The sequence below is a fragment of the Stenotrophomonas maltophilia genome, from assembly GCF_047497515.2.
Classification (GTDB): Bacteria; Pseudomonadota; Gammaproteobacteria; order Xanthomonadales; family Xanthomonadaceae; genus Stenotrophomonas.
Genome location: NZ_JAXAXL020000004.1, coordinates 149,580 through 196,284, shown reverse-complemented (window position 1 = coordinate 196,284; position 46,705 = coordinate 149,580). Strand labels below are relative to the sequence as shown.

The 46,705-nt window shown below is 66.7% G+C and carries 38 protein-coding genes and 1 riboswitch; of the genes, 23 read left to right on the top strand and 15 right to left on the bottom strand.

Annotated elements, in window-relative coordinates:
* Positions 1–107: 107 nt before the first annotated feature.
* The 5 genes from ACMZPQ_RS09380 to ACMZPQ_RS09360 all read right to left on the bottom strand — a co-directional run bounded on the left by ACMZPQ_RS09380 (position 108) and on the right by ACMZPQ_RS09360 (position 5,850).
* On the bottom strand, positions 108–3,023 hold the full coding sequence (locus ACMZPQ_RS09380; protein ID WP_414486106.1) for a TonB-dependent receptor: 2,916 nt from the start codon (positions 3,021–3,023) through the stop codon (positions 108–110).
* A gap of 236 nt (positions 3,024–3,259) precedes the next feature.
* Entirely contained in the window at positions 3,260–4,192 is a 933-nt protein-coding gene (locus ACMZPQ_RS09375; RefSeq protein ID WP_197584262.1) for a FecR family protein, read from the bottom strand.
* 104 nt (positions 4,193–4,296) lie between these two features.
* Positions 4,297–4,797 (bottom strand): RNA polymerase sigma factor, encoded by a 501-nt coding sequence (locus ACMZPQ_RS09370; RefSeq protein ID WP_197584259.1) that lies wholly within the window; start codon positions 4,795–4,797, stop codon positions 4,297–4,299.
* 85 nt (positions 4,798–4,882) lie between these two features.
* Entirely contained in the window at positions 4,883–5,359 is a 477-nt protein-coding gene (locus tag ACMZPQ_RS09365; protein WP_197584257.1) for a hypothetical protein, read from the bottom strand.
* Entirely contained in the window at positions 5,359–5,850 is a 492-nt protein-coding gene (locus ACMZPQ_RS09360) for a hypothetical protein (RefSeq protein WP_197584255.1), read from the bottom strand. The genes ACMZPQ_RS09365 and ACMZPQ_RS09360 overlap by 1 nt, the downstream gene beginning before the upstream one ends.
* Positions 5,851–6,035: 185 nt before the next feature.
* Between ACMZPQ_RS09360 and ppa the strand changes: the two genes are divergently transcribed.
* Positions 6,036–6,572 (top strand): inorganic diphosphatase, encoded by a 537-nt coding sequence (gene ppa / locus ACMZPQ_RS09355; RefSeq protein WP_005410935.1) that lies wholly within the window; start codon positions 6,036–6,038, stop codon positions 6,570–6,572.
* 151 nt (positions 6,573–6,723) lie between these two features.
* Positions 6,724–7,845 (top strand): HDOD domain-containing protein, encoded by a 1,122-nt coding sequence (locus ACMZPQ_RS09350; protein WP_197584252.1) that lies wholly within the window; start codon positions 6,724–6,726, stop codon positions 7,843–7,845.
* A 62-nt stretch (positions 7,846–7,907) separates the two neighbouring features.
* Here ACMZPQ_RS09350 and ACMZPQ_RS09345 read toward each other — a convergent pair whose 3' ends face one another.
* The 6 genes from ACMZPQ_RS09345 to thiC all read right to left on the bottom strand — a co-directional run bounded on the left by ACMZPQ_RS09345 (position 7,908) and on the right by thiC (position 17,531).
* On the bottom strand, positions 7,908–8,117 hold the full coding sequence (locus tag ACMZPQ_RS09345) for a hypothetical protein (protein ID WP_197584250.1): 210 nt from the start codon (positions 8,115–8,117) through the stop codon (positions 7,908–7,910).
* A 189-nt stretch (positions 8,118–8,306) separates the two neighbouring features.
* On the bottom strand, positions 8,307–11,264 hold the full coding sequence (locus tag ACMZPQ_RS09340; RefSeq protein ID WP_197584075.1) for a TonB-dependent receptor domain-containing protein: 2,958 nt from the start codon (positions 11,262–11,264) through the stop codon (positions 8,307–8,309).
* A gap of 49 nt (positions 11,265–11,313) precedes the next feature.
* Entirely contained in the window at positions 11,314–12,213 is a 900-nt protein-coding gene (locus tag ACMZPQ_RS09335; RefSeq protein ID WP_197584073.1) for a helix-turn-helix transcriptional regulator, read from the bottom strand.
* Between the two features lie 114 nt (positions 12,214–12,327).
* Positions 12,328–14,652, bottom strand: a complete 2,325-nt coding sequence (locus ACMZPQ_RS09330; RefSeq protein WP_197584071.1) for a winged helix-turn-helix domain-containing protein — start codon at positions 14,650–14,652, stop codon at positions 12,328–12,330.
* A gap of 269 nt (positions 14,653–14,921) precedes the next feature.
* Positions 14,922–15,593: an ion channel gene (locus ACMZPQ_RS09325; protein ID WP_197584069.1), complete on the bottom strand. Its 672-nt coding sequence runs from the start codon at positions 15,591–15,593 to the stop codon at positions 14,922–14,924.
* A gap of 93 nt (positions 15,594–15,686) precedes the next feature.
* Positions 15,687–17,531, bottom strand: coding sequence for a phosphomethylpyrimidine synthase ThiC (gene thiC, locus ACMZPQ_RS09320; protein WP_197584327.1), 1,845 nt, complete (start codon positions 17,529–17,531; stop codon positions 15,687–15,689).
* A gap of 82 nt (positions 17,532–17,613) precedes the next feature.
* A riboswitch (TPP riboswitch) is annotated at positions 17,614–17,715 on the bottom strand.
* Between the two features lie 246 nt (positions 17,716–17,961).
* On the opposite strand from thiC, the gene ACMZPQ_RS09315 reads away from it, so the two are divergent.
* Positions 17,962–19,539: a BCCT family transporter gene (locus tag ACMZPQ_RS09315; protein ID WP_197584325.1), complete on the top strand. Its 1,578-nt coding sequence runs from the start codon at positions 17,962–17,964 to the stop codon at positions 19,537–19,539.
* A 658-nt stretch (positions 19,540–20,197) separates the two neighbouring features.
* Positions 20,198–21,112: an IS110 family RNA-guided transposase gene (locus tag ACMZPQ_RS09310; RefSeq protein ID WP_495495829.1), complete on the top strand. Its 915-nt coding sequence runs from the start codon at positions 20,198–20,200 to the stop codon at positions 21,110–21,112.
* Positions 21,113–21,341: 229 nt separating this feature from the next.
* On the opposite strand, the gene ybaL is transcribed toward ACMZPQ_RS09310, so the two are convergent.
* Positions 21,342–23,039: a YbaL family putative K(+) efflux transporter gene (gene ybaL / locus ACMZPQ_RS09305; protein WP_197584123.1), complete on the bottom strand. Its 1,698-nt coding sequence runs from the start codon at positions 23,037–23,039 to the stop codon at positions 21,342–21,344.
* 139 nt (positions 23,040–23,178) lie between these two features.
* Positions 23,179–25,566, bottom strand: coding sequence for a TonB-dependent receptor domain-containing protein (locus ACMZPQ_RS09300; RefSeq protein WP_197584125.1), 2,388 nt, complete (start codon positions 25,564–25,566; stop codon positions 23,179–23,181).
* A 336-nt stretch (positions 25,567–25,902) separates the two neighbouring features.
* Between ACMZPQ_RS09300 and ACMZPQ_RS09295 the strand changes: the two genes are divergently transcribed.
* The gene (locus ACMZPQ_RS09295; RefSeq protein ID WP_197584126.1) at positions 25,903–27,768 is read left to right on the top strand and encodes an ABC-F family ATP-binding cassette domain-containing protein; all 1,866 of its coding nucleotides are present in this window, start codon (positions 25,903–25,905) and stop codon (positions 27,766–27,768) included.
* A 262-nt stretch (positions 27,769–28,030) separates the two neighbouring features.
* On the opposite strand, the gene ampR is transcribed toward ACMZPQ_RS09295, so the two are convergent.
* Positions 28,031–28,897, bottom strand: coding sequence for a LysR family transcriptional regulator AmpR (ampR, locus tag ACMZPQ_RS09290; protein WP_197583077.1), 867 nt, complete (start codon positions 28,895–28,897; stop codon positions 28,031–28,033).
* A gap of 174 nt (positions 28,898–29,071) precedes the next feature.
* Here ampR and blaL2 point away from each other — a divergent pair, with 174 nt between their 5' ends.
* From blaL2 to ACMZPQ_RS09275, 3 genes are all read left to right on the top strand, one after another.
* Positions 29,072–29,986, top strand: coding sequence for a L2 family extended-spectrum class A beta-lactamase (gene blaL2, locus ACMZPQ_RS09285; RefSeq protein WP_197583076.1), 915 nt, complete (start codon positions 29,072–29,074; stop codon positions 29,984–29,986).
* Between the two features lie 85 nt (positions 29,987–30,071).
* Positions 30,072–31,286 (top strand): cation:proton antiporter domain-containing protein, encoded by a 1,215-nt coding sequence (locus ACMZPQ_RS09280; protein ID WP_197583075.1) that lies wholly within the window; start codon positions 30,072–30,074, stop codon positions 31,284–31,286.
* Positions 31,287–31,329: 43 nt separating this feature from the next.
* Positions 31,330–31,971 carry a hypothetical protein gene (locus ACMZPQ_RS09275; RefSeq protein WP_197583074.1) on the top strand — a complete coding sequence of 214 codons (642 nt, stop codon included), beginning with the start codon at positions 31,330–31,332 and terminating at the stop codon, positions 31,969–31,971.
* 106 nt (positions 31,972–32,077) lie between these two features.
* On the opposite strand, the gene ACMZPQ_RS09270 is transcribed toward ACMZPQ_RS09275, so the two are convergent.
* Positions 32,078–32,821, bottom strand: coding sequence for a DUF3011 domain-containing protein (locus ACMZPQ_RS09270; protein ID WP_197583073.1), 744 nt, complete (start codon positions 32,819–32,821; stop codon positions 32,078–32,080).
* 159 nt (positions 32,822–32,980) lie between these two features.
* On the opposite strand from ACMZPQ_RS09270, the gene aspS reads away from it, so the two are divergent.
* The 15 genes from aspS (at position 32,981) to pal (ending at position 46,640) form a co-directional block, all read left to right on the top strand.
* On the top strand, positions 32,981–34,732 hold the full coding sequence (aspS, locus tag ACMZPQ_RS09265; RefSeq protein ID WP_197583071.1) for an aspartate--tRNA ligase: 1,752 nt from the start codon (positions 32,981–32,983) through the stop codon (positions 34,730–34,732).
* Between the two features lie 16 nt (positions 34,733–34,748).
* Positions 34,749–35,072 (top strand): DNA primase, encoded by a 324-nt coding sequence (locus tag ACMZPQ_RS09260; RefSeq protein WP_197583070.1) that lies wholly within the window; start codon positions 34,749–34,751, stop codon positions 35,070–35,072.
* A gap of 31 nt (positions 35,073–35,103) precedes the next feature.
* Positions 35,104–35,625: a GNAT family N-acetyltransferase gene (locus ACMZPQ_RS09255; RefSeq protein ID WP_197583069.1), complete on the top strand. Its 522-nt coding sequence runs from the start codon at positions 35,104–35,106 to the stop codon at positions 35,623–35,625.
* Between the two features lie 75 nt (positions 35,626–35,700).
* Positions 35,701–36,333 (top strand): esterase/lipase family protein, encoded by a 633-nt coding sequence (locus ACMZPQ_RS09250; RefSeq protein ID WP_197583067.1) that lies wholly within the window; start codon positions 35,701–35,703, stop codon positions 36,331–36,333.
* Between the two features lie 188 nt (positions 36,334–36,521).
* On the top strand, positions 36,522–37,253 hold the full coding sequence (locus ACMZPQ_RS09245) for a YebC/PmpR family DNA-binding transcriptional regulator (protein ID WP_008268284.1): 732 nt from the start codon (positions 36,522–36,524) through the stop codon (positions 37,251–37,253).
* Between the two features lie 105 nt (positions 37,254–37,358).
* On the top strand, positions 37,359–37,880 hold the full coding sequence (gene ruvC / locus ACMZPQ_RS09240) for a crossover junction endodeoxyribonuclease RuvC (protein WP_008268142.1): 522 nt from the start codon (positions 37,359–37,361) through the stop codon (positions 37,878–37,880).
* Between the two features lie 13 nt (positions 37,881–37,893).
* Positions 37,894–38,487: a Holliday junction branch migration protein RuvA gene (gene ruvA, locus ACMZPQ_RS09235; protein ID WP_197583066.1), complete on the top strand. Its 594-nt coding sequence runs from the start codon at positions 37,894–37,896 to the stop codon at positions 38,485–38,487.
* A gap of 49 nt (positions 38,488–38,536) precedes the next feature.
* Positions 38,537–40,456 carry a potassium transporter Kup gene (locus ACMZPQ_RS09230; RefSeq protein WP_414486119.1) on the top strand — a complete coding sequence of 640 codons (1,920 nt, stop codon included), beginning with the start codon at positions 38,537–38,539 and terminating at the stop codon, positions 40,454–40,456.
* Between the two features lie 344 nt (positions 40,457–40,800).
* On the top strand, positions 40,801–41,841 hold the full coding sequence (ruvB, locus tag ACMZPQ_RS09225) for a Holliday junction branch migration DNA helicase RuvB (RefSeq protein WP_197583064.1): 1,041 nt from the start codon (positions 40,801–40,803) through the stop codon (positions 41,839–41,841).
* A complete protein-coding gene (ybgC, locus tag ACMZPQ_RS09220) occupies positions 41,831–42,262 on the top strand; it encodes a tol-pal system-associated acyl-CoA thioesterase (RefSeq protein WP_197583063.1) in 432 nt (143 codons plus the stop codon). Before ruvB ends, ybgC begins: the two co-directional genes overlap by 11 nt.
* Positions 42,263–42,272: 10 nt before the next feature.
* Complete coding sequence (gene tolQ / locus ACMZPQ_RS09215; protein WP_197583061.1) at positions 42,273–43,052, top strand: protein TolQ; 780 nt, start codon at positions 42,273–42,275, stop codon at positions 43,050–43,052.
* 24 nt (positions 43,053–43,076) lie between these two features.
* A complete protein-coding gene (gene tolR, locus ACMZPQ_RS09210) occupies positions 43,077–43,505 on the top strand; it encodes a protein TolR (RefSeq protein WP_008265776.1) in 429 nt (142 codons plus the stop codon).
* Positions 43,495–44,550: a cell envelope integrity protein TolA gene (gene tolA, locus ACMZPQ_RS09205; protein ID WP_197583060.1), complete on the top strand. Its 1,056-nt coding sequence runs from the start codon at positions 43,495–43,497 to the stop codon at positions 44,548–44,550. Before tolR ends, tolA begins: the two co-directional genes overlap by 11 nt.
* Before the next feature lie 188 nt (positions 44,551–44,738).
* A complete protein-coding gene (gene tolB, locus ACMZPQ_RS09200; protein WP_197583059.1) occupies positions 44,739–46,058 on the top strand; it encodes a Tol-Pal system beta propeller repeat protein TolB in 1,320 nt (439 codons plus the stop codon).
* A gap of 63 nt (positions 46,059–46,121) precedes the next feature.
* Positions 46,122–46,640, top strand: a complete 519-nt coding sequence (gene pal / locus ACMZPQ_RS09195; RefSeq protein ID WP_005410748.1) for a peptidoglycan-associated lipoprotein Pal — start codon at positions 46,122–46,124, stop codon at positions 46,638–46,640.
* Positions 46,641–46,705: the final 65 nt, after the last annotated feature.

Genomic DNA, 46,705 nt, shown 5'->3' with positions numbered 1-46,705 from the left:
TGGGCAGCGCCGGCCTGGGCCGGGCGCTGCCCGTTACAGCACCCGTTACAGCGCAGGAGCGGTGCGGACCAGGGTCCGCACCCACCGAAGGCGCACTGCGCTGGCGATCAGTACTTCCAGGTCAACGCCAGGCGCGCGGTGCGGCCCGGTGCCGGCATCACGCCCAGGGCAAGCGGGTCCAGGTAGTAGCGATCGGTCAGGTTGTCCACGCCCGCCTCCACCGACAGCTGGTCGTTGAAGCTCCAGCTGGCGAACAGATCGACCAGCGTGTTCGGCCGGTACAGCTGCTGGATCGCCGACAGGCCGACGTTCCACTCCTTGTCCAGCTTGCTGATCGGGCCGGCGTTGTGCACCACGCGGGTGCCGAAGGTCAGGCGCTCGGCGAACAGGCGCGAACCCAGGGTCAGGTTGACCATGTAGCGCGGCGGATTCTGCGTGTTGGTGTACGAGCCCTCGAAGCCGCCGTCCACGCAGTCCGGCGTGCCGGCCAGCTCCGCGTTCTTGCGCTGCACGCCATAGGCGCGGCGCTCGGCGGCGATATCCGGCGCACAGGTCTTGGCCTTGAAGTAGTAGTGCGCGGACAGATCGGCGAACAGCTTGCCGCTGTCATAGCTGGACTGGAACTCCATGCCCGACACCTTGAAGCGGTCGACGTTGCGGATCAGGCCGGCCGACAGCGTGCGGTAGTCGCGGGTGATCAGGTCGTCGATGCGGGTATCGAAGTAGGCCAGCTTCAGCGCCAGGCGGTCGCCGGCGGTGAACAGGTCGTAGCGGATGGTGCTGGCACCGATTTCCCAGCTGCGCGCACGTTCCGGCTTCAGTTCACCCACCGGCTTGGCGGCGGTGAACAGGCCCAGCGTGGTCTCGAACAGGCTCGGCAGCTTGGTGCCTTCGGCGTACTTCACGTAGACCATGGTGTCTTCGCTGAAGCGGTAGGCCACGCTGGCAGTCGGTGAGAACGCGCTGTCGCGGCGGCGGATCGGCTGCGACCAGCTCCAGCTGACCGGCACTTCCAGGTCCTGCGCTTTGCCGGCGTCGTAGAAGTTCCAGCCACCGATGTCGGCTACCGTGCCCTTCTTGTACGGCGAGGCCAGCAGCGATTCCTGGGTGAAGTTGCCGTTGGCATCCGGGTACCAGTTCAGCAGCGCGATGCGCTTGGCCCGCCACGACGGCAGCGCCGGGTTGCCGTTGAGCAGCTCGGTGTAGCGGTACTGGCCCTGCACCTCGTAGGCGTCGGGCGTGGCCAGGCGGTTGCGGTCATGCACATCCACGCGGTTCCAGCGGCCACCGGCCAGCAGCTCCCAATGCTCATCGGGCTGCCACTTCAGCGATGCCACGGCGCTGTATTCCTTGCGCTCGGCATTGCGCAGGAAGCGGTTGTTGACCAGATCGTCGTGCATGACCGGCCCGGAGCTGCCCGGCGCGATGTCTTCATCGCTGTAGGACAGGCCGTAGTCGAGCGTGAACGCACCCGCGTGGGTATCGAACGTCGAGGTGTTGCTGGCGTCCAGGCCGAAGCGCTTCTGCCGCAGCGGATTGCGGTAGGCATCCTTGTAGCCGGGGTCGCCACTGAAGCTGGGCGCGTCATACCACTCGGTACGGCGGTCGAAATACCACGGCGTGATGCCGGTCAGGCTGTTGTACATCACGCTGTCGGTATCGGTGTACGTGGCATTGACGCGCAGGTCGACCAGATCGCTGTCCGGGTTGAAGCGGTAGCGCAGGGTGTAGCTGTCCATGTCGACGTGGCCCGGATCCCACTGCGGGATGCGGTCACGATCAACGCGGATGATCTGCGAGGCCATGATCTCGCCGGCGGTGCCTTCGTAACGGCGGTAGCCCGCCTCAAGCGTCTGCGCGTCGTCGATGCGCCAGGTGCCCTTGAGCAGCGCCGACTTCGAGCGCGACGACGTGTTGAACACTTCGGTGCGCGGCGGGTTCAGCGGTGCCAGCGTGCGCCGGGTCTGCGGGAAGTCATCGTAGCCATGCTTGCCCGAGAAGTAGTTGCCCGTATCGCGGTACGCGTAGGCGGCCACCAGGTCGAAGCGGTCCCAATGACCGGCGGCGGCGACGTTGAAGAACTGGTTGCCGGTGGCGCTGCGGTCGGTGCGCGGCACAGCGCTGTACGCCGGCAGGTTGTTGGCGCTGGCGTTGGCCAGGCCACCCCGCACGCGCACGCCGAAATCGCGGCCTTCGCGCAGCACGTCACCGATCTTCAGCGTTTCCATCTCGACCACCCCGCCGATGCCGCCAGAGGCGTTGGCCTGCAGGCTGGGGCCCTTGGTGATGGTCAGGCTGGAGATCAGGTCCGGGTCCAGGTAGGTGCGCTGCGACTGGCCTGCATAGCCGCGGTAGGTGTCGATGCTGGACTGGCCACCGTCGATGATCACCGGCACGCGACCCTGGCCCTGGATGCCGCGGATGTTGACGTCGAAGCCGTTGCCCACGCGTGGGTCACCGGCGGTGACGCCGGCCACGCCCTTGACGATGTCGCCGTTGGAGGTACCGCGGAAGCGCTCCAGGTGCGTGCGGTTGAGCGTGGTGGTGGAGCCGACGCTGCGATAGCTGTCGAGCAGGCGCGCCTCGTCGCTGGTCGCACCTGCATCGACACGGTCGCCGGCCACGCTCAGCGTGTCGGTGACAATCACGCCGTCCCCGGCCTGCGCCGTCGCCGCTTCCAGCGTGACTGCATCGGCGCTGACCCGGCGCACCGCCAGGCCACTGCCCTGCAACAGTTGCTGCAGGGCGGCGTTGGCCGACAGGCTGCCGTTGACCGCACGCGAGGTCACGCCCTGGGCCAGCGTGGCCGGATAGACGACCTGGATGCCGGACTGGCGCATGTAGCTGCGCAGTGCTTCGTCCAGCGGCTGCGCCGGAATGTCGAAGCGCTGCACGGCAACGTGTTCGCCGGAGGCGCTCTGCGCCAACACGGACGGCGCGGCGCTGGCCAGGCCTGCGGCCAGCAATGCAATGCACAGGCGGGACGGGCGCAGCGCGCGGCCCGGACGATGGGAGTCGAACATGGGGGGAACCTGTCAGGTAATCGGTGCCGCGGGCGCGGCGTCATCCGCAACACAGGCGGACACGGCGACGTACGTGGCGGCGGCGGGTACGTTCGCGGGGTAAGACGGGTGGACCGGCAGGAACCCCAAGAGGAATTTCCGATCACGTGAGCGCCGACCGTTGGCCCGCGGGTTGCAGCGGTGGGTGCCGACCGTTGGTCGGCACAAGGCGATGATCATCCACGCATGGCGTGGATCTACTGGACGATGGCAACACCGAAGGGAAGACGAGTGACCTTCAAACCGGCCGTCGCGGCCAGCGCATCCAGTGCCTGTTCCGGGCGATCGATGCGCAGGGCTGCACTTACTGCCGGCAGCCGCGAAAGATCACCGCGCACGAAGGTCGGCCCGGCACGGTAACGTCCCACCCAGTGCACGGCGTCGGCGACGCTGGCCTGCTCCAGCAGCAGTTCACCCTGGCGCCAGGCTCCGACGCTGTCGGCAGCGACATCGCCCAGGCGCGTCACACCGCTGTGCTCACCGTAGACCGCGCGCTGGCCCACCTGCAGGTAGGTCCAGCCACCGTCGGCCGGGCTGGCCACCCGTACCCTGCCCTGCCCCACCTGGGTTTCCACCTGGTCATCGCCGCGTGCGACCGTGAACGCGGTCGAGATGTCCTCGACCACGCCATTGCCCGCACGCACGCTGAAACGCCGCTCTGCATCAGGCGTGACGTCGAACCAGGCGCGTCCGCGCAGCAGCTCGACCTGGCGCGCATGCGCGTCGAAGCGCACGACGATCGCGCTGTCCGCATCCAGCACCGCGCGGCTGCCATCGGGCAGCTGCACGTTCTGCACCACGTGCGTGCTGCGGTGATCGGCCTGCAGGCGCAGCCAGGCTTCCGGCCAGGCCACCAGCATCGCCAGTGCCGCCGCCGCAGCCATCGCCCAGCGCAGTCGCAGCGGCCGACGCTGCTCCACCGGCGCGGCCTGCGGACGCGGCCCGATGCTGCGCCACAGCGCGCGCTCGTGTTCGAAGGCCCGGCGGTGCTCCGGCAGCGCCAGCCAGCGCTCGAACTCCTGCATCCGCACCTCACCGACATCACCCGACGCCAGCCACGTGATCCAGCCCCGGGCCTGTTCGGCCAGGGCATCGTCATTGGCGGCGGGCAGCATGTTCGGCGGGCTCATCGGCTGGCGGACAGGCGCATTCAAGCGCGGGCAGGGGAACTAGACCGCATCCACGGTCCAGTGATCAAGACGTTCCAGCGAGGGGCAGCCCCAAGATCGGTCGATCATCGACCGCTGCGCGCCCAGGCCAGGCGTTGCAGCGCAGCGCGTACATGGTTCTCGACGGTGGTGACCGACACGCCGAGCCGGCGCGCGATGTCGGCCTGGGTCAGGCCCTGCAGGCGGTTGAGCCGGAAGATGGTACGCGTCGGCTCCGGCAGGTGGCCTGCCGCATCCAGCACGCGCTGCAGTTCGTCCTGCGCCATGGCCTGCTCCTCGGTCGAGATCACCTCGTCCGGGCCCCACAGGTAGTGGTCGGCCAGCAGGCGGTTGCGGCGGGTCGATTCACGACCGTGGTCGGTGGCCAGGTTGGCCGCCAGCCGGTACAGATAGGCGCGCGGATTGTCGATGGACTGCGTGTCATCGACCCCTCGGGCCTTGAACCAGACCGCCTGGATCACGTCCTCGGCGCCGTTGTCGCTCCCCAGGATGCGTTGAACGCGGCGCAGCAGCGCCGACCGCTCGCGGATCAGCAGTTCGGTGAGGGTGGCGGCATTGGAAGACATGCGCGGAACCGGTATCACGGACAGGAAGGCGCCGCGCATGCTACTCCGTTAATGCGAATCAGTCACGTTTGCATCCTTCACAGGGTCACATGCACTCGGTCAGCCCCTCGTAGACGTGGGTCCGGGTGCCCGGCAACGTTGCATACAGGGCGTCGTAGCCGTTTCCGGTCTCCCATACGGCCAGCAGTTCCTCCAGGCGGGTGCCCTCTGCCAAGGGCAGTACGCAGGTGTAGGTGCCATGATCCGCGTCGATCCGGCCGATCGGGTGCACGCGGGTAGAGCTGCCTGCGAAGGTCCAGATGCAGCCGGCAACCACGCCGGTGGATTGTTGCACCGAGCAGCGCAGGCGCATCGCCCTGAGGTTGTAATACTCCCCTTCGCAGAAGGTATCGCCACACACGTCGTCAAAGCCGCGCACCAGGTGACGCTCGGCAGCCAGGAAACGCGCGTGCCCGGCACCCGGCGCGGGGTAGTCACGGGCATCCACGTAGAGCGGACCGGCCTGCACGGCCCCCGCCATCAACAGCCCGCAGGCCAGCCACGGTGCCGCGAACCCGCCCATCAGCCGACCCTCCGCGCATTCCGGATGCAGTCGGGCAGCACATCGAACAGGCCGTGATCGAGCCCCGGCAGGGGACCCACCAAGCCACCCGGTGCGTCCAGCGAAGCGTGGAAAGCGTCGACCGGTATGCCGGGGTGCAGCTCCACCGGGCAGGTCCAACGACCGTTGTCGACGCGTATCTCCCCGCTGTCGGCCTGTACCGTCAGCTCACTGGCGGCGATGACCCAGGCGCAGCGCTGCACCGTGCCGCGATGGGCCAGCACGGCACAACGGAACTCCATCACCCGGTAGTTGCTGTACCGGCCTTCGCACCAGGTATCGGCGCAGCGTGCGTCGAATTCCCCCGCCAGCGCCGCCTCCAGCCCGTAGGCGCGCTCCCAGTTGGCCTCAGGTCGCGGATAGTCGATCAGATCGACATGCAGGCCTCGGGCCGCCACTGGCAGGGACACCAGCAGCAGCGCGACGGCGGTGAATCGGGCGTACCAGGACATGAGCAGCACTCCTTGGAAATGGAGGTCCAGCCTGCCCCGCCCGCGTTTCGTTCCCCATCAGCCAACCCCCGGGCACAGCGTAGGACCGCCCCGCGTCGTGCCGTGGGGCGCCCTCCCCTGCACAGCGCCCGGCAAAGGCATAAAATGGTGGGCTATCCGTCTACACCCCCCACCTGGAGCACACCATGGGCCTGGAACTCGTCTCGCCCGGCAAGAACCCGCCGGAAGAAATCAACGTCATCATCGAGATCCCGAAGGACTCGGAGCCGGTGAAGTACGAAGTGGACAAGGAGACCGGCGCGATCTTCGTCGACCGCATCCTGTCCACCCCGATGCGCTACCCGTGCAACTACGGCTACGTGCCGAGCACCCTGTGCGGCGATGGCGACCCGGCCGACGTGCTGGTGGTGCTGCCGCTGCCGCTGGTGCCGGGCTCGGTCGTGCGCTGCCGTCCGGTCGGCGTGCTGAAGATGAGCGATGAGGCAGGCAGCGACGAGAAGATCCTGGCCGTGCCGGTCTCGAAGATCTTCAGCGGCTACGCCCACGTCGAAGACATCGCCCAGGTGTCCAGCCACTGGCTGGAGCGCATCGGCCACTTCTTCGAGCACTACAAGGACCTGGAAAAGGGCAAGTGGGTGAAGCTGGACGGTTGGGGTGGCGCGGCCGAGGCCAAGCAGATCCTGATCGAGGCGCACCAGCGCCACCTCGACAGCAAGGCCTGAGCCTGAACCGGATCGCTCCGGCATGCCCTGCCGGAGCGATGCGGGTCACGTTTCACGATGACGGCACATCACTCTTGCCGCCGTATTAGGTAAATTGCGTCACTTCACACGTCGTCGACATCCATCGTCGAGACAGCCAGGGGAATGTGTCGTGCGTATTCTGCTAGTTGGGGATGCAGCCAGCCTGCCGGTTGAGCTGACCGAATTCATTGCCGATCTTGGGGAAGACTGGCAGCCACTGACCGCCACCGATGGCCAGACCGCGATGACCGCGGTGGCCACGCAGGGCGTGGACGCGGTGATCGTCTGCCCGCAGCTGCCTGACCTCAATGCCACCACGCTGCTCGGCCAGATCCGGACCCTGCGTCCGGAAACCATCCGCATCGCGCTGGTCGATGCCCAGCATGGCAACCGGCCGCCGCCGGCACGCCTGATCGGTGTCGCCCACCGCTTCCTGCCGTTGCCATTGGCACCGGAAGTGCTGCTGGAAGCGCTGACCAGCCTGGAAGAGCTGCGCGAGGTGCTCGACAGCCCACGCCTGCGCGATGCCATCGGCCGCATCGAAAAACTGCCATCACCGCCGCACCTGTACCTGAGCCTGACCCAGGCGCTGGAGCACGATGACGACGCCGACAGCGCCGATGTGGCCAAGCTGGTCGCCGCCGATCCGGCCATTGCCGCCAAGGTGCTGCAGCTGTCGAACTCGGCATTCTTCAGCCAGGGCCGCACCATCGCCGACCTGCGCACCGCGGTGACCCGATTGGGCCTGGCCACGCTGCGCGACCTGGTGCTGGCCAGCGAAGTATTCTCGGCACCGACGCTGTCGACCGCCGAGCGCAATTCGCTGCAGCAGCGCGCCCTGCTCGCCTCGCGCCTGGCTGCACGCCTGCTGCCCGAATCCAGCGCCGAACTGGGCGCGACCGCCGCACTGCTGGCCGACATCGGCCTGCTGCTGCCCGGTGTGCGCAACGAACGTTCCGAGCCATCGCTGGCAGGAGACACGCGCCCCGGCCACGCCGAAGCCGGCGCCTATCTGCTGGGCCTGTGGGGCCTGCCGATGCCGATCATCGAAGCGGTGGCCTTCCATCTGCAGCCGCAGCGCGCCAACACCCGCAGCTTCTGGGTGACCGGTGCGGTGCACGTGGCGCTGGCGCTGGTCAATGGCGATCCGGTGGATGAGGACTACCTGCAGCGCGCGGGCGTGCTCAACAAGCTGCCGCAATGGCGCGAGCACGCCAACAGCCTGATGGGACTCACGCCCAGCGAAGCCTGAGCACTCGTTTCGCCGTAGTCGTCTGAGCAAAAGGCGCGCCCGCCGGGCGCGCCTTTTCTGCGTCAACGGGCGCCGCAGGCATCCTGCACACAGTGACGGTATTGCAGATCACACAAGACCTTCGACTTGCCGGCCGCCAGACATTCCTGGCGCAGTTCTTCGCAATAGACGCCCCCCGGGCAGGCACCCAGGTTCTGAGCGAACACCGCGCCAACCAGCGTTGCATAGATCAGTACGGCAGCTGATGCCTGGCGCAGCAGCGTGTTCTTCATACCCATCTCCTTTGCATGCGTCCGGTATTGGACCCCTGCAACTATGTTGATTGCGAGGGAAGGGCACAGTGATCCAGCTCACCGTCCGAACAGTTTCGGAATTCCCCTACAGAGGCTTTCCTCGCCCCAAAAAGAAAAGGGCGGGCCTTGCGGCCCGCCCTCCTCGTCTTGCCTTCAGGCTTCGATGGATCAGAAGCGCTGGTTGTACTGGATGAACAGGAAGCGATCGTAGTCCAGCATCGGGTCCAGCTTGACGGCGCTGGAGTTGGTCACCGCATAGGTGATCGGCGGGGTCTTGCCGAACACGTTGCGGGCACCGACGGTCACGCTGCCGTTCCACGGAGCCTGCCAGGTGGCCGAGATATCGTGATAGACGATCGCGCCCTTCTTGTTGGCACCCAGGCCGCCGTTCCAGCCACCGTTCTCGGTGTAGTAATCCGGCTGGTTGCACTCCAGGCCATTTTCCTGGTCGTAGCAGAAGTCGCGGAAGCCGCCGTAGTAACGCATGGTCCAGGTGGCCGACAGGTCGCCCTTGGTCCAGGTGGTGGCCAGGCTGCCGCGGACACGCGGGTAGTTCCAGTAGCCTGCGTAGTCATCCCATGCAGAGCCCTTGGTGGCCTGCTGGCGATAGCTGCTCAGGTAGTTGGTGTCCAGGTTGAACGCCAGGGTACCGAAGCTGTATTCCGGCAGGCGGTAGCGGACGCCGAAGTTGTAGCCTTCGGTTTCCAGCGAGCCCAGGTTCGCGTTGCCGCGGCTCAGGCTGTTGACCTGACCGGTGACCGCATCACGACCGTACTGGCCACAGAACTGATCCACGCCATTCTGGTAGCACTGGTTCAGCACGTAGTTGGCATCGACGGCAGTGATCACGTTGTCGACGGTGATCTTGTACCAGTCCAGCGAAACGTTCAGGCCGCTGACGAAGCTCGGGCTCCAGACCAGGCCCGCGGTACGGGTCTTGCTGGTTTCCGGCTGCAGGCTGTCGTTGCCGACGCCCGACTGGAACGGCGCATTGCCCTGGGTATCACGCGCAGCGACCGGACGGCCGGCGGCGTCGGTCTGGCGGAAGCCAGGCGACAGGCCTTCAGCACCGCAACGGGCGGCAACAGCCGGGTTGCTGCGCTGGCCGAACACGGCATCACACGGATCGGTGAAGTCGTCGAAGGTCTGCGAGCCGCCACCGAAGGTGTCGCTCAGGGTCGGAGCACGGAAGCCCTCACCGTAGGTGGCACGCACCAGCAGGTCGTCGATCGGCTTCCAGGTCACGCTGAACTTGCTGTTGATCGTGTTGCCGAACTTGTCGTAGTCCGAGTAGCGGCTGGCAACATCCAGCGACAGCTCCTTGGCACCCGGCAGGTCACGCAGCAGCGGCACCATCAGTTCCAGGTAGAACTCGTTGGTCTTGTACTTGCCTTCGGTCGGCTGGGCCGCCAGGTCGGTGGTGTAGCCTGCCGCCGACAGTGCGTCCGGATGATCGTAGCCCGACACTTCGCGGTGCTCGTAGCCGGCAGCGAAGGCGAACTCGCCTGCATTGCCCGGCATGTCGAACAACGAACCGGTGATGTTGGCGAAGTACTGCTTGCTCTTGCTCTGGCCGGTCGAGTTCAGCAGGGTGTTGATGTACTTCAGCGCGTCCGGGGTAGCGGCGCTGGCGCCGCCCAGCAGGTCGAAGGGCGTGCAACGGCCCGGGCCGATGCCCAGGTCGATCGGGTTGGCAGCGGTACCGCACTGCGCAACACCGTTGCCGTTGATGAACGACGGGCCCAGCGCGTTCTTCAGCGCCAGCAGGTTGATGTTGCCGGTGCTGGTCTGGGTGACGTCGTACTGGTTGTAGTTGATGCCCACATCCCAGTCGAACGGACGGTTGTTGAAGTCGAAGTTGCCTTCCAGGGCCGCGTCGAAGTGCAGCGACTTGACGTTGTTCTCGGTGACGCGCGGCAGTTCGAAGATACGACGGCCCCAGCCGGTGATATCAACGCCAGCGCCCGGGTTGGCCCAGTTACCCAGCGGGTTGTAGACGCTGTCCTTGCTGATCACGACCGGGTAGGTCGGCTGCGCGGTACCGGTCAGCGGGTAGCCGGCGATCTGGCGCTTGGAGTCACGCTCGGAGTACATCGCCGTCGACTTCAAACGCAGGTTGTCGTTGATGTCGTAGCTGGCCGAGGTGAACATCGACTTCTGCTCGCCGCCCTGGTTCAGCATCATCTGCTGGGAGGCGTTGTAGTAGTCGTCGGTGTTGATCGAATGGTAGTTGTTGAGGTTGTTGGACGGCTGGCCAACGCCGATCGGGGTATTCCACGAACCGGTGTGGTTGAGAGCCCAGGTCTTCGCGACCCAGTTGCCATCTTCATCATACTTGCCCGCACCCGGGGTGCCGGCGGCACGCGGATCGGTGAAGCGCCCCCACGGACCAGCCGGGCTCAGGCCATCCTTCGGGTGGCCCTGGCCATAGGTGTACTGGGTGATGGCACGGTCCTTGGCCCACACCGGATCTTCCTTGGTGTAGTTGGCGCCGAACACGATCGAGGAACGCTCGCCGGTGGCACCCAGGGTCAGGCTGTACTGGGTCTTGGAACCGTCGCCACGGCTGTTCTGGCCGTAGTAGGCGCTGGCTTCAGCACCATCGAAGTTCTTGCGCAGGATGATGTTGACCACGCCGGAGATGGCGTCGGAACCGTAGATCGCCGAGGCGCCGTCCTTCAGGACTTCAATGCGCTCGATCAGCGAGGTCGGGATGGTCGACATGTCGGTGAAGCCGGCCAGGCTGGTGCTCCAGCGCTTGCCGTTGACCAGCACCAGCGTGCGCTGCTCACCCAGGTTGTACAGGCTGACGTACTGGCCGCCCTGTTCCGGGTTGGACGCCAGCACGGCCGCCTTGCTGAAGGTCTGGGTGCCTGCCACGGACAGGTTCTGCAGCAGGTCGCCGACGCTGACCAGGCCCGAACGCTGAATGTCCTCATGGCTTACGGTGAGGACCGGCTGGGAGGTTTCCACATCCACCGAGCGGATGCGCGAACCGGTGACTTCCAGGCGATCAAGGGTGGTCGGGGCACTGGCTTCCTGAGCGGAAGCAAATGCCGGAGCCAGCGCCAGCGCAATGCCGGCGGGCAGCAGGCCCAGCCGCACGGCAGGGGTGCGAACGTTCATCAATCTCTCCAAGGTACGTGTTAGTAGCGTGTTAAAACGCTTCAGCACGTTACGATTGCGTTGCGACGCTGTATTTGCGCGACCCAACCGGAGACTTTGCAGAGTGTGGCGGGAGCAAGCCGCCGTTCTCCCTGAACCTCGAAGCCGACTGCCCGTAACGGGCGCGGAAGGCCCGTGCGAAGCTGCAGCAGTTGTCGAAACCGCTGGCGGCAGCGACCTCACCCACCATCATGTCGGTGTCACGCAGCAGATCGGCCGCGCGTTCGAGGCGCAAACGTGCCGAAAGCGACTGCGGACTCTCTTCGTACAGGCTCTGGAAGGTCTTGGAGAGGTACCAGCTGGAGAAGTTGGTCAGTTCGGCCAGTTCGCCGATCCGCACCACGCGGTGGCTGTTGCCTTCCAGGTAGAGGCGGGCGCGCTGCATGCGGCCAAAGACCTGGCGCTTGCGGCTGCGTGAACGGCCCGGGCAACGCTGTACGTTGTCGGCCAGATCGCGCTGCAGGCCCGCCAGATGCAGCAGCAGCGGGCGCAGGGCCTGCGCCGGCAGACCGCTGGCAAGCGCATCGCGCCACAGCCGCAGCGCCACGCGCGCATCGTTGCGGTTCATGCGGCCGCGGCCGGCATACAGGCCGCAATCGGCCATCTCGGTCAGCACCCGCAACGCCTCTGCATTCAGGCTGAGCCCGACGCACAGCCCGTTGCGACCGGCCTGGACCAGCGGGCGCGACTCCTTTTCGAAGGCGATCCACTCACCGTGGCGCAGACGGAAACGCCCCTCCTTGGCCTCCACCCAGGAATTGCCGCGCACCTGCAGCCAGACCGTGAAGCTGTTCCCTGCGGTCTGCAGGCTGCCCAACCGGGCCACACCCATGCAGGTCGGCGCAACGTCATCGAGCGCCTTGTCGAGGGAGACGGATTGGCCACGATCGGCCAGCGAGAGTTGACGCATGGAGCACCACGGGTTTGCCTGATACAGGTCTCCGTTTTGCCTAATCAGGCGTGAATCCGTCAGGAAAAACCGCCGAGATCGCCACGAATTCGCGGCGAGAACCGGACGAAGAAATTACGAAGGAATATTTTTCTTCAGGATCAACGACTTGAGGAAGGCCGGGAACAGGGCCGGGGTCGTCTTCGGCAACTGCATCACGCCGATGTCGGCGCCATCGCTCACCGCCAGGGCCACATACAGGTCGCGGCTGTCAGCGCTGGCACTGATGCCGTTGCCGGCGCTCAGGCGCTGCCGGTCCAGGCAACGTTCCGGTGATTCGGTGCCGGCCTGGATATGAACGAGCGTGGTGCCGCATGCGGTCGAAGTGCCGAGGTAGCCGATGCCACCGGTGCCGGCCACGGTCCAGGTGCGGTAGCGCCAGCGGCTGGGCAGATCTTCACTGACCTGCTGCACACTGGCCGGGGACAGCGCCGCGTCCACCGACCACAGTCCGCCCGAGGCCAGGCGGGTGAACAACACCCGGCCACTGCCGCGGTCGAAGCGCGCCTGCGACACCCCATCGATGCTGGCCAAGCGCCGCCAGGGGGCCACGCTGCGGTCAAACAGGCTCAGCCGGATGCGCTGTTCGGCGTCGCGTTCCACCACCAGCAGCTGCTCCGGGGTGGCGCCATACAACGCCTGCAGCGGTTGCTCGACCGGAACCGGCAGCGGCTGCAGCCGCTCGTCGCGCGGTGCGATCTCGTAGACCACCGTGCGCCCGTGCTCGTCACGCCCGACCACCAGCAACTGGCGGCTGTCGGCCGACCAGTCAGGCGCCTGCCGCCCTTCCGGGCGCAGGCCCTCGATCGGGCGCAGCGAATCCGGCCGCTGCATGTCGGCCCACCACAGGGCGAAACTGCCGGAACGATCCGAGGTGAAGACCAGCTGGCGTCCGTCGGGCGCCGCCATGGGCTGCCCGTCGCGCCCGCTGGAAGCGAACAGCCGCTCGGGGGCGCCCCCGGCCATCGGTATCTTGAACACGCCGAACTGCGCGCGGCGATGGACGAACGCCAAGACGTCGCCATGGCGTGACACCGCCGGCCATTGCGCATCATCGAGGCCGGCATCACGCAGCGTGCGCCGCTCGACGTCCAGGTAGTACAAGCGCACTTCGCTGTCGACGCGCCGGCCGAACACAATGCTGCGGCCATCCCCCAGCCAGGCCCAGCCGCGTTGTTCGGCGGACTCGTTGGTCAACTGCTCCGGTTCGCCACCGTCGGCCGGCATCCGCCACAGATCACCCATCTGTGGATTGCGCACGAACACCAGCCACTTGCCGTCCGGGGAGTAACGCGGCGCGTAATCAAAATCATCCGCATCGACCACATAGTCCAGCGCGCGCCACTGGCCGCTGCCAAGGTCGAGCACACGGATGCCGCGGTGGGCATAGCGGCCCACCATGCTGCCGAACACCAGGCCGCGGCCGTCCGGTGTCCAGTCGAAACTGAGCAGTTCGGTGCCGTCACATCGGGTCGCCTGCCGCACACCGCCGCCGGTGGCGCTGGCGATCAGCACCTGGCAACCGCCATCGGCGCTGAAGCGGGCGAAGGCGATCTCGCGCCCGTCCGGCGACCAGCTCGGGAAGCGGTCGCTGGCACCCTTCGGCGGCAATGCCAACTGCCGGGCCGGCGCATTGCCCGAGGTCTGCACCTTGATGGCGCCACCGCCGGCACCGTCCTCGTTGGCGCCTTCATAGGCGACCTGCGAGCCATCGGGAGAAAGTGTGGGGTACGTCTCAAAACCACTGGTCGCGGTGATCAGGCGATACGGCCGCTGCGGGCTGCCGATCACCCGCACGCCATTCTCCACGGCTGCATCCACCGCCGAACTCGGCTCGGGTGCGCGACGCAGCAGCAGCGTGGCCATTACCACCAGGGCCGCCAGCATGACCACACCCAGCACCCACAGCAGATGGCGGCGCACCTGGCGCCAGCCACGCCGGCGCGAAGGGGTCATCGGCAGGGGCGCCATCGGGATCGCGCTGGCACCGGCCAACGACGGCATCACCTCGGCCAGCGTCTCCGCTTCCAGCGGCGGCTCGAGCTCATCCAGCACCTGCACCGGTACCAGCAGCCGATAGCCACTCTTGGCGATGGTCTCGATGTAGGCCTGGCCGTTGTCGTCGTCGTTGGCAAACGCCTTGCGCAGCTGGGTAACGGCCTGCGTGAGCACGTCATTGGTGGGCAGCGTGTCGGGCCAGACCTCGGCGAACAGCTCTTCGCGGGTGACCACGCGGCCCGGCTGGCGCATCAGCACCCGCAGCACGCCCAGCGCCTTCGGCGTCAGGCGGCGAGGACGACGCGCACCCTCGACCTCGACCTCTCGCGAGGACAAGGTAATGACGCAGTCGCCGACCTGGATGCGGTCGGCCTCGATGGGCGTGACTTCGCTGCTGTTCATTTTCCGCTATACAGTAGGGACGGGACCTGGGCAGGGTTCACCAGCAATACCGTCCCTACCGTCCCTGGACAGGGCCATCGAAAAGCCAGATTCCGCACAAAGCATCGGCGCATACCGCAAAAACAATAACGCCTACGGATATTAGCCTAAGCCAGTTACCCCGCCTATGTCGGGGTCGACACTCAGGCTCTCTCTCGCCGACGCATTCACATAATCTGCATCACTATTCGCGCCCTCTTGGGCGCGAAATTTTTATCTGGCGTTCATTTTCACATGCGCCGAAGCATCGTCAACCCGACCAGTCGCGACACGACAAGGCCGATATACATGACGCCTGCGAACTGCTCCAGCATGACCAACGCCCGTGCCTGCGGGTGCAGCGGCACAACGTCGCTCAGTCCCACACCGGACAGCAAGCTGAAGCTCAGATAAAGCAACTCCATCCAACTGCGCTGCGGACCGCCACCCGTGCCGTGGAAACTGCCCGGATACCACTGCTGGCAGACCGAGAATGCGAAGGCGAACGCCCAGGCCAGCAGGGTGAAGGTCGCGCCGGCGGCGAACAGTTCGTCGCGGGTCACTTTGTGGTCCTGAAGCATGTAGGCGATCAACGCGCCGGCGGTGTAGAAGTACAGCAGGCTTTCCAGCACCTGCGCGGTGGTCACCCACGCGCTGCGGTCCAGCAGCGCGCCGGCCAGCGAGAACACCAGCGAGGGAATGGCCAGCAACAGCGCCAGCCAGGTACCCAACGGGCTGCGCTGCACTACCCACAGTGCCAGGCCGAGTACGGCCATGCCGAACATGCCCAGCGCCGCTCGGCCGCCGGCGGTGTCATCGAGCGCCGGGTACAGCAGCACCGCCAGCAGTTGTGCGCCGAGCAGCCAGGCCGAGGGATGGCGGCGGGCGATGGCCAGCCAACGCGTGGTCATGGCAACAGGCATGGTGTCCTTTCCCCGGGTCGATGGCCGGAGGATAGCCGGACCCGGCGTGATGAGCGGTCGTGCCGGCAGCTGGCCGGCACGACCCTTCGTGCATCACCCTTGGTGGTACACCTCGGCACCGGCGGCGCGGAATTCCTCCGACTTGGCCTTCATGCCGGCTTCGGCGTAGTCACGCACGTCCTGGGTGATCCGCATCGAACAGAAGTGCGGGCCGCACATCGAACAGAAGTGGGCCAGCTTGTGCGCATCCTTCGGCAAGGTCTCGTCGTGGAACTCCTTGGCCTTCTCCGGATCCAGGCCGAGGTGGAACTGATCCTCCCAGCGGAATTCGAAGCGCGCCTTGCTCAGTGCGTTGTCGCGCACCTGCGCGCCCGGATGCCCCTTGGCGAGGTCGGCCGCATGTGCGGCGATGCGGTAGGCCATGATGCCGTCGCGCACGTCCTGGCGGTTGGGCAGGCCCAGATGCTCCTTCGGCGTGACGTAGCAGAGCATCGCCGTGCCGAACCAGCCGATCATCGCCGCGCCGATCGCACTGGTGATGTGGTCGTAGCCGGGTGCGATGTCGGTGGTCAGCGGCCCCAGCGTATAGAACGGCGCTTCGCCGCACTCGCGCAGCTGCTTGTCCATGTTCTCCTTGATCAGCTGCATCGGCACGTGGCCGGGGCCTTCGATCATGGTCTGCACGTCGTGCTTCCAGGCAATCTTCGTGAGCTCGCCCAGCGTTTCCAGTTCGCCGAACTGCGCAGCATCGTTGGCATCGGCGATGCAGCCCGGGCGCAGGCCGTCGCCCAGCGAGAAGGTCACGTCGTAGGCCTTCATGATTTCGCAGATCTCTTCGAAATGCGTGTAGAGGAAGTTCTCCTTGTGATGCGCCAGGCACCACTTGGCCATGATCGAACCGCCACGGCTGACGATGCCGGTGACCCGCTTGGCGGTGAGCGGCACATAGCGCAGCAACACGCCCGCATGGATGGTGAAGTAGTCCACGCCCTGTTCGGCCTGCTCGATCAGCGTGTCGCGGAAAATCTCCCAGGTGAGTGCCTCGGCGCGACCGTCGACCTTCTCCAGCGCCTGGTAGATCGGCACGGTGCCGATCGCCACCGGCGAGTTGCGGATGATCCATTCGCGGGTTTCGTGGATGTGCTTGCCGGTGGACAGGTCCATCACCGTGTCACCGCCCCAGCGGATCGCCCACACCAGTTTCTCCACCTCCTCGGCGATACCGGAGGACACAGCGCTGTTGCCGATGTTGGCGTTGATCTTGGTGAGGAAGTTGCGGCCGATGATCATCGGCTCGCTTTCCGGATGGTTGATGTTGTTGGGCAGCACCGCACGACCGCGGGCGATCTCGTCGCGTACGAATTCCGGCGTGATGATCTTCTGGATCGACGCACCGAACGCCTCGCCGGGGTGCTGCAGCAGCAGGCCCGCATCGCGGATCGCCTCCAGCCGCTGGTTCTCGCGGATGGCGACGAACTCCATTTCCGGCGTGATGATGCCGCGGCGCGCGTAGTGCATCTGGGTGACGTTGGCACCGGCGCGTGCACGGCGCGGCAAGGTGCGCGCGGGAAAGCGCACTGCGTCGAGCTTCGGGTCGTGCTCGCGATCGCGACCAAACGACGAACTGAGGCCGTCGAGCTGTTCGGTGTCACCACGCTCTTCCACCCAGCCCCGACGCAGCGCTGGCAAGCCAGCGGACAGATCGATGCGCACCTCCGGATCGGTATACGGACCCGAGGTGTCGTAGACCGTGACCGGTGCATTCTCTTCGCCACCGAACAGCGTCGGCGTGCGGGTCAATGCGATCTCGCGCATCGGTACCTGCAGGTCCGGGCGCGAGCCGGGCACGTGGATCTTGCGCGAGCCGGGAATGGGCCGGGTCACGGATTCGGAGAGTTGCTGGGCCTGTTGCTGCAGGGCGGAGAGCTGTGCGTTCATCGGGCATCGTCCAGGAAGGTCAGGGACGAAGCGGCGGCGCACTGCCGCCGCGCACGGACGGTCCTTGGGCGGAGTCCGGGCATGGCAGCACTGCAAAGCTTCCCTACGCCGGTATGAGCCGGATCAGGTTCCAAGGGACTATCTCAACCGTGGCCGTATGGCCGCGGTACCCCCGCTTCTTGCTGCGCATTAGAGCATAGAAAGCACTGCAGCTCATGGCCGTTGCAGCCGCACGTCGCGTGGATCCGTTGTTTCTGTATTAACAGAACCGTGACATCGCGTTCAGTAACGTGCACGTCCGTCGCATTCCAGCGACCGATGCTTCCTTCGCCGCCGACGCGGCCCCTGCCCGGCTCGCACTGCACGCCGCCGGCCCCTCGCTGCAAGCTCTGCTCGCTCCCCTCAATCCCTTGATCGGAGAAGCTCCTTCATGGTGTTTCGCATTTCCATCGCACTGGTACTCGTCCTGGTGCTGCTGGCTGGTTTCGCGCCCGGCCCGTTCAATACCGTCGTCCAGTCGGTACTCGCCGATGTCATCCGCAGTGTCGGCTGGCTCTATCTCCTGGTCGTGTTCCTGGCGCTGACCTTCCTGATGTACCTGGCCTTCGGTCGCTTCGGCAACCTGCGTATCGGCGGTGAAGATGCCGAACCGGAGTTCTCGCGCGCCAGCTGGATGTCGATGCTGTTCGCCGCGGGCATGGGCATCGGCCTGGTGTTCTGGGGCGCCGCCGAGCCGATTTCCCACTTCACCAAGCCTCCGGAAGGACTGGCACCGCAGAGCATGGACGCGGCGCGGGCTTCGATGCGCTACGCGTTCTTCCATTGGGGCCTGCATCCCTGGGCGATCTACGCATTGATCGGCCTGGCGATGGCCTGGTTCCAGTTCAACCGCAATGGCCGCGGACTGGTCAGCGACATGCTGCAGCCGATCATCGGCCGCCACCATCGCGGCTGGATCGGACGCGTGGTCAACATTGCAGCGGTCGTTGCCACCGCGATTGGCGTGGCCACCACGCTGGGGTTCGGCACCATCCAGATCGCTGCCGGCATGGAGCGCGTGTTCGGCCTGCATGCGGGCGTGCCCCTGCAACTGACCATCATCGCCATCGCGTTCGTGCTGTACATGGCGTCCACCGCCAGCGGCGTGGAGCGCGGGGTGAAGTGGCTGTCCAACTTCAATCTTGCGCTGGCCGCGCTGCTGGCGGCCACGGTACTGGTGCTGGGCCCGACCGGATTCATCTTCGATACGTTCACCACCACGCTGGGGTCGTACCTCAACCAGTTGGTGACCATGAGCCTGCGCATGTCGCCGTTCTCGGGCAGCACGTGGGTGGCGGACTGGACCATCTTCTACTGGGCGTGGTGGATTTCCTGGGCCCCGTTCGTTGGCTCGTTCATCGCGCGCATCTCGCGCGGACGCAGCGTCCGCGAGTTCGTCATCGGCGTCGTACTGGCACCGACGGTGCTGGGCTTCTTCTGGTTCGCCGTGTTTGGCGGCACTGCGCTGTGGGCGCAGATCTTCGGCCACGCCGATCTGGTGCAGGCGCTGGGCAACGGCTATGAAACGGTGCTGTTCACCCTGTTTGACAGCATGCCGCTGCCCTTGCTGCTGTCCTGCATTGCACTGGTGCTGCTGATGATCTTCTTCGTGACATCGGCCGATTCGGCGGTGCTGGTGCTGGCCAGCATGTCCACTGACGAAGCAGGCGATCCGCCGTTGAAGCGCAAGCTGGCCTGGGGCATTGCGGTGGCATTGATCGCAGCGGCACTGCTGCTGGCGGGCGGCCTGGATGCGCTGCAGGGCATGATCACGATCGCAGCGTTGCCATTCGCGCTGCTGATGGTGCTGGTGATGGTGTCGCTGTACCGGGTGCTGGACCAGGAGTACACGCGCGAGCGGCGGCAGGCACAGCGCCAGCGTCACATGATCGATGCGTGGATCGCGCGCGAGATGGCGGCGCAGGAAGAGACGCAGGCGGAGGCGGCACGCGCGCAGGATCGGGATTGAGGGTTGTTTTGCAGCCTGCTGCTGCACTGCTTTTTTCAGGCAACGGCAACAGCAACAGCAACTTCAAAAGCGGCTCTGGATTTCTGCTGGCTTGGCGGGGAGGGGCCAGATCGCGGGACACGCCGCAAGCACGTCCCTGTAGGCTCGGCCACGGCATCCATGCCGTGGACGGTCCCGCGATCTGGCCCCTCCCCGCCTCCGACAATTTCCCGGTGACGGTTGGTTTTCCACGCCATGCGTGGATGAGGTGTATCGGAAAACAAGAAGGGGTCGGATCCGTTTTCCTATGGAAAATGGATCCGACCCCAACCCACAGCACGCGGCTGTTGCCGTTGCCTTTGCTCTTGCTCTTCTTTTTTCTTTTCCTGCGGTGGCGGCCACGGAAACTGTCAGAGGCCGGGCGGATGGGCTGGGCGGGGGTGTCAGCCGCATGGATGCGGCTGCCAAGCCTTATCTGATCGGAATCTGGCAGCGTAGGTGCCGAGAGCCGGCGTGGGCCGCCGTGTAAGCCTGGATCTCGACGATCGCCATGGAGCTTGGCGCCCACGCCGGAATCTCCCTTGATCCGCCCGAACAGTTGCTGGAGCTGACACTCGCAGTGATAAGACTGGGCAAGCGGGGGAGCTCTCGACCCTTCCAGACTATACGGAGTCCGGTGATGAACGGGATCGGGATTGATGTCAGCAAGCGCCAACTGGATGTCGGCACGACGGACGGAGAGATCCTGCAGGTCAGCAATAGCGCTTCAGGTTTTGCTGAATTGGATCTCTGGTTGAGGAAACATCCGGCGAGCCAGATCGTGCTGGAGGCCACCGGCGGCTACGAACAGTCAGTACTGAACTTCCTGCACAACGCCGGTCATCCGGTGGTCCGTGCCAACGCGCTGCGGGCCCGCCGGCTGGCCCAGGGAATGGGCCAGCTGGCCAAGACCGACCGTCTGGATGCCTATGCATTGGCGCAGATGGCGGCCTTGGTGAAACTGCCTTCCTATCAGCCACTGGAGCCCTGGCAGCAGAAAATGCGGGAATTCGTACGGGCACGTCGACAGGCGATGGACGCCCTGACCGTAGCGCGCCAACAGCAGGAGATGGTGACCGATCGTGAGTTGCGCCGACTGCTGCAAGCCAACATCAGCCGCCTGCAGAGGATGGTTGGGCGCTTGGGAAAGCAGATTGCCGAGCAGGTTGCCCAGCAACCCCAGCTGGCGGTGCTGAAGTCGATGAAGGGCGTGGGGCCGGGGTTGCAGGCAGTACTGGCCAGCTATCTTCCCGAGCTGGGCAAGATCAGCGGCAAGGCCATCGCCAGTCTGGTCGGTGTAGCCCCCATGTCCCACGACAGCGGAACCATGCGCGGCAAGCGACGCATCCATGGCGGCAGGGCCGAGATCCGCCAGGTGCTTTACATGGCCAGCATGTCAGCCATGCGGCATGAACCTCGATTGCGCGACTTTTACCAATCGCTGCGAGCCCGCGGCAAGGAAGGCAAAGTGGCCATCGTGGCGGTGATGCGGAAGATGCTGGTGATTCTCAACGCCCGCGTGCGTGACGCTCAAGGCGGATCGATCCCCGCCTGAAGCCAGCGCCGTGCGCGCTGCAAGAGGCTGCCGGCCAGCGGCCGGCACTACCGTGCGTGGCTGCCGGAGGAGCCGAGACTCTGCCTCAACACAGTTGCTACAGGGACGTATTTACGGCGTCCCCCGCAATCGGACCCACCCCGCCATCCCACGGAATGCCAGCTTCTGCTTTTGTCGTTGACGTTGCTTCGGCAGGTGCAGGGCTGCAAGCCCTGCACACGCACACCCCTCACACCACCGGAATGCTGTGCTGCCCCAGGTTCCGGTACGGCGGCGTCGACATGATCATCTCTGCCAGCGAATAGGCCAGTTCGCGCTCGGCCATCACCGTGCCATCGGCACCGTGTTCCAGCAGATGCTTCACTTCCGCATCGCTGTGCGCACGCGCCAGCAGGGTCAGGTCCGGATTGATCGCGCGCAGCTTGGCCAACGCCTCACCGGCTTCCAGCGGCTGCGGAATCGCCAGCACCGCGATCTTCGCGCGCTCCGGGTGGGCCTCGGCCAGCACCCGGTCGGCGGCGGCGCTGCCGCGGATTGCCGCGATGCCCTTGGCGTGGGCCTGCTCGACGTGCTCCTTGTTGTCATCGATGACCAACACCGGCACGCCACGGTCGCGCAGCACCTGCGCCAGTTCGCTGCCTACCCGGCCGTAGCCGATCACGATGGCGTGGCCCTGCAGATCGCGCGACGGGCCAGTGGCTTCTTCCGGCTCCGGCGGCTGTGGCAGCTGCTCCTGCTTGGCCTGCCAGCGATCCAGCAGGCCGAACACCAGCGGGTTGAGCATGATCGAGACCAGCGCACCGGCCAGCACCAGCGACTGGCCTTCTTTCGGCAGGATCTGCAGGGCCACGCCGAGGCCGGCGATGATGAAGGCGAATTCGCCGATCTGCGCCAGGCTGGCCGAGATGGTCAGCGCGGTGCTGGTCGGGTGGCCGAACGCGCGCACGATGAAGAATGCCGCCGCCGACTTGCCGAACATGATGATCAGCACCGTGGCCAGTACCTGCCATGGGTGCTGCACGAGGATGTTCGGGTCGAACAGCATGCCGACCGAGACGAAGAACAGCACGGCGAACGCGTCGCGCAACGGCAGCGAATCGTGCGCGGCCTTGTGGCTCAGTTCGGATTCGTTGAGCAGCATGCCGGCAAAGAACGCGCCCAATGCAAAGGACACACCGAACAGCATCGCCGAGCCGAACGCCACGCCCAGCGCGATCGCCAGCACCGACAGGGTGAACAGTTCGCGCGAACCGGTGCCGGCAATGCGCTCCAGGATCCACGGAATGACCCGGCGCCCGACCACCAGCATCACCGCCACGAACAGCCCCAGCTGCACGAAGGTCCAGCCGATATCGGCCAGCACGCTGCCCAGCGAGTGCGATTCCTTGGCCGCGTCGGGGCCGAACACGCCGGCCATCACCGGCATCATCACCAGTGCCAGCACACAGGCCAGGTCTTCCACGATCAGCCAGCCGACCGCGATCTTGCCGCGCATGGTTTCCAGCAGGCGGCGTTCCTCCATGGCCCGAAGCAGCACCACGGTACTGGCGGTGGCCAGCGAGAAACCGAAGATGACGCCATGGATGGCGGGCCAGCCCATCAGCGAGGCCACGCCCCAGCCGAGCAGGGTCGCCACGGCGATCTGGCCGATGGCACCGGGAATGGCGATCGCCTTGACCGCCATCAGGTCCTTCAGCGAGAAGTGCAGGCCGACGCCGAACATCAGCAGCATCACGCCCAGTTCGGCCAGCTGGTTGGCCAGCGCCTGGTCGGCGACGAAGCCGGGGGTGAATGGACCTACACAGATGCCAGCAACCAGATAACCGACCAGTGGAGACAAGCGGAGCTTGTTGGCCAGCGCGCCGAAGATGAAGGCGAGCCCCAGGCCAACAGCCACGATGTTGATCAGGTCGGTGTCATGGTGCATCGGCTCTCGCAGAAATCGGGGGGTGCCCCGATTTTCACCTAATGAGCCAAATGCGGCAAACCCTGGGGTCAGATCCCTTCCCGCAGGGAAGGGATCTGACCCCACCAGGGGGTTGCCGGCCAGCGGCCGGCGCTACCGCTTACCAGGTGTACTTGATCCGGCCGTACACATACGCGCCGTTGAAGCCGAACGGCGAGTAGTTGCTGTACGGCAGCATGCCCCAGGTCGAGTTCTGCAGGTCGGTGGTGCGGTCGGGGTACTCGTCCAGCAGGTTGTCGGCGCCGACGGTCAGGGTCCAGTTGCTGCTCGGCTTGTAGCTGGCCGAGGCATCCAGCGTCCACGTGTCACCGTAGGTCTGGTCGCGCAGCGCGGTGGCCGAGTTGCGCACCGTGAACTTGCCGTAGCGGGTGGCCGCCAGCCCCAGTTCCCAGTGGTCCGAACGCCAGGTGCCGCTGAGGATCGCCTTGTCGCGCGGGTAGCTGTCTTCGATACGGCCGATCTCATCGCGGCCGATCAGCGCCTGGCTGATGCCCAGCGGACCGAACGCGGCCGGCGAGGCGGCGAATTTCTTCACCTTCGTGTCGTTGTAGCTGTAGGCCGCGGTCAGCTCCAGGCTGCTGGCGGCCAGCGGCACGGTGTAGCTGGACACCACGTCCACGCCGCGGGTACGCGTATCCAGGCCGTTGGTGAAGTAGGAGAACGCGGTGACCTGCGGCAGGCCCAGGCCGGTCAGCAGCGCTGCGGCGGCCGGGGTGGTGGTGATGTTGGAGGACAACGCGATGCGATCGTCGATCTCGATCTGGTACGCATCCACCGTCACATACAGACGGTCCACCGGCTGCAGCACCAGGCCCACGCTGTAGCTGGTGGAGGTCTCCGGCTTCAGCTTGGAGGCGCCCAGTGCCTGCGCGGCGGGGCTGGTGGTGGGGAAGGTGCCACGGTCGAAGAACACGCCGTTGATGATCGTACTGGTCACCGCCTGGTAGCCTTGCTGGGCCAGCGACGGTGCGCGGAAGCCGCTGGAGGCGGTGGCGCGCAGCGCGACCTTGTCGGTGAAGGCGTAGCGCGCCGACAGCTTGCCGGAGAACTTGTCGCCGAAGTCCGAGTAGTCCTCGTAGCGGCCGGTGATGCCGGCGGAGAACTTGTCGGTCAGGTCGGCTTCCAGCCCGGCGTAGACGGCGTAGTTGTGACGGTCGGCGTGCACTTCATTGTTCGGGGTGAAGCCGCCGAAGCCCTGCGCGCCGCTGCCGGTGTAGGCGTTCAGCTCGCCCGGCAGCTGTTCCCACTTTTCCTTGCGGTATTCACCGCCGAAGGAGAAGGTGACCGGGTAGGCCAGGCCCCAGTCCAGCGCCTTGGTGATGTCGGCGTTGACGATGTCCTGGGTGTACTTCAGCGTGCCGTCGTAGAACGAGCGCGGACTGGCGGTGCCCAGGCTGTAGTTGATGCTGTTGCGGGTGTGGAAATCGATGGTGTTCTCGCCATGGTTGGCGCTCACATCCCAGGTCCAGCCGCTGTCGGTGCTGCCCTTTACGCCGGCCACCAGCGAGCGGTCCTTGGAATACTGGTTGATCTCCGGCACGAAGCCATCGGGATAGGTCTGCGCCAGCAGCGCACCCTGGCCGCTGTGGTTGCGCGAGCGGTAGAACGCGAACGAGGTGATGTCGCGGTTGCTCAGCAGCGCGGTGGCATAGCCGGTGACGTGGTCGCTGAAGGCGAAGCTGGCATTGGCCGAGGCTGCGGTGGCGTCCACCTTCGGGTCGCCGACGATGAAGGTGGTCTGGCCGATGCTGGGGAAGTTGCCGGTATTCGGCGTGGTGCCCTGGTAGGGGCCTGCGCGGTTGCTTTCGTCCTGCTGGCTGATCTGGCCGGCCACGTGCAGCGTGCCACGGCCCTCGGCGAAGCTGATGCCGGTATCGCCGGAGAGCTGGTACTTCTTGCCGTCGCCTTCGCTGTACTGGCCGTAGTCCACGGCCAGGCTGCCGCCACTGCCGCTACCCTTGAGCACGATGTTGACCACGCCGGCGATGGCGTCCGAACCGTACTGCGCCGAGGCGCCGTCGCGCAGCACTTCCACGCGCTCGATGGCGGCGATCGGGATGGCGTTGATGTCCACCGCCGATGCACCACGGCCGATGCTGCCGTTGACGTTGATCAGCGCCGAGGTGTGGCGGCGCTTGCCGTTCACCAGCACCAGCACCTGGTCCGGCGACAGGCCGCGCAGCTGCGCCGGGCGGATGCCGCTGGTGCCGTCGGTCAGCGCCGGGCGCGGGAAGTTCAGCGAGGGCAGGGCGCGCGACAGCGCGGTGGCCAGTTCGGAGGTGCCGGTGGACTGCAGCGCCTCGGGGGTGATGATGTCGATCGGCGACTGCGACTGCGCCACGGTGCGGTCGGACACGCGGGTGCCGGTGACGATCACCGTGTCCAGGGTGTTGGCGGCGGTGCCGGCTTGCTGGGCAGCGGCGACGAACGGAGAGCCACCGAGTGCGACAGCGACGGCGGCGGCGATCAGGCGGGTCTTGCGGGTCATCGGGGTGGGGCTCCGGTTGGCGGGGGCGGCACCGGAATCGACATCACGGGGGTGAGGCGGACGGCGGTTGTTGCGGTGCGCAAGGCAGGAATTAACGGGATATTCAGTCCCTGTCAAATGTTCGTAACAGGAAAAAACGTTGCAGTGGCAACCATTTAGCAGCAGCGGGCGGCGACGGGGGAGAGGGGCCCGGGGGCTGCGCGGGGCCGACGAGGGAGAGAGTTGGCCTGCCGCCGCGCATCCCGGGACGCGTCAAGTATTCGTTAACGCTAGAATTGCGTCGCAGGAACAGTGCTCACCAGCACATTCCATCCGGTTATATGGACCCCTCCCCCGATGATTTCCCTTCGTAATTTCGCCTTGCGCCGCGGCGAGCGGCTGCTGTTGTCCAATGTCGACCTGACCCTGCACGCCGGTTACCGGGTGGGTGTGGTCGGCCGCAACGGTGCTGGCAAGTCCAGCCTGTTCGCGGCGGTGAAGGGCGAGCTGGAGGCGGACAAGGGCGACGTCGACCTTCCCGGCAAGGTGCGCATCGCCAGCGTGGCCCAGGAAACGCCGTCGCTGCCCGATCCGGCGCTGAGCTTCGTGCTCGGCGGTGATACCGAGGTGGCCGCGGTACTGGCCGCCGAAGCCGACGCCACCGCCCGCGAGGACTGGGAAGCGGTCGCTGAAGCGCATACGAAGATGGCCGAGCTCAACGCCTACGACGCCGAAGCGCGCGCCGGCAAGCTGCTGCACGGCCTCGGCTTCCCGGCCGAGACCCACCACCGCGCGGTGTCCTCGTTCTCCGGCGGCTGGCGCGTGCGCCTGAACCTGGCGCGCGCGCTGATGATGCCCAGCGACCTGCTGCTGCTCGACGAACCGACCAACCACCTCGATCTGGACGCGGTGTACTGGCTGGAACAGTGGCTGCTGAAGTACCCGGGCACCCTGCTGCTGATCTCGCACGACCGCGAGTTCCTCGACAACGTGGCCACCCACACCCTGCACCTGCACGGTGGCGGCGCCAAGCTCTACCCGGGCGGCTACACCGATTTCGAGCGCCAGCGCGCCGAACAGCTGCGCCAGCAGCAGATCGCGCACGAGAAGGAACAGGCCGAACGCGCGCACCTGCAGAGCTTCATCGACCGCTTCAAGGCGCAGGCCAGCAAGGCCGCGCAGGCGCAGAGCCGCATGAAGCGCCTGGCCAAGCTGGCCGGTACCGAAGCGGTGCGTGCCGAGCGCGAGTTCCGCATCGAGTTCGCGCCGCCGGCCAAGCTGCCGTTCTCGCTGATCCGCCTGAATCACGTCGAGGCGGGTTACGGCAAGGACGCGGTGATCCTGCACAACGTCGGCTTCGGCCTGGAAGCGGGCCAGCGCATTGGTCTGCTCGGCCCGAACGGTGCCGGTAAGACCACTCTGGTCAAAACCCTGGTGGGCGAGCTGGCGCCGATCGTCGGCGAGCGCATGGCCCACCCGGACCTGAAGATCGGCTACTTCGCCCAGCACACGGTGGAGTCGCTGCACGAAGGCCAGTCGCCGATGGAGCACTTCCGCGAGATCGCGCCGGACGCACCGAACCAGTCGTTCCGCGACTTCCTCGGCAAGTGGAACTTCCCGGGTGACCGTGCATTCGAGCCGGTCGATGGGTTCTCCGGTGGCGAGCGCGCGCGCCTGGCACTGGCACTGATTGCCTGGCAGCAGCCGAACGTGCTGCTGCTGGACGAACCGACCAACCACCTTGACCTGGAAATGCGCGAAGCGCTGGCCGAAGCCCTGGCTACCTTCGAAGGCGCGATCGTGATGGTCTCGCATGACCGCCACCTGATCGGCCTGGTCTGCGATACCTACTGGCGCGTGGCCGATGGCGTGGTCGAGCCGTTCGACGGCGACCTCGACGCGTATGCGGCGTGGCTGCGCACCCGTCCGCAGGCGCAGGGCACCAAGGCGCGCATGGAGCAGGTGGAAGAGCCGGTGGTGGTCAAGACCGCGCCGGTGGCGCAGGTGGTGCAGAAGAAGCCGGTGAATCCGCACAAGCTGGCCGCGGCCGAAGCCAAGGTAGCCGAACTGGAGAACAGCCTGGCCGAACTGGACCGTCAGCTGGCCGACCCGGCCAACTACGCCGATGCCACCCGCATGGCGGTGATCGGCCGCGACCGCGAAACCGCGGCCGCGCAGCTGGAAAAAGCCGAAGCGGCGTGGATGGAGCTGCTGGAGTCGTAACCGGTAGTTCCGGCCGCTGGCCGGCAGCGCGATGCGCCCACAACGATCAAGGGGTTGCCGGCCAGCGGCCGGCACTACCTACGCGCTCTGCGCCTGCAGCCACTCGCGAGCGCCTGGCCGGCTCACGCTCGGCACGCAGCTGGAAAAAGCCGAAGCGGCGTGGATGGAGCTGCTGGAGTCGTAACCGGTAGTGCCGGCCGCTGGCCGGCAGCGCGATGCGCCCACAACGATCAAGGGGTTGCCGGCCAGCGGCCGGCACTACCTACGTGCTCTGCGCCTGCAACCACTCGCGGAAGCGCTTGGCCGACTCACGTTCGGCACGCGAGCGCAGCCGGGTCAGCCAGTAACGGCCCAGCTCGAGCGTCGTGCTGAACGGCTGCAGCAGGCGGCCTTCGGCCAGTTCCTGCTCGAACATGCGCAGCGGCAGCAGCGCGACACCGGCACCGCCGGCGGCGGCCATCGCCACCGTCAACGAGGAATCGAACACCGGCCCGCGCGCTTCCACGCCACTGACCCCGGCTGCCTGCAGCCAGCGCGGCCATTCGTCGCTGCGGTAGGAGCGCAGCAGCGGCACCGAGCCCAGGTCGCGCGGTTGCTTCAGCCGTCGTGCCAGTGCCGGTGCGCACAGCGGCGTGAACGGCGCCTCCAGGATCGCGGTGCACGCCTGGCCCTGCCAGTCGCCGTCGCCGAAGCGGATCGCCAGGTCCAGGCCTTCGCCGGCCAGGTCGATGCGGTTGTTGTGGGTCTGCAGGCGCAGCTCGATGTCCGGGTGCGCGGCCTCGAACGCGGCCAGCCGTGGCAGCAGCCAGCCGGTGGCGAAGGTGCCGACCACGCCCAGCGTCAGCACTTCGCGCGCCGGTCCGCCGGTGTAGCGCGCAATGCTGGCCGAGATGCGTTCGAAGGATTCGTTGAGCACCGGATACAGGGCCGCGCCTTCGTCGGTCAGCGCGACACCACGCGGCAGGCGATGGAACAGGCGGATGCCGAGCCGATCCTCCAGGCCACGGATCTGATGGCTCAGCGCGGCCTGGCTGACGCACAGCTCCAGCGCGGCACGGGTGAAGTTCTGGTGGCGGGCGGCGGCTTCGAAGGCGCGCAGCGCGTTCAGCGGCAGGGTGGGGTGCAGCATTGCGCAGCCGTGAGCTGGAGTGATGGGTGATCCTAACGCTTCACTGGCCAGTTTCGGGAAATTAAGGGGTTGAATACGACATGCATGAATAAATCTCATGCCAGGTGCTGATTTTTTGCGCTGGTCGCTCCCGCAGGCGGCATCAATAATCGAGCGGTCACCAGGAGAACCCCTATGCTTGCCCGTCGCCGATTCCTGCAGTTCAGTGGTGCTGCCGTTGCGTCCTCGCTGCTTGCCCCTGCGCTGGCGCGGGCCGTTGCACCTGCGTCCGGCACACCCGCCGCGAAAGCCGCCATTGCCGGCGCCGCCGATTTCGCCGCGCTGGAGAAAGCCAGCGGTGGCCGCTTGGGCGTGACCGTACTGGACACCGGTAGTGGCCGTCGCATCGGCGGGCATCGGCAGGACGAACGCTTCCCAATGTGCAGCACGTTCAAGTCGATGCTGGTGGCCCATGTGCTGAGCCTGGCGGATGCAGGCCGCGTTTCGCTCGACACCCGCGTGCCCATCGCCGAGCAGGATCTGCTGTCCTACGCCCCGGTGGCGCGCCGCCATGTGGGCAAGGACCTGACGGTGCGCGACCTGTGCCGGGGCACGCTGACCACCAGCGACAACACCGCGGCCAACCTGCTGCTGGACGTGGTGGGCGGGCCGTCGGCACTGACGGCATTCCTGCGCGGGCAGGGCGACAGCGTTACCCGCAATGACCGCAACGAGCCGGACGTGAATCTGTTTGCGAAGGGAGACCCGCGCGATACCACCAGCCCGGCCGCGATGGCCACCAGCCTGGCCCGCTTCGCGGTGGGCAAGGGCCTGCAGCCGGCATCGCGCCAGCAGTTCGCCGACTGGCTCATCGACAACCAGACCGGCGATGCCTGCCTGCGCGCCGGGCTGGGCAAGCGCTGGCGGGTGGGCGACAAGACCGGCAGCAACGGCGACGACACGCGCAACGACATCGCCGTGCTGTGGCCGCATGCGGGCGGCGCAGCGTGGGTGGTCACCGCCTATCTGCAGGGCGCGTCGGTCGATGACGACCAGCGTGCAGCCGTGCTCGCACGGGTGGGGGCGCTGGCCGATGCGATGATCGGATGAGGTAACCGGGGTCATTCGAAAATGGCTTGCCGGATCGGGCGGGTACGCGCATCCTGCGCGCGTTCGAACCCCACGGAAGACCCCGATGAGCCATGAGTTGATCTACCTGCTGCTGATCTTCGCGCTGCTGGTGATCCCGCGCGCGCTGCAGCGCTTCAGCCTGCCAGCGCCGTTGACCTGCCTGCTGTTCGGCATCATCGGCATGCTCTGGCTGGGCGACCAGGCACACGACGCGGTGATTGGCCTGCTGGCCACGCTGGGTATTTCCTCGCTGTTCCTGTTCGCCGGCCTGGAGGTTGACCTGCAGGCGCTGCGTCGTGGCATGTGGCCGCTGCTGGCGCATCTGGTGATCCGTACCGGCACGCTGTTCGGCGTGGGTTGGCTGGCCTGGCGCTATGCGGGGCTGCCATGGCAGGCCGCGGGCCTGCTGGCGCTGGCGCTGCTGACGCCGTCCACCGGCTTCATCATGGATTCGCTGTCGCGGCTGGGCCTGAGCGAGGACGAGCGGTTCTGGGTGACCAGCAAGGCCATCGCCGGCGAACTGCTGGCGCTGGCGGCACTGTTCATCGTGCTGCAGGCCGGTGACCCGGGCCACATGGCGCTGTCCAGCCTGGCCCTGCTGGCGATGATGATCGGCCTGCCACTGCTGTTCATCGCGCTGGGGCGCTGGGTGGCGCCGCACGCGCCCGGCTCGGAATTCTCGCTGCTGGTGATGGTCGGCATGGTCGCTGCGTACATCACCTATCTGCTGGGCGTGTATTACCTGGTCGGCGCGTTCATCGCCGGCCTGGTCGCGCGCCTGCTGCACCAGCGCATGCCGCTGCTGGCCTCGCACGAGAACCTGCACGCGCTGCGCCTGTTCGCCTCGTTCTTCGTGCCGTTCTACTTCTTCAACGCCGGCACCAAGGTGCCCAGCGAAGCGCTCAGCTTCGAGGCGCTGGGGCTGGGCATCGTGATCACCCTGGTGGTGCTGCCGCTGCGCATCGGCGTGGTCTGGCTGCAACGCCGGGTCATGTTCGGCGAGAGCTTCCGCAGCAGCCTGCGGGTCTCGCTGGCGCTGGCACCGACGCTGATCTTCACCTTGGTGCTGGCCGCGATCATGCGCGAGCGCTTCCAGATTCCGGCCGTGCTGTTCGGCGCGCTGCTGCTGTATGCGGCACTGACCACGCTGCTGCCGTCGCTGGTGTTCCGCACCCCGTTCGATGTCGATCCGGTGGAACAGGAGCCGGCGGGCGAGGGCGAGGCCGCACCGGTGGCGGCCACCGAGACGTTGCCGGAGGCTCCACCGGCGCCACGCTGAGCTGCCGTTTGCGCCCATCGGTCATGGCCGTTAGGGTTGGGGCATGAGACTACCCGCCGTTGCCACCGCTGCCGCCCTCCTGCTCAGCCTCGCTGCGTGTACGCAGCGCTCCGATACGGTTGCCCATGATCTGGCGACCGCACCGGCCGATGCCTTCATGGCCGCCATCGCCGCGCACTGTGGCCAGGCCTATGCCGGCAAGGTGGTGGAGGACACGCCGGCGCCGACGGACAAGGACCCGTTCGCCGGGCAGCGCCTGGTGATGCATGTGCGCGGCTGTGCCGATCCGGCGCATGAGCTGCGCATCCCGTTCCATGTCGGTGATGACCACTCGCGGACGTGGGTGCTGACCCGCACGCCGAACGGGCTGCGCCTGAAGCACGATCACCGCCATGAGGACGGCAGCGCGGATGCGATCACCCTGTATGGCGGCGACAGCACGCCGCCGGGCACCGCCGGCCGCCAGCAGTTTCCGGCCGATGGCGACTCGGTGGCGATGTTCCGTCGTGCCGGCATGCTGGCGTCCACGTTCAATACCTGGGCGATGGAGATCGACCCCGACCAGGCATTCGTCTACGAACTGACCCGCCCGGACGGACGCCGCTTCCGCGTCAGGTTCGACCTGAGCAAGCCGGTCGACCTGCCGCCAGCGCCGTGGGGCGACGACAAAGCGCCCGCACCGTGATCGCGGGGTCGGATCCCTCCTGCGGAGGGCTCCGACCCATGCGTGGATACGCGATACCGGGCCGGGGCCAGAGCCCTGGCCATCGGCCAGGGATCCGAGCCCTTGCTCAGCGCGTACCAAAGCGCGCGCGGCAGCCGTTGCTTACCCACACCTGGCCGCGTGAATAGCCCCAGCTGCGGCCTTCCTGGCAGGCGCTGCCGGACAGCTGCTGCTGCAGCACCGGCCGGCCCTGGCGTTCATCCCAGTCGCAGTTCTGCGTGCGGTTGTTGTTGCTGCTGCAGGTCACCGAGTAGTTGCTGTTGCCGCCACCCCAGCCGCCCCCGCCGCCGCCCCAGCCGCGGGCTTCGGCAAATTCGGCGCGGCAGCCATTGCTGACCCACACCGCGCCGTTGCGCACGCCCCAGCTGCGGCCCTCTTCGCAGGGGCTGCCGGACAACTGGCGGACCAGGCGGGCATTGCGCCAGCCGACCGGGCAGCTGCGTTCGCGGTTGTTCTGGCTTTCGCAGCGGATGGTGTCGCCGGGGCGCCCATTATCGCCGCCCCAGCCACCGCCGTTGCCGCCGCCCCAGCCGCCCCGGGCTTCGACGAATTCGGCGCGGCAGCCGCTGGTGACCCAGATGCTGCCATTGCGGCTGCCCCAGGTGCGGCCTTCCTCGCACGGGCTGCCGGACAACTGGCGGACCAGCTGCGCGCTGCGCCAGCCGGTGTTGCAGACCCGTTCGCGATTGCTCTGGCTTTCGCAGCGGATCACCCCGTTCTGTGCAGTGGCGGACGGGGCGGGCAGGGCGAGGGTGCCCAGTGCACCCAGGCTGAGGGTCACGGCCAGGCTGGCCAGGGACAGCGGTTTCATGGCGGCATCCCATACGGTGGCAGGTGCCCGACTATAGGGAGGGGGGCGATCAAGCCGGTGTGACTGGCCGGATTTGCCCCGGCCGGGGCCTCGGCCGCAGAATACGAGGCTTTCCGGCCCCCATCCGGTGCCGGCGTTCTCCAGCGGAGCTTCCCCCCAATGCGTACCCACTTCTGCGGCCTGGTCGACGAGACCCTGATTGGCCAGACTGTCACCCTCGCCGGCTGGACCGACGTGGCCCGTAACCAGGGCGGCGTCTGCTTCATCGATCTTCGAGATCATGAAGGCATCGTGCAGGTGACGGTGGAGGTCGACAACGCCGAAGTGTTCGCCGTGGCCGCCTCGCTGGGCTACGAGGACGTGCTGCAGGTGGAAGGCGTGGTGCGTGCCCGCCACGCGGTGAACGACAAGATGCGCACCGGCAAGGTGGAAGTGATCGCCACCACCATCACCGTGCTGAACAAGGCCGCGCCGCTGCCGTTCCACGCCCACGAGAACCCGGGCGAAGAAACCCGCCTGAAGTACCGCTATCTGGACCTGCGCCGTCCGGAGATGCAGCGCATGCAGCGCACCCGCATCAAGCTGGTGCAGGCGCTGCGCCGCCACCTGGACGAGAAGGGCTTCCAGGACATCGAAACCCCGATCCTGACCAAGGCCACCCCGGAAGGCGCGCGCGACTTCCTGGTGCCGGCGCGCATGCACCCGGGCGAGTTCTACGCCCTGCCGCAGAGCCCGCAGCTGTTCAAGCAGATCCTGATGGTGGCCGGCTTCGACCGCTACTACCAGATTGCGCGCTGCTTCCGCGACGAAGCCCTGCGGGCCGACCGCCAGCTGGAATTCACCCAGCTGGACATGGAGTTCGCCTTCGTCCGCGAACGCGACGTGCAGGATTTCGTCGAGAACATGATCCGTGCCATCTTCAAGGAAGTGGTCGACGTCGAACTGGACGCCAGCTTCCCGCGCATGACCTGGGCCGAAGCCATGCGTCGTTACGGTTCGGACAAGCCGGACCTGCGCATCGCGCTGGAACTGGTCGACGTGGCCGAACTGGTCAAGGACAGCGAGTTCCCGGTGTTCACCGGCCCGGCCAATGACGCCGAAGGCCGCGTGGCCGCGCTGCGCATCCCGGGCGGGGCAGCGCTGTCGCGCAAGCAGATCGACGAATACGCCGCGCACGCCGCCAAGTACGGCGCCAAGGGCCTGGCCTACATCAAGATCGCCGACAACGGCGAAGTCAGCTCGCCGATCCAGAAGTTCTTCAGTGAGGCATCCTTCGCTGCCCTGGTCGCCCACGTCGGCGCCGGCAACGGCGACATCGTGTTCTTCGGCGCCGGTGGCTACAACAAGGTCTCCGACTTCATGGGCGCCCTGCGCCTGAAGGCCGGCAAGGACTTCGGCCTGGTCGCCGACGGCTGGGCACCGCTGTGGGTCACCGACTTCCCGATGTTCGAGTGGGACGAGGAAGAACAGCGCTACGTCGCCCTGCATCACCCCTTCACCGCACCGGCCGTGGACGACATCGCCGACCTGCGCGCCAACGCCCGTACCGCCGTCTCGCGTGGTTACGACATGGTGCTCAACGGCAATGAAATCGGCGGCGGTTCGATCCGTATCCACCGTCCGGACATGCAGAGCGCGGTGTTCGAACTGCTCGGCATCGGCGCCGAAGAAGCCCGCGCCAAGTTCGGCTTCCTGCTCGACGCGCTGAACTACGGCGCGCCGCCGCACGGTGGCATCGCCTTTGGCATCGACCGCATCGCCGCGCTGATGGCCGGCACCGAGTCGATCCGCGACGTCATCCCGTTCCCGAAGACCACCGGTGCACAGGATCTGATGACCGACGCGCCGTCGCCGATCGTCGACGCGCAGCTGGCCGAAGTGCACATCCAGGTTCGCCCCAAGACCAACTGATCAGGAGATCCAGGCAATGACCGAGTTTGCGTTTTCGCTGGAGTGGGAAAAGCTGGGCAATGAAGGCTCCGAGGCCAACCTGGTCACCGAGCGTGCGCGCGTGTTCGGGGGTTGGCTGGTCCGCGTCGGTACCAATCCGGCGGCGATGGCCTTGACCTTCGTCGCCGACGGCGAAGGCCGTTGGGATGGTGAGGACTTCGGCGTCGAGGATTACGAGGACGACGAAGAGGAAGAGTACGACGAGGACGAAGAGGGCGAGGAAGAAGAGGACGAGGACGAAGAGGAATACGAGGAAGAGGACGAGGAACACGAAGCCGCGGAAGCGCCGGAAAAGGCTTGACCCGCGCTTCACCCTGACGTCAACTTCCTGCATGTATTCCATCCGCCGCGCCACCGTGGACGACGCGCCGACCCTGTCGGCGCTGGCCGCCCGCACGTTCACCGAGACCTTCGGCCATCTGTACCCGCCGCAGGACCTGCAGGCCTTCCTCGACGAGGCCTACACGGTCGAGCGCCAGCGCGTGATCCTGGCCCACCCGGATTACGCGGTGTGGCTGCTGGAACTGGACGGGGAGGCGGTCGGCCATGCCGCCGCCGGCCCCTGTGGCCTGCCGCATCCGGAGGTGAAGCCCGGTGATGGCGAACTCAAGCGCCTGTACCTGATCAAGACCCAGCAGAGCTGTGGCTGGGGCAGCCGCCTGCTGGAAACCGCGCTGGCCTGGCTGGAACACGATGGCCCACGCACGCTGTGGCTGGGCGTGTGGTCGGAAAACTTCGGCGCGCAGCGCTTTTATGCCCGCTACGGTTTCGAGAAGGCCGGCGAATACCTGTTCCCGGTGGGTGACACCCACGATCTCGAATTCATCCTGCGCCGCGCACCGCGCGCGGCCTGACGTTCACCGTCGCTTGCTGCGCGCGCGTGTTCAATTGCAGTACGTTCCTGCCCCGCTGACCGCCAGGCTGTTTGCATGACTCCCCCCGTATTGCTGCTGCATGGCATCTGGAATGCCCGTGCCTGGGTTGGGCCACTGGCCTGGCGCCTGCGCGCGCGTGGCTTCCAGGTACACGCGTTTGGCTATTCCTCGGTGTTCGGCGGCCCCGACGTGGCTGTGCCACAGTTGCTGGAGCGGCTGGCCGATGCCGGCCCGCTGTCGCTGGTCGGCCACAGCCTGGGCGGTTTGCTGGCGCTGGAAGCGCTGCGCCGCAATCCGCAGCTGCCGGTGCAGCGCGTGGTCTGCCTGGGCTCGCCGCTGCGCGGCAGCGGCACGGCGCGCTCGTTGTCCGATCATGGCTGGGGGCTGGCGCTGGGGCGCAGCAGCGAGCTGCTGCTGGATGGCCTGCCGGACTGGCAGGGCAAGGCCGAGGTCGGGCTGATCGCCGGCTCGGTGCCGCATGGCCTGGGCAGCCTGCTGGGCGCGCTGGATGACGAATCCGATGGCACCGTGGCCCTGGCCGAGACCCGCCTGCCAGGGCTTTCCGACCATTGCGTGGTGCGCACCAGCCACAGCGGCCTTGTCGTATCGCCCGATGCCGCACGGCAGACCGCGTATTTCCTGCGCCACGGCCAGTTCGACCACAGCCGCGACGCCGCTGCCGCATGATTGAGTGGGTGCGGCCTGCTTTGGTGGGTGCCACCGGCTTGCTTTGGTGGGTGCGAACCGTTGGTTCGCACGCTCTCCGCTCTCCACCAGGCATGACCTGGCGGCATCCTTCCGCCCTAGACACGGTTGCAGCGCCCGATCAGGTAGAATCCGCGCCTTGATCCTGAAGCAGCCAGACGGTAGCACCCATGGGTAGAGGCCCCTCCATCGAAGCCCGCAAGAACGCGTCCGACGCGAAGCGCGGCAAGATTTTCACCAAGATCATCCGCGAGATCGGCGTGGCCGCGCGCGGCGGTGGAGGCGACCCCAACAACAACCCGCGCCTGCGCGTGGCCATGGACAAGGGCCTGGCCGTGAACATGTCCAAGGACGTGATCGAGCGCGCCATCAAGAAGGCGACCGGTGAACTGGAAGGCGTCGACTACGAGGAAATCCGCTATGAGGGCTATGCCCCGGGCGGCGTGGCCGTGATCGTCGACTGCCTGACCGACAACCGCGTGCGTACCGTGGCCGATGTCCGCCATGCGTTCAGCAAGTGCGGCGGCAACATGGGCACCGAAGGCTCGGTGGCCTTCATGTTCAAGCGCCTGGGCGTCATCAGCTTCGCCCCGGGCGCCGACGAGGACGCCATCACCGAAGCCGCCATTGAGGCCGGCGCCGATGACATCGTGGTCTACCCGGACGACGGCTCGATCGACGTGGTCACCAGTCCTGACGCGTTCAACGCGGTCAAGGACGCGATGGCCGCCGCCGGTCATGTCGCCGGCCACGCCGAGATCACCTTCCGCGCGGACAATGACATCAAGGTCGAGGGCGAGGTCGCCCTGCAGGTCAAGAAGCTGCTGGACATGCTCGAAGACCTGGACGACGTGCAGGACGTGTACTCCAACGCCGAACTCGGCGCCGACGCCTACGCCTGAGCCGTCTTTGACGGCCTGGGCGCGGGCCGTTGAACGGTCACCGCGGACAGACATGAGCCCATACGCCTGCCAGCGCTTCCCGTTCCGTCCCGCCAGGAGTGCGGCATGACCCGCATTCTCGGCATCGACCCCGGTTCGCAGCGGACCGGGGTCGGCATCATCGATGTCGACGCCGCCGGCCGCGTCAGCCATGTGCACCACCAGCCGCTGGTGCTGCTGGGCGCCGACGACTTCCCGCAGCGGATGAAACTGCTGGTGCTGGGCCTGGCCGACCTGTGCCGGGAGTACCAGCCCAACGAAGTGGCCATCGAAAAGGTCTTCATGGCCCGCAACCCCGATTCGGCGCTGAAGCTGGGCCAGGCCCGTGGCGCGGCGATTTCCGCGGTGGTGCTGCGTGACCTGCCAGTGCACGAATATGCCGCCAGCGAGATCAAGCTGGCCGTGGTCGGCCGCGGTGGCGCTGAAAAGCAACAGGTTCAACACATGGTCGGGCTCATGCTCAACCTGAAAACCAAGCTGCAGGCCGACGCGGCCGACGCGTTGGCGGTGGCGATCACCCATGCCCACGTAAGGGCAACGGCCAACCGCCTGGGGCTCAGCGCCCGCCAGGCGTGGGGCCGCAAATGAGGAGCTGCACGCAATGATCGGTCGACTGCGCGGCATCGTCGCCTACAAGGCGCCGCCGTGGCTGGTGGTGGACGTGAACGGGGTGGGCTACGAGCTGGAGGCGCCGATGAGCACCTTCTACGACCTGCCCGAGCTTGGCCGCGAGGTCACCCTGTATACCCATTACGCGCAGAAGGAAGACAGCGTCTCGCTGTACGGCTTCCTGCGCGAGGGCGAGCGGCGGCTGTTCCGCGACGTGCAGAAGGTCAGCGGCATCGGCGCGAAGATCGCGCTGGCCGTGCTGTCCGGCGTCACTATCGAGGAGTTCGCGCGCATGGTCCAGGCCGGTGACATCACCGCGCTGACCCGCATTCCTGGCATCGGCAAGAAGACCGCCGAGCGCATGGTGCTGGAACTGCGCGACCGCGCGGCCCAGTTCGGCGCGGGCGGGGCGTTGCCCACCGGCAGCGGCCCGGCCCCGGCCGACCCGCTGTCCGACGCCACCGTGGCCCTGCAGCAGCTGGGCTACAAGCCGGCCGAAGCGGCACGCATGGCCCGCGACGCCTTCAATGAGGGCGACGAAGTGGCCACCGTGATCCGCAAGGCACTGCAGTCGGCGCTGCGCTGATCCGTTTTCCTTTCCTTCAACGAACCGCCTGAGCTTCGCCAGGAGTCCCATGTCCAGCAGTCAAACCCCGCACGCAGCTGCCCCCGGCGGCCACGGTCACGCCCCTCCCGCCGGAGGCATGGCGCTGATCATCGGTGCGATCGGCGTGGTCTTCGGCGATATCGGTACCAGCCCGCTGTACACCCTGAAGGAGGCGTTCTCGCCGCACTACGGGCTCAACAGTGACCACGACACCGTGCTGGGCGTGCTGTCGCTGGCGTTCTGGGCACTGAACATCGTGGTCACGCTGAAGTACGTGACCATCATCATGCGCGCCGACAATGACGGCGAGGGCGGCATCATGGCGCTGATGGCGCTGACCCAGCGCACGCTGCGCAACGGGTCGCGCTCGGCTTACGTGGTCGGCATCCTCGGCATCTTCGGCGCCTCGCTGTTCTTCGGTGACGGCGTGATCACTCCGGCCATCTCGGTGCTGGGTGCGGTCGAGGGCCTGGAGGTGGCCGCGCCCGGCCTGCATGCCTTCATCGTGCCGATCACGGTGGTGGTGCTGCTGATGGTGTTCGCCGCGCAGCGCTTCGGCACCGAGAAGATCGGCAAGGCGTTCGGCCCGATCACCTCGGTCTGGTTCATCTCGCTGGCCGCGATCGGCATCTACAACATCGTCGACGCACCGGAAGTGCTGAAGGCGTTCAACCCGTGGTGGGCGATCCGCTTCTTCATGGAGCACAGCTGGCACGGCATCTTCATCCTCGGTGCGGTGGTGCTGGCGGTGACCGGTGGCGAGGCGCTGTACGCCGACATGGGCCACTTCGGTGCCAAGCCCATTCGCCACGCCTGGTATTTCTTCGTGCTGCCGTGCCTGGTGCTGAACTACCTGGGGCAGGGCGCACTGGTGCTCAACCATCCGGAGGCGCTGAAGAACCCGTTCTTCGAAGCGGTGCCGCCGTGGGCGCTGTACCCGATGATCATCCTGGCCACGATGGCGGCGGTGATCGCCTCGCAGTCGGTCATCACCGGCGCATTCTCGGTCTCGCGCCAGGCCATGCAGCTGGGCTACATCCCGCGCATGCGCATCAAGCACACCTCGCACGACACCATCGGCCAGATCTACATCCCGGGCATCAACTGGGGTATCGCGGTGATGGTGATCGGCCTGGTGCTGGCCTTCCGCAGTTCGTCCAACCTGGCCGTGGCCTACGGCATCTCGGTGTCGGCCACCATGCTGATCGATACCCTGCTGCTGGCCCTGGTGGCCCGCTCGCTGTGGCCGAAGGCGCGCGCCTGGATCCTGCCGCTGTGCGTGGTGTTCTTCATCATCGACCTCGGCTTCGTCATCGCCAACGGCGCCAAGCTGCTGCAGGGCGCCTGGTTCCCGGTGGTGCTGGGCATCTTCCTGTTCACCATGATGCGCACCTGGCGCCGTGGCCGCGAGCTGCTGCGCGATGAGATCCGCAAGGACGGCATCCGCCTGGATACCTTCCTGCCGGGCCTGATGCTGGCACCGCCGGTACGCGTGCCCGGCACCGCGGTGTTCCTCACCGCCGACCCGACCGTGGCCCCGCACGCGCTGATGCACAACCTCAAGCACAACAAGGTGCTGCACGAGCGCAACGTGTTCCTGCACGTGGTGACGCTGCCGGTGCCGTATGCGCCGGAGGGGCAGCGGCTGAAGATCGAATCGGTGGGCGACGAGTTCTACCGGGTCTACGTGCGTTTCGGCTTCATGGAGACCCCGGACGTGCCGCTGGCGCTGATGCGCTCGTGCGACCACGGCGGCATCTATTTCGACCCGATGGACACCACCTTCTTCGCCAGCCGCGAGACCATCGTGGCCACCGCCAACCGCGGCATGCCGATCTGGCGCGACAAGCTGTTCGCGCTGATGCATCGCAACGCCGCCCCGGCGACGGGCTTCTTCCGCATTCCGGGCAACAGATTGGTGGAACTGGGCGCCCAGGTGGAGATCTGACCGCAGGGGTCGGATCCCTTTTCCACAGGAAAAGGGCTCTGACCCCATGTCTTGAGTCATCCACACCTCCATCCACGCATGGCGTGGATCTACCGTGTCGACCAAGAGCCGCCCATGTCATTCCGACAGATCGCAGGACTCTGTCGAAGGCGGGGTGGGTCCGGTTGCGGGGCATCCGCGCCATGGATGGCGCGGCTGAGCCCCCATGGACGGGTTTACGGCGTCCCCGCAACCGGACCCACCCCGCCATTCCCCAGGAAACCGGCGTTTGAAGTTGACGTTGCCGTTAGCGGGTGCCGGGCGCAGCCCGGCCGAAACCCGTACTTTTGCCGCATAATCAGCACATGACCGACGACCGCATCATCGGCGCCGGCGCCACCCGCGAGGATGACGCCGCCGACGCCAGCATCCGTCCCAAGCGGCTGGCCGACTACCTCGGCCAGGCCCCGGTGCGTGAGCAGATGGAAATCTACATCGAGGCGGCCAAGGGGCGCGGCGATGCGCTCGACCACGTGCTGATCTTCGGGCCGCCCGGCCTGGGCAAGACCACTCTCAGCCACGTCATCGCCAACGAGCTGGGCGTGGCGCTGCGGGTGACCTCCGGGCCGGTGATCGAGAAAGCCGGCGACCTGGCCGCGCTGCTGACCAACCTGCAGCCGCACGATGTGCTGTTCATCGACGAGATCCATCGCCTGTCGCCGGTGGTCGAAGAAGTGCTGTACCCGGCGATGGAAGATTTCCAGATCGACATCATGATCGGCGAGGGCCCTGCGGCCCGTTCGATCAAGATCGACCTGCCGCCGTTCACCCTGATCGGCGCCACCACCCGCGCCGGCCTGCTGACCGCGCCGCTGCGCGACCGCTTCGGCATCGTCCAGCGCCTGGAGTTCTACAGCGTCGAAGAGTTGACCCGGATCGTGCGCCGCTCGGCCAGCATCCTCGGCATCGACTGCACCGCCGATGGCGCCGGCGAGATCGCGCGCCGCGCGCGTGGTACGCCGCGTATCGCCAACCGCCTGCTGCGCCGCGTGCGTGACTATGCCCAGGTCAAGGCCGGTGGCCACATCGACGAAGCTGTCGCGCAGGCCGCAATGCAGATGCTCAAGGTCGACCCGGAGGGCTTCGACGAGCTCGATCGGCGCCTGCTGAAGACCATGGTCGACTACTTCGATGGCGGCCCGGTCGGCATCGAATCGCTGGCGGCGGCGCTGTCCGAAGAGCGCGGCACGCTGGAAGACGTGGTTGAGCCGTACCTGATCCAGCAGGGCTTCCTGGTGCGCACCGCGCGCGGCCGCATGGCCACCCACAAGGCCTACCGGCACATGGGCCTGAAGCCGAAGAACCCGCCGCAGGACCTGTTCGCGGAGGTTCCCGATGTCGGTTGAGCCGCGATTCAGTTGGCCGACACGCATTTACTGGGAAGATACGGACGCTGGCGGGGTGGTCTACCACGCCCGCTACGTGGCCTTCATGGAACGGGCCCGGACCGAATGGATGCGTGCGCTGGGCTACGGCCAGGAGCGCATGCGCGCCGAGCACGGCATGGTCTTCGCGGTGCGCTCGATGCAGATGGATTTCATCAGGCCGGCGCGGCTGGATGACACCCTGCAGGTGAGCGCCCGCCTGGTCCAGCTGAAGAAGGCCAGCATGGTCTTCGACCAGCAGATCCTGCGCGACGGCGAGCTGCTGCTGTCGGCGCAGGTCCGCATCGCCGCACTGGAAGCGGCCAGTTTCCGCCCGCGTGGCATGGACGAATCCGTCCTTGCCGTGCTGCAACCCCACCTCCACCCCGAATCCGAACACTGAGGAACAACGGATGATCGCAACGCTCCTGGCCCTGCAGGCCACGGTCACCGAGGCACTGCCGGCCGACGTCAGCAACGCCGCGACACAGACCCTTGCCCAGGCCACCACCGGCGGCGGCATCAACTACCTCGAACTGATGGCCAAGGCCAGCCTGCCGGTGAAGATCATCGTGCTGCTGCTGCTGGTCGGCTCGTTCGTCAGCTGGGTGATCATTTTCCGCAAGGCCCGCGTGTTCAAGCAGGCCACCCGTGAAGCCGACGAGTTCGAGAACCGCTTCTGGTCCGGCGCCGACCTGGGCAAGCTTTACAGCTCGGCCACCGACCGCAGCCGCAATGTCGGCGGCCTGGAGGCGATCTTCGAAGCCGGTTTCCGCGAGTACACCCGCCTGCGCGACAAGCGCCGGCTGGATGGCCGCGCGCAGCTGGAAGGCGCGCAGCGCGCGATGCGCACCACCTATACGCGCGAAGTCGACCAGCTTGAGCGCAACCTGGAACTGCTGGCCAACATCGGCTCGACCGCCCCGTACGTGGGCCTGGTCGGTACCGTGTTCGGCATCATGGTGACCATGCACGACATGATCAGCAGTGGCGCGCAGGCCGGTATCGCTGCCGTCGCCCCGGGCATCTCCGAAGCGCTGTTCGCCACCGCCATCGGCCTGTTCGTGGCCATTCCGGCGGTGTGGGCCTACAACCGCTTCACCACCCGCGTTGAGCGCATGTCGGTGCGGTTCGAGACCTTCGCCGATGAGTTCAGCTCCATCCTGCAGCGCCAGAGCGCTGGCGACGAGTAAGCGCCTGACCCGGGAGTCCAAGCCATGTCCGCTGCCATCGGTCGCCGCAAGCGCCGCAAGCTGAAATCGGAAATCAACGTCGTTCCCTACATCGACGTCATGCTGGTGCTGCTGATCATCTTCATGGTCACCGCACCGCTGCTCACCCTGAGTTTCGACGTCGATCTGCCGCAGTCCAACGCCAAGGCGCTGGAAAGCAAGCAGGACCCGGTGATCGTCTCGGTGCGCCAGGACGGCCAGCTGAGCCTGAAGCTGCCCGACGCCAAGGAGCCGGCCGCCGTCTCGGCCGAGGAACTGGAAGGGCGCCTGGCCGGCATCGTCGCCCAGGACAAGGGCGTGCGCGTGATCGTCGCCGCCGACCGCGCCGTGGCCTATGACAAGGTCATCGCCGCGATGGATGTGATCAAGCGCGCCAAGGTAGATAAGGTAGGCCTGGCCACCGATGCACGCTGACGCCCTGCCACCCCCGCAGCAGCGCGAACCCGGCTGGGGCCTGCCCCTGGCGCTGGCGGTGCTGGTGCATCTGCTGGTCGCGCTGGTCTTCATCGGCGCCTGGCTGTGGTCGCCCGAGCGCAACACCGATGCCGCCGCCGGCGATCCGTCGGTCGAGGCCAGCCTGGCGCTGTCCGCGTCCGAGGCCGCCGCCGCGCGCCAGGCGCTGCGCCAGTCGGAGAAACTGGAAGACCTGCCACCGCCGGTCGCTGAGCCGATCCCGGTGCCCGAAGACACCGTGCCGCCCCCGCAGCCGATTCCCGAGCCGCGCCCGCAGGATGCGCCGACGCCGCAGCAGCAACAGGCGCAGGAGCGTGTCGCGCAGCCGGATACCAAGGACCAGGAAGCGGCCAACGCGTTGGCCATCTCGCAGGAGAAGGCCAAGCAGGAGCAGGAAGCCAAGCGCCGCCAGGAGCAGATCGACCTGACCGAACGCAAGCGCCAGGAAGAAGCAGAGCAGAAGCTGCGCCTGGCCAAGCAGCAGGAAGAAGACGCCAAGAAGAAGCTGGCCGACCAGGCGCGTCAGGCTGCGGACAAGGCCGAGGCCGAGAAGCAGAAGAAGATCGCCGAGATCCGCGCCAAGCGTGAGCAGGCCGAGAAGGAAGCCAAGCTGGCCGAGCAGAAGCTGCGCCAGGTGGCTGCCGCGCGCAATGCCGCCGGTACCGCCGCTGCTGGCGCCAGTGGTGCCGCCCAGCCTGCCGCCGGCGGCGGTGGCAACAGCGACGATCTGTCGGCCAAGTACGCCGCGGCGATCCAGGCCAAGGTGCTGTCGCAGTGGGTGCGCCCGGATACGGTGCCGCTGGGCCAGCGCTGCACCATCACCATCACCCAGATTCCGGGTGGCACGGTGATGCAGGCCAAGGTCAGCCCGAACTGCCCGTACGACGAGGCCGGCAGGCGTTCGATCGAGGCCGCCGTGCTCAATGCGCAGCCGCTGCCGTACCGCGGGTTCGAGTCGGTATTCGCGCGCACGCTCAACTTCACCTTTACCGCCCAGGATCGCTGAGGCGGGGCAGGGCGGCCCACCCGGTCGCCCGCTGCCCAGGCTGCTCCCAAGGTGGCCGCGATGTTAACGGTGCGTGAGGTCACGGGCTGGAACTGACCCGGAATTCACGTACGCTTGGTTCATGATTGCGAAGCGGTTCACTTCCGCTTTGTTATCCCTCGTTCCGGTTTCCCCCTATTGAGCGCTCCATGAAAAAGATGCCTCGCTGGCTTGCCGTGTTTGCGGCCCTTCTGCTGCCCTTTGCTGCCGTCGCGCAGCAGAAGGGGCTGGATATCGACATCATCGGCGGCAATGCCTCCGCACTGCCGATCACCATCGTGCCGATGCCCTACCAGGGTTCGGCGGCTGCACCGCAGACCGACGTCGCCGGCGTGGTCCGCGCCGACCTCGAGCGTTCGGGCCAGTTCCGCACGCTGCCCGAAGCGCAGCTCGTCGAAAAGCCGGTGCGCGGCGGCGACATCCAGTTCGCCACCTGGCGCGCGCTGAAGCAGAACTACATCGTGGTCGGCCGTGTGCTCGACGCCGGTGCCGGCGCCTATCGCGTCGAGTACGAACTGTTCGACGTGCCCAAGGGCGAGCGCCTGCTCGGCCTGGCGATGACCGCCCGTGGCAACGCCATGCGCGACGTCGCCCACCAGATGGCCGACGCCATCTACGAGAAGATCACCGGTGTGCGTGGCGCCTTCTGGACCCGCATCGCCTACGTGACCGCCAGCGGCAAGGGCGATGCCATGCGCTACGCGCTGATGGTGGCCGACTCCGATGGCTACAACCCGCAGACCATCGTGCGCTCGGCCGAGCCGCTGCTGTCGCCGTCGTGGAGCCCGGATGGCAGCAAGCTGGCCTACGTCAGCTTCGAGCGTGGCAACTCGGCGATCTACATCCAGAACATCGGCACCGGCGCGCGTGAGCTGATCACCAGCTTCCGTGGCATCAACAGTGCCCCGGCGTTCTCGCCGGACGGTCGCAAGCTGGCCCTGACCCTGTCGCGCTCCGGCAACCCGGAAATCTACGTGATGGACCTGGGCAGCAAGCAGCTGACCCAGCTGACCAACCACTTCGCCATCGATACCGAGCCGACCTGGGCGCCGGATGGCAGCGCGGTGTACTTCACCTCCGACCGCGGCGGTCGCCCGCAGGTCTACAAGGTGGGCGCAGGCGGCGGCAGCGCCGAGCGCGTGACCTTCCAGGGCAACTACAACGCCAAGCCCTCGGTGTCCTATGACGGCAAGAAGATTGCCGTGGCACAGGGCTCGGGCAACAGCTACAAGATCGCGATGATGGACAGCTCGCTGGGCTCGCCGCGCTGGAGCACGCTGTCGCCGGGTTCGCTGGATGAATCGCCGAGCTTCGCGCCCAACGCAAGCATGGTGTTGTACGCCGCCCGCGAAGGTGGCCGTGGTGTGTTGTATGCCGTTTCGGCCGATGCGCGGGTTCGTCAGCGCCTGGTCCTGGCCGATGGCGATGTGCGCGAGCCGGCATGGTCCCCATACCGTACTCAGCGCTAAAAGAGTGTTAACATTTTGCTGTCTTGAACCCCTCATCGGCCTAGGAGCCACAAAGGTATCGCCATGAACAAGTCCACCCGCGTTCTGCTTGTTTCCCTGCTGTCTGTGGCCGTCCTGGCCGGTTGCTCGAAGAAGGTCAAGGAAGAGCCGGCAGCCCCGGTTGACACCGGCACCTCGACCACCACCCCGACCGGTCCGTCCACCTCCGGCCTGTACGGCCCGGGCGACCTGGACACCGACGCTTGCCTGCGCCAGCGCGTTGTCTACTTCGACCTGGACAAGGAAGACGTGAAGCCGGAATTCCAGGCCATCATGGCGTGCCACGCCAAGTACCTGCGTGACCGTCCGTCCTCGCGCATCACCCTGCAGGGCCACACCGACGAGCGCGGTTCGCGCGCGTACAACCAGGCCCTGGGCGAGCGTCGTGGCAACGGCGTCAACTCGGCGCTGCAGGCCAACGGTGGCTCGGCTTCGCAGCTGACCGTCGTGTCCTACGGTGAAGAGCGTCCGGTCTGCACCGAGTCGAACGAGTCCTGCTGGTCGCAGAACCGTCGCGTCGAAATCGTCTACACCGCGCAGTAATCCATGCGCATTGGCATCACATTGATGCTGGTCGTGGGGGGGGCCCCCGCGGGGGGCCCCCCCGC

Excerpts from the sequence above, each read along its gene's own strand:
- ruvC (WP_008268142.1), top strand. The coding sequence starts at position 37,359 with ATGACCCGCATTCTCGGCATCGACCCCGGTTCGCAGCGGACCGGGGTC.
- ruvB (WP_197583064.1), top strand. The coding sequence starts at position 40,801 with ATGACCGACGACCGCATCATCGGCGCCGGCGCCACCCGCGAGGATGAC.
- ybaL (WP_197584123.1), bottom strand. The coding sequence starts at position 23,039 with ATGCACCATGACACCGACCTGATCAACATCGTGGCTGTTGGCCTGGGG.
- ybgC (WP_197583063.1), top strand. The coding sequence starts at position 41,831 with ATGTCGGTTGAGCCGCGATTCAGTTGGCCGACACGCATTTACTGGGAA.
- tolQ (WP_197583061.1), top strand. The coding sequence starts at position 42,273 with ATGATCGCAACGCTCCTGGCCCTGCAGGCCACGGTCACCGAGGCACTG.
- ruvA (WP_197583066.1), top strand. The coding sequence starts at position 37,894 with ATGATCGGTCGACTGCGCGGCATCGTCGCCTACAAGGCGCCGCCGTGG.
- tolA (WP_197583060.1), top strand. The coding sequence starts at position 43,495 with ATGCACGCTGACGCCCTGCCACCCCCGCAGCAGCGCGAACCCGGCTGG.
- ACMZPQ_RS09335 (WP_197584073.1), bottom strand. The coding sequence starts at position 12,213 with ATGCGTCAACTCTCGCTGGCCGATCGTGGCCAATCCGTCTCCCTCGAC.
- ACMZPQ_RS09340 (WP_197584075.1), bottom strand. The coding sequence starts at position 11,264 with ATGAACGTTCGCACCCCTGCCGTGCGGCTGGGCCTGCTGCCCGCCGGC.
- ACMZPQ_RS09360 (WP_197584255.1), bottom strand. The coding sequence starts at position 5,850 with ATGTCCTGGTACGCCCGATTCACCGCCGTCGCGCTGCTGCTGGTGTCC.
- ACMZPQ_RS09230 (WP_414486119.1), top strand. The coding sequence starts at position 38,537 with ATGTCCAGCAGTCAAACCCCGCACGCAGCTGCCCCCGGCGGCCACGGT.
- blaL2 (WP_197583076.1), top strand. The coding sequence starts at position 29,072 with ATGCTTGCCCGTCGCCGATTCCTGCAGTTCAGTGGTGCTGCCGTTGCG.
- ACMZPQ_RS09375 (WP_197584262.1), bottom strand. The coding sequence starts at position 4,192 with ATGAGCCCGCCGAACATGCTGCCCGCCGCCAATGACGATGCCCTGGCC.
- ACMZPQ_RS09345 (WP_197584250.1), bottom strand. The coding sequence starts at position 8,117 with ATGAAGAACACGCTGCTGCGCCAGGCATCAGCTGCCGTACTGATCTAT.
- ACMZPQ_RS09275 (WP_197583074.1), top strand. The coding sequence starts at position 31,330 with ATGAGACTACCCGCCGTTGCCACCGCTGCCGCCCTCCTGCTCAGCCTC.
- ACMZPQ_RS09245 (WP_008268284.1), top strand. The coding sequence starts at position 36,522 with ATGGGTAGAGGCCCCTCCATCGAAGCCCGCAAGAACGCGTCCGACGCG.
- ACMZPQ_RS09325 (WP_197584069.1), bottom strand. The coding sequence starts at position 15,593 with ATGCCTGTTGCCATGACCACGCGTTGGCTGGCCATCGCCCGCCGCCAT.
- tolR (WP_008265776.1), top strand. The coding sequence starts at position 43,077 with ATGTCCGCTGCCATCGGTCGCCGCAAGCGCCGCAAGCTGAAATCGGAA.
- pal (WP_005410748.1), top strand. The coding sequence starts at position 46,122 with ATGAACAAGTCCACCCGCGTTCTGCTTGTTTCCCTGCTGTCTGTGGCC.
- ACMZPQ_RS09300 (WP_197584125.1), bottom strand. The coding sequence starts at position 25,566 with ATGACCCGCAAGACCCGCCTGATCGCCGCCGCCGTCGCTGTCGCACTC.
- ACMZPQ_RS09330 (WP_197584071.1), bottom strand. The coding sequence starts at position 14,652 with ATGAACAGCAGCGAAGTCACGCCCATCGAGGCCGACCGCATCCAGGTC.
- ACMZPQ_RS09365 (WP_197584257.1), bottom strand. The coding sequence starts at position 5,359 with ATGGGCGGGTTCGCGGCACCGTGGCTGGCCTGCGGGCTGTTGATGGCG.
- ACMZPQ_RS09260 (WP_197583070.1), top strand. The coding sequence starts at position 34,749 with ATGACCGAGTTTGCGTTTTCGCTGGAGTGGGAAAAGCTGGGCAATGAA.
- ACMZPQ_RS09250 (WP_197583067.1), top strand. The coding sequence starts at position 35,701 with ATGACTCCCCCCGTATTGCTGCTGCATGGCATCTGGAATGCCCGTGCC.
- ACMZPQ_RS09310 (WP_495495829.1), top strand. The coding sequence starts at position 20,198 with ATGAACGGGATCGGGATTGATGTCAGCAAGCGCCAACTGGATGTCGGC.
- ACMZPQ_RS09315 (WP_197584325.1), top strand. The coding sequence starts at position 17,962 with ATGGTGTTTCGCATTTCCATCGCACTGGTACTCGTCCTGGTGCTGCTG.
- ampR (WP_197583077.1), bottom strand. The coding sequence starts at position 28,897 with ATGCTGCACCCCACCCTGCCGCTGAACGCGCTGCGCGCCTTCGAAGCC.
- ACMZPQ_RS09380 (WP_414486106.1), bottom strand. The coding sequence starts at position 3,023 with ATGTTCGACTCCCATCGTCCGGGCCGCGCGCTGCGCCCGTCCCGCCTG.
- ACMZPQ_RS09255 (WP_197583069.1), top strand. The coding sequence starts at position 35,104 with ATGTATTCCATCCGCCGCGCCACCGTGGACGACGCGCCGACCCTGTCG.
- ACMZPQ_RS09295 (WP_197584126.1), top strand. The coding sequence starts at position 25,903 with ATGATTTCCCTTCGTAATTTCGCCTTGCGCCGCGGCGAGCGGCTGCTG.
- aspS (WP_197583071.1), top strand. The coding sequence starts at position 32,981 with ATGCGTACCCACTTCTGCGGCCTGGTCGACGAGACCCTGATTGGCCAG.
- ACMZPQ_RS09280 (WP_197583075.1), top strand. The coding sequence starts at position 30,072 with ATGAGCCATGAGTTGATCTACCTGCTGCTGATCTTCGCGCTGCTGGTG.
- ACMZPQ_RS09270 (WP_197583073.1), bottom strand. The coding sequence starts at position 32,821 with ATGAAACCGCTGTCCCTGGCCAGCCTGGCCGTGACCCTCAGCCTGGGT.
- ppa (WP_005410935.1), top strand. The coding sequence starts at position 6,036 with ATGGGCCTGGAACTCGTCTCGCCCGGCAAGAACCCGCCGGAAGAAATC.
- thiC (WP_197584327.1), bottom strand. The coding sequence starts at position 17,531 with ATGAACGCACAGCTCTCCGCCCTGCAGCAACAGGCCCAGCAACTCTCC.
- ACMZPQ_RS09370 (WP_197584259.1), bottom strand. The coding sequence starts at position 4,797 with ATGTCTTCCAATGCCGCCACCCTCACCGAACTGCTGATCCGCGAGCGG.
- tolB (WP_197583059.1), top strand. The coding sequence starts at position 44,739 with ATGAAAAAGATGCCTCGCTGGCTTGCCGTGTTTGCGGCCCTTCTGCTG.